This window comes from Fischerella thermalis PCC 7521, assembly GCF_000317225.1.
Lineage (GTDB): Bacteria > Cyanobacteriota > Cyanobacteriia > Cyanobacteriales > Nostocaceae > Fischerella > Fischerella thermalis.
The window spans coordinates 1-57,671 of the sequence record NZ_AJLL01000070.1 but is presented as its reverse complement, the minus strand read 5'-3'; the positions used below and the strand labels follow the sequence as shown (position 1 = coordinate 57,671).

Sequence of the window (57,671 nt, the reverse complement as noted above, 5' to 3'; positions counted from 1 at the left end):
AGCGGGAGAAATAGGTAAGCCAAACCAAGCTGGAAATCAAATCTATAGACAAATTTTTATACACACAAGTCATCGTCACATTAAACCAGCACTGACTTCTGTTCATTATCTGGCAGCATACCACAGCCTTGTCAATTCTGCATTGGCTAATGAATTAGTAGTTGTCGGTAAAACTATTAATTTGAAGGAACTAGAAGCTTTAGTTTGTAAATGTAATATTTTCCAAAATTGTCGACTATTGCAAGATTTGAAAATTATTTCAACTCAACCAAATCCAGATAATCCAGATTTACAATCTGTTAAAGACTATTTGTTGAATCTCGTTATAACTCAGGGATTTATGGGACGTCCAAGATTAATCCAAAATGCTCAAAGTCAGTTTTCTGATTGTAATCAATCAGATATTGAAAGATTGATAAATCAACTGTGTCAGGAGAAAAAAATAGAAATTGTTAACCCCAAAGCTAAACCAGAAGATCAAACAGTATGCCTAGTAGTTAAATGAAGTACCTTTTAGATGCTGCTGAAATACGAGAGCAAATTGCTAAATTTAGCTTGGCTAAAACCTTATGGATTGATACAGAAATAGCTAACTGGAACACTTACAATCCCCGAGTATCTATAATTCAGATATTAGCTGAATCTAAAAGTTTTACTAATGAAGATGTTTACATTTTAGATGTATTGAATAAAGATGATTTAGTAACAAATTTTGTTAATAAAATCATGGCTAATCCTCAAATTGAAAAGGTATTTCACAACGCTAGCTTTGACTTAAAGTACCTGGGAGGAAATCAAGCCAAAAATATTACCTGTACTCTCAAGCTAGCAAGAAAGATTAATCGCAAAGTTTTACAAGTATCCAACTTACAACTTAAAACTTTAGCAAAAGAGCTTTGCCACTTTTATAACGTAGATAAGGAAGAACAAGCAAGTGATTGGGGACAGCGACCACTCACTCAAAAACAGCTGAATTATGCCGCTATGGATACAGTGTACCTTGCTGCTGTGCATCGCTGTTTATTAGATATTTATAACCCTAATTCCATAATTAATATTGTTGATATGGTGTCTGATGATTCAAAACAGTCAAAGGAAAAATTAGAAAACACATCTTTAACAGCTACTAAAGTAAGAATTGCTTTTGAATGTCCTCGTTTGTTTTACTTAAAACAATTTTTTGGAGTAAATACCTTATTTTTACCACCAGATAACCATGTTGGAATTGGTAACGTTTTTCATCAATTGGCAGATGAATTTATCAATTTCGCGACTAATGAAGCTAGAATTGTACAATTGTTTCAGTCTGCTGTAAACCAGTTGCAAGTAGAGCAAATTACCTCTAGTATGCAACAGCTTTTTTATGAAGTAAAATTTTACTCTTATCTGCAACAAGCTGTTAAAAAAGATGCTAGTCAAGCACAGCCACTCCTACAAGTTTGGCAAGGATTACAAGGACTTATCAAACGCTTCGCAGAAATACTTGTAATCAATCGTCGCTATTGCAGTGCAGAAAAGCTCATCAGTAACACTTTTATCTCAGAAGCACGTAAGCTTGAACATTATTTTGATCTACCTGATGGAAGCAAACAAAGAGTAGTAGGAGAATTTGATTGCTTAGTTTTCAACTTTGAAGCTAAGCGCCTTTGTGTAGTAGAATTTAAAACCTATCAGCCTGTAGATCCGTCAGCACAATTAGCACAAGTTGCACTCTATAGTTACATGCTGTGGCAAAAAAAGAAAGTACCTGTAGATTCAGCAATATATTGTGTTCTGCCAGAATTCAAAGAGTATAAGTATAGCTGGGAAGAATTAGAAAATACAGTGCATAGGCTGATTCCTTATAAGTTACAACAAATGCGCCAATGGTTGATTTGGAAACCACCTCATCTTAATCCGCCACCGCCGACAACTCAGCCTCACCTGTGTGAAATTTGTCCTCAAAAACAAAAATGTCAAACCTATTTTGTTTCACCAGATATCTCTTCTACAGATAATAGTCAGAAATCTGTGAATGCTGATGCTATTGGTGAAGAATTGGTTGCAACTCTGCAATCTTTTAAAATCAAGGTTGATTACCAAGGTGCAGCTGTCGGTTCAGCTTTTATTCGTGTGAAGTTGAAACCTCATCTAGGCGTAAGTGTTAACTCGATTTTGCGCTTATCTAAAGACTTACAAGTGCAGTTGGGGTTGATTGATCCTCCCTTGATTGCACCTCAAGCGGGTTATGTCAGTGTTGATTTACCTCGTTCAGATAAACAAGTTGCGAAATTTGAAGATTATATAAAATCACAAGTTTTACCCGCCACAGCACCAGTGAAAATTGCCGTTGGGGTAAATTTGGAAGGACAGTTAGTGGAGGCTGATTTATCTGATCCGAATACTTGTCATTTTTTGGTTGGGGGTACGACAGGAAGTGGTAAAAGTGAGTTTTTGCGATCGCTTCTCCTCAGTCTGATTATTCGTCATTCACCCAAACACCTAAAAATTGCTCTTGTTGATCCGAAGCGAGTGACATTTCCTGAGTTTGAAGAAATGCAGTGGTTGTATGCGCCTGTTGTCAAAGAAAGCGATCGCGCTATTGCACTAATGGATGAACTGGTAACAGAAATGGAATCGCGTTACCAACAGTTTGAAAAAACTGGATGTGCTGATCTAACTACATACAATCAAACCTCTCGCCAGCCTTTACCTCGAATTGTCTGTATTTTTGATGAATACGCCGATTTTATGACAGAAAAAGAAATTCGCACAGCACTAGAACTAAATATTAAACGATTGGGTGCAAAGGCGAGAGCCGCTGGAATTCATCTGATTATTGCTACTCAACGTCCGGAAGCTAAAATAGTTACTCCCATAATACGCTCAAATTTACCAGGGAGAGTTGCCTTACGTACTGCTAGTGAAGCAGATTCAAAAATTATTCTCGGAGGTACAGAAACAACAGCCGCATATTTATTGGGAAAAGGTGACTTACTTTACCAAAATGCTGCTAAACTACAACGCTTACAAAGTTTACTTGCTAGTAATATTCAAATTCTTTCTACATAAACCAAACCCACCCCTCGCTGGTATAATGCAGACTGCTCAACCAAGAATAATTTTTACAAGTCGGAAAATCTTAAAATAACCGAAAGTTTTCACCCAACGACAAAACGTTTACGCTACTTAGATCGGAATGCGTGATTAAAGGACTCAGCTAATGGGATATGTAATTGCAACTGCAAATATGAAAGGTGGGGTTGGTAAAACAACTCTCAGCGTCAATATAGCGACTTGTTTAGCAAAAGAACATGGTAAGCGAGTACTAGTGCTTGACTTAGATAGTCAAATTAGTGCGACACTTAGTCTCATGTCGCCTATGGAATTTGCCAAGCGCCGGAAAAACAGAAAGACGTTCAGGTATCTGATAGATCAAATTATCAATCCCGAACCAGAACAAAAACATACAATTCAAGACATAATTATATCCCAAGTATGTAATCTCCCTGGACTAAATTTATTACCAGGAGATATTGATTTGTATGATGAATTTGTTGTTTCGGAAATGCTGCATCAGCAAGCAGTTACTTTAGGTGAAAAGGATTTTGAAACCATTTGGAATCGTTTTGAAAGAGTTTTACTTGGTAAACTTTTAGAACCAGTCCGCAAAGAATATGATTTTATCATTCTCGACTGCGCTCCCGGATATAATCTTTTGACTCGTAGTGCTTTAGCTACTAGCAATTTCTACATCCTTCCTGCTAAACCAGAACCTTTATCTGTAGTGGGTATTCAGTTACTAGAAAGACGTATTGCTCAACTCAAAGAAAGTCACGAACACGAAGCCAAAATTGATATTCAAATGCTGGGAATTGTCTTTACAATGTCTAACGCTAACTTGTTAACTGGCAGATATTATAAACAAGTGATGCAACGCGTTCATCAAGATTTTGGTGCAGAAAAAATTTGTCAAACTCAAATACCAGTTGATGTGAATGTGGCGAAAGCAGTTGATAGTTTTATGCCTGTGATTTTAAATGCTCCCCAATCATCTGGTTCTAAAGCTTTTTCTCAGTTAACTCAAGAGTTAGTGCAAAAACTCAGAATATATACATAGTCTTAGCCAGAGAGAAAATTATATCAAGTTCGGCTAATTGCTTACAATATTATGCTTCGGTGTTGGTCATTGGTTTTTCCCATTACCCTTCGGGTTCGCTACTTTGCCATCTCGACATAAGCCAAGACGGTAAGAAGAAGTAGTCTCACCGATTACCCATTACCTATTACCAGCCCACGCGACAGTATAAGTATTTAAGCGAACATGCTATTAAGTTTGTAGGAAGCACTTTAGCGCTGACATTCAAGTGTGAAAACGCCTACTACAAACTTAAATTAAGCTAATAACTCATCATCACACTTCAGATGATGGTGTTTTAGTATCAAAATATTCTCGCCAACGTCTGATCCGACCATCTCGAAAATCTACTACAATCGCATCGTCAGTTGTTTTGCGATGATTAGTTGCTTTTTCCGTTTCCTGGTAACGCCATTCAATGACTGCTTGTTCGCCAGAGATGATCATCCGTTCAATATCAATCCTGATATCTTGCGATTGTTGAGCAACAAGGGAAACCGCCTCACTGATTTCTGCTTGTCCCTGCCATCTATGACCAGGTACAATAAGTTCACCATCCGGTGTAAATAATTGTGCTAAAGCATCACCATCAAGAGTAACCCAAGCATCTTTTGCCTGGTAAATAATAGTTGGAATGTCTAGTTTGATCGATGATTCAGCTGATGCATTCATATTTACCCAAATGCTCAAAATAATAAATGTTATTCCTAGCCATTGAAGTATCATATCTAGCCCGGCTAATTGCTGACGATATGATTAGTCTTGTTGGTAATTAGTAATAGGTAATTAAGGTCGGCTTGCCATAGGATACTTGAGTTCAAGCACCATTCTACATTCTTAAAATGGCAAATAAGCACACGTGGCGATACCGACAGAAAAAATTTTCGGTGTCAGCACGAATACTCATTGACCTTATGATAAACAATCTAGATGTCTACAAACTCCGATCGTTGTGAATCTGAAGAATTTAATCTCCCGTCAGTCATAGTAAAGTAGAGTCAGCGACAAAAACTCCACAACCGTCTAGACTTGCTTATTATCAGCACTGTCTACTTCTGTGACGTCACTCTCCTTGCAGAAGCAGCAAAGAACTACAACGGTAAAGCCTTCTACCAGCGCGTTTTGCTATGGTATCAGGATACTAATAATTTTGAGGACACAACCCCTATCTAGAGTCAGAGAATAGGTCTAACGCAAGAATGATTTGCTACTTTGAGTTAGATCCGAAGTGAATTCGCTCTGAGTAATACTCCGGTGGTTCGACGTGAATTACAATCCGTACTGGGCGAAAGCGTTCTTCTAACCGTCTTTCTACTTCTTCAGTGATGCGATGCGCTGTTTCCACATCTTCAGCATCAACTATTAAGTGCATTTCCATAAAGACTTGACGACCAACAACACCCCGAGAAGCTATATCATGGCAGTTTATAACTCCAGGGACTGAAAGGGCGATCGCATGAATCACTTCTGGTGCGATCGCAATTTGATCCACAAGCCAAGGTAAATTTTCTTTTAAAACTGTCCAGCCACTCCAAAATACCAACAAAGCTACAGGAAAAGCTAACGCCACATCTAACCACTGATAGCCCAACCATACACCAATCAAACCGCCAATCACGGAAATAGTTACCCAAACATCACTCATCGTATGTTTAGCATCAGCGATCAAAATTGGGCTACCGACTTTGACACCTACGCGGCGTTCGTAAAAGGTTACGAAAATATTCACACCTAATACAACCAGTAATAACCACAATTCTGGTGCTGATATTCTCACTGGTTCACCACCATTGAGAATGCGTTCTACAGCACCTTGGAGAATTTCAAAACAGGCTATACCCAAAAACGCTGCAATTCCCAAAGCACCCACTGCTTCAAATTTTAGATGTCCGTAAGGATGTTCCCGATCAGGCTGGGGCGAAGAAAATCGGCTAGCAATCAATCCTAAAATATTGTTAGCGCTATCGGTCACGCTATGCAAGGCATCAGCTAACAAACTCAAAGAACCTGTTAACTTGCCTACAACTGCTTTTAATAGCATCACGAAGATATTTAGCAACAAAGTGATGATTAAAACCTTTCTAATTGTGGCACGGTTATCTAAAGACATAGAGGATTTTTAACTATCATTTTCCATGACTTCTAAGTGTAGAACTAAATACATCAATCTAATGTATCAATCTCTTACGCAGTAAGGATTTTATCTTTCTATAATGTCAATTTTTAACCGTACTTTGTTGAAATATTTTTTAATTAATAACAGCCACAAACCTGATTATAATTGGGCTATACTATTACTCAAACAACTATATTGATTAGCATTTATCTGAGGAATATTTTTATTAATTTTTCCTGAAGTATAATCTTTTGTCATACCTTTACAGTCATGACTTCCAATCACAAACAACCAACAACATGTTTAGTATATTCTTGAGATTTTGGAAATTATTACCATTAACAAACAAATGGATCTTGATGTTACCTGTACCAGGAAAATGGTATCTGTACCAAAATATCTCAAAAATAGCTCATGTCTGGAAATAATCTGACACTCAACTTAGTAGAGGGTTCTGTCTCTTTCAGCTTTTCACCTCAAGCAGCACAGGAACTAAAAGCAGCGCTAGAACAATTAATGAATAGTCTGAAAGCTGTTGCTAGTAAAACTGTCCCGGGTGGCGGAAAAACTAACCCTCAGCGCCCAATGGAATATCGTTATACAGGAGAAGTCTTTTTAGAGATTTTTTGTAACCCCAACATTTGGCCTACACCTTTTGCTGCCAAAGTTCTACTTACTATCCGTGACATCAACATTCGCTTGACTACGGAAGCTGAACTCACCCGTGTTATGGAAGATGTGAATTTGTATTTAGAGGAAGTTGGGTAATTTGGTTGTTGGTGGTTGGAGCAAAAAATAAACAACTACCACCAAAAAATTACCGGAGTAGTTGCCAAAACAAAACTACTCCGGCATATCAATAAACTTAATCAAGTTTCAGCCCCTGTGTATTCACACCTCATGCTATGGCATACAAGTTGCTGTAATATATTGCTGATAGGAGAAACAGTAGAAACAGATAGCAGATAGGTAGTTACATCCAGGTCGGAAAATATTGATGACAAGCAGAGAATATCTTGAAATTGGGCGTTGAATTTTTTTTATAAAATCCACGCATCCAAGAAATATATTCCCAACCTAATATCAACGTTTTCTGTTAATTTTCTCTTGATTAGTCGTTTTCCCATTCTTCCCGACCAATAAGATCGCCGATGCGATCGCGTAACAGGAAGTCACATTTTTCTAATTCACATTCAATACACACCCACTCACGAGCTGGGATGTATTGGCAGAGAGTATATATTGGTTGCTGTCTGCTAACCACTCCCTTCTGCACAAGTCGTCGTGCTTCGTCTTGAATCACGTCCAAAGAGTAGTAGCTGATAGAGGGCACCGTATTCACACTCATGATCTTTACTCACAAATTTACACGTAAGTAGTGTTCCCAAAAAGTTATTAGGAACAAACATAACAACGAGTAGGTCTTTAGCTGGAATTTTGTAATTTGGTATACGGAACTATTTTCATTTTGACGCTACCCATCCTCAAATTATGTAAAGAAATGTTAAGAATGTCAAATATTCATGATAAATTGTTTTGTAGCTCCTTAAATCAGAAAATTTAGGTGTTGTTGAGTGAATCTTTGCTTGATTTCAGCGGAGCAGTTACTAAACTTCAGTATTCACAGACATAAGCCAGATATTTGTTAAACAAATGAATTACACAGATCTTTTGGTATGTAATTCACAGTTTTAGACACTGCATTGTTTTATGGAAAAACAATCAAAGAACATCTGGTGGAAGTATATGTATAAACTGCTGCAAACCATAAGGGCTACAATACACCACTCAACCTTGTAGAGGTTTGTTTGTTAATAATTTCTTAAATAAACTTTCAACTAGTAGCTGAAGTTTAATAATACAAACAAGCAAATTTCCTCTTGAGAAGAGTTGTAACAATCTTGAATCAATTTGAAATGATGTTGATCTACTACTAGGCTAGCAGTTGTAGTAGCTTGAAATTCATATATTTGTGTTATGTATTCCATCTTTAGTTAGCAGTAAATTTGCTGAAATCATATGTCTTAATTAACAACTTTATATTTATTCGTGTGAGAATATAAAGCTATGTAAATCATTCTGTCATTAATTGTTAACTTTGGTTGATGTGATAAATTCTTCTCATAGCCGAGAAAGATTGTTGCGAAGTTTCTAATGCATATGAAAAGATGCACTTTCAGGGACACCCCCGAATAGATTTTGGGGAATTCACCTAGATTTTGGTAGCGGGGCTGTCCTGATAATTGGTAATTGTCAGTTGGTAATTGGAAAACTCAGTAATCGTTCTTCCCAATTACCTTGAGTCAACTATGTAAATAAATGTAAAGTCTCTTTTAGCGGTGCTAAAGCACTACTTACTAAAACCTTATTAAGCATATTGAAACAGACACGATCAGTTCGTGTCTGTAAAATACGTGGCTGATTTTTGAGAAGAAATTGTTGTTTAAGTTACAGATTTTGCAGATTAGACTTCTTCTTCGTCATTTTCTCCATTTTCTGGCTTACGTTGAAGTTCGAGTTGGTTCAATAGCGACAACACCTTGCTACCACGTTCTATGGAACGATCTTCGATAAACACTACCTCTGGGGTGCGACGCAGCCGCACTCGTGCGCCGAGTTCGCTACGGACATAACCTGTCGCCGATTTTAAGCCCGCCATTGTTTCTGCTTTGGCTTCTTCTGTGCCGTAAATTGACACATAGATTTTGGCGTGTTGCAAATCGCCAGAAACATCAACATCAGTCACACTTACCATTCCCATACCTACACGGTCATCCTTTATGCCGTTGAGTAGCATTTGGCTAACTTCCCGTTTAATTAATTCAGCAACGCGGGAAACGCGGCGACTTGTAGCCATAAAAACATGCCTCCTTACAGAGGTACTACGTTAACATTGTTATACTTTTTTAGGAACTGGGGATTAGAAATTCAGTCCAACCTTTTCCCAGTACCCTCAGATATCCTCAGACTTTTTTCTGTCATTGCTCAGTTAGCTCTATTATTTTGGGAATATATCCTCATGTATAGTTTGCACTCAAATTGTACTCAAACCTAGCATGGCGCGGAGGGTAAGAGTGACGAAGACAATTCCGCCTACCAAAAAGCCCAAGAGGGCAATTAACGTAATTGGGCGTTTCAACAAGGGTGCTAATGGTGCAAACGTGTTCAACAAAACGCCTAACAGGGTAGTAATAAAGTAGCGCTGGTAGCGAAAGACGTTATCCCAAAATCCGTCAAACATTTGATTTTAAACTGCCTTGTTCTTGATTGTACGTTTGTTGTAATCTGCCCTATTAATATACATTTTGACACTCCTACACCAAAAATGTGATGGATTGCCGATTTTAGTTTTTAAAAAAAACTTACACAAGAGTGGATTTTAGCACATCTGAGAATAAAAATAGCAATTTTATTGCTTTAAGACAAAATATGAAATATTTTATCGACATCATCACATCTAGGACTTATGCACAATCTACTAACCCTTTGCTTTCTTGGCGTCTTGGCGGTTGAATCAATTAAGCGTTTTGTCAATTTTTGCATCAGTCCTGACATTTTCATTAAATTTATTTGTCTTTTATAAGAGAAATCTTAGATGACAATTATATATAAAAATAAAATCAAAAAAATCAAATTTCACTTTTCGCTACAACACTTAAGAGATACCAGATGTAGGGTTTTCCTAGAGTAGTTCCCCCAGAAATGGGGGAAAAATAGGAAGAATTCAGGAAATTATTTAGAATAAGCATCTACAACCAGGAAATCGAGAAGAACTAGTCAACATGAACTAATAAAATATAAAAGTAACTAAAGTTTTCAACCAGTCTGAACTTCTGTATTTCCATTACGCATAGCCCATGCTTGTTCTAATAATTGAGTCCAGCGCTTTTGCAGTTGTTTGGGAGTACATTTTAGGGCTTTTGCGATCGCTTGATCTGTGTGTTGAGCAGCTTTGAGTTGTAATATCTGTCGTTGTTGCTCAGAAAGTTGATTCAAAAAGCGTTCCCACTGTTGAGAAGAAAGTCCTAGCTTTTGTTCTAAACCCACACCTAGCCATTGATGGACCAATTGCCAGTGATGGGTACGAGCGAACTTTTCCACATGGTATTTAAAACGTTGTTGGAGATAATCTCGCTGGCGACTGGTTAAACCAAGAATTTGGTCAATTTCTGGTGCTGATAAGTCTTGGAGTTTCAGTGCTAGGTAATCTATACAATCTTGTTGACCTTGGGATTCAAAGTATTTAACCAATTCTGAGATCACGCGATCGCGTTCGCTATCTTCAGCTAAATCAAAACTTGGTTGCGAAACCATTTGCGATCGCAACTGTTGTACCGCCGAGTTACGCTGATAAGATTCTGCATCTTCAGTCTTAGCAGCTTCTATTGCCATTTCAAAGTCTACATTTGTTTCCTGGGGTAGCCGCCGGGCAAAACTTTGAGCGCGGAGTATAATCAATTGCTGATTTGCACCACCAGCCAGATTAATCCGGCGTTTAGCATACTGTTCTGTAAATGCCATGTATTCTGCTAGTTGTAGCAGAGTGTGGGGGCTGTAATCTTCTGGTAATTCATTTTCCCGCCGGAAAGCTTTGATTGCCTCAATATAAAATGCTTGCAGGAAATCTTCAATTAAGTTGTAACGAGCTTGAAATCCTAATTCACCTCCAGTAATACTGATGTGGCGATAAACCATAGCGCCTAAGCAGCTATGTAATTCCACCCGTCCCTGCTTGGAACCTAATTGGTAATAGTGCAAGCATTTTTGTAAGCGATGACGTGCTAAAGTCAGCAACCAAGACTTAACCTGTCCAGATTTTTGGATGCGATGGCTTTTATCACATATACGCTCCACTTCTTTGGCTATACGCATTGCTACAGCTTGCATACAGCCAGGTGTGGCTCTAGAGTGTGCTTGTATTTCTTTATATAAAAACTGCGTTAAAGCATCGCTGTAGCTGTTAGAAGATGGTGTAAAGGTTGGTAGATTCGCTGGATTAGCTTTCATGATCTTCTTTGGGAGTGGTACTGCACCGTAACTACATGACAACAGAAGCTGCGGTAATCTCATAAGCTTTTATTGCTTAATCGCCACCACAAGCCCTGCTCACATTTAAGAATGTAAGAAATATCCGTAAGTTCCAGGTAAGAAAATGTGTCGGTTTTTCTAAAAGCAACTTAACAATGGCTGACACCAGGGTATTCTTGACCACCCCAAAATAGTCAAAACCCTTAATATACAAAGATTTATCCCGATCATGGTCATAAGAGAGCTTTGCTTTGTCTGTATGACAATCATTAAACTGGTGTTTTTTTCTTTACATTTTCCGAAATTAAATCAATTGCCTGTGAAGTAAATCTTTTATACCCATGCTGCCGCTCTTTCCCAACCTAAACCCTGCCTGATCATCATTGGTTCCTCTCCAGTTAAATCCAAAATTGTAGACACTTCATAGCTTGGTTCCTCGCCAGTGTCTACAATAACATCGACCAATCCTTCCAAACGGTCAAATAATTCTACTCGCGATAAAATTTGTTCTTCTTCTACTCCCAAAATTCCATTATTTGTCTCATCTGGTGGCAAATGTGCTGAGGTCGAAATAATCGGATTTCCTAAGGCTGACAGCAGTTCCAAGCACACCTTATGATTCGGCACTCTTATCCCAGTAGTTTTCCGTTTCGGACTTTGCACCAAACGCGGAACTAATTTTGTAGCAGGTAGCAAAAACGTATATGGTCCCGGAATCAGGTGCTTCATAATTCGGTAAGCAGTGTCGCTGACATTTGCATAAGTCGCCACATTGGAAAGCGATGAACACAAAAACGTTAATGGTTTGTCATTTGCTAGCTGTTTAATTTTCCGTACTCTTTCCACCGCCGACTTCGCATTTAAATCACAACCGATCGCATAAACTGTATCAGTAGGGTAAAGCATCACTGCACCATCAGATAGTGCCGTCTTTATCTCCTCTATTCGACGGGGCTGGGGATTATCAGGATGAACTGAGAAAATTTTTGCCATAGATTTGTTATTTGTTGATAGTTATTAGTTGTTAGGTGTTAGGTGTTAGTTGTTAGTTGTTAGTTCTAACCAACCAGCAACAATCAACCACTAACCACCAACAACCAACCACCAACAAAGATATATGACTAAACTTGCTTATCTTCAATGTCCATCGGGAATTTCCGGTGATATGTGTTTGGGAACATTGGTAAGTCTGGGTGTTCCCTTGGAATACTTAATAGACAAACTTAATCATTTAGGTATTGTACAGGAATATAAATTATGGGCTGAGCTTGTCCAGCGTAATGGTCAGCAAGCGACCAAAGTTCATGTCGATTTATTGTCCAAGCATCATGATCACCATCACCACCGCCACTTGGGTGAAATAGAACAAATGATTCTGCAAGCGAAATTACCTCCAAGGGCAGAAGCTTGGAGTTTGGCAGTATTTCGACAGTTAGCAGTTGCCGAAGGTGCAGTGCATGGTATCGCCCCCCAAAAAGTTCACTTTCATGAAGTAGGTGCAGTTGACGCCATTGTAGATATTGTTGGTACTTGCCTGGGATTGGATTGGTTGGGTATTGACAGTGACGAAACAGGATTACCCTTACTTTATTGTTCAGCATTTCCCACCGGCGGGGGGACAGTGCGCGCTGCCCATGGACAAATGGCAGTACCAGTACCAGCAGTGTTGAAGTTGTGGGAAATGCGTAGCTGTCCTGTTTATAGTAACGGAATTGAACGGGAACTTGTGACACCAACGGGTGCTGCGATCGCCACTACACTTGCCAAAGAGTTTGGTTCACCACCTCCCATGAATATTAAACAAATCGGACTGGGAGCAGGTAATCTCAACTTACCAATTCCCAATATATTACGCCTATGGTTAGGGGAAGCAATAGATTTGTCGATTACTGACATCGAAATTAGCGATCGCTCATTTGCCACTAGTTCAAATTTAGAAACTATATCAGTCCTAGAAACCCAAATAGATGACTTAAGTCCGCAAGCGATCAGTTATTTATTTGAAGCATTATTTGCTGCGGGTGCAGTAGATGTCTTTACCCAGTCCATTGGCATGAAAAAGTCCCGTCCAGGAATTTTGCTTACAGTCATTTGTCCGCCAGAAAATCTAGTCAGTTGTAAAAAAGTTTTATTCCGTGAAACTACAACTTTAGGTATTCGTCACTTTCAGCAGCAACGCACTATTTTACAGCGAGAAATTCAAAAAGTAGAAACAGAATATGGTGTAGTTCGTGTCAAAGTAGCATGGATGGGAAACGTAAATAATAAAGTTATCAATAACGTCCAGCCAGAATACGAAGATTGTGCAGAATTAGCGAGAAAAAATAATATTCCTTGGCGAGAAATTCACCGAATCGCACTCCATCATTGGTATGTACAAAATCATAGACTGATTACAGAATTCACAAATAAGGAGCAGAAAGGTGAAATCAATAAATAGCTTTAGCTATCTTACATTCGTCTTGAAAATAGCGATCCTTGATCAGCGATCAACTTAACAGCAAACCGATGATCCATCTGTGTACATCTGTGTGCATCTGTGTTCGCTATATCTATAAAAAACTTAGCCTGCGTCAGCAGGCTAACAGGTAAAAAGTACGAGACTTACACTAATTAATCAGCATCTCTAAAAGCCTTGTTTGCCGCATCGATGGGATTACTAGCGCCAGCTGTGCGTTGAGCAGTATCTTTTGCGTAATCGCCAGCATCCTGAACATTACCTTGGATGTTTTTTAGTCCTTGCTTAGTTCCCTTGGTAAAATCTTCAGCAGTACCTTGGGCTTTATTACCTACATCTTCAGCTTTTTGCTGAACATTTTTACCAATTCCTCCAATATCTGAACCTACACGGCGGATGGCTTCTGCTGGATTATTGGTTGATTTTTCAGCTTTTTCTTGGGCAGCGTTTTCTTTTAGGAATTGAGCTCTAGCTTTTGCATCACTTGTTGCTCTAGGATCTCTATCACTAAAGTTATTCATCCCACCTTCAGCGGGGTTCAGAATGTTATCACCTTTAGGAACGTAGGTTTCAGAATTAGGCCCCACAGATGGCTGTGAAATAGACTTAGGCGCTGTAGCTGATGTAGCATTACAAGCTTGTGTAAAAAATAGCAAAACGCTTGCTAAAAAAGCTGTGACAACCTGAGACAAACGAATTCGTTTGAAAAAAGAAATTACTTGACTCATGGTGAAACTCCTTTTTTGTAGTTTTGAATTTTTCAGTTGTAAATAATCTGATTGCTTACCCTGGAGAAATGAATCCTATTTGTTAACAGCAGGATTAGCTTGTAATTCTGGTCTGTTAGAAGCTTCACTTGCTTTTTCTTTCAAAAATCCGGAGGCTTCTTCAACAGCCTCTTTTACAGTTTCAATTCTGTCTTTAGCTCTTTGAGTTACACTTGGTTCGTTCTGAATTAAATTACCAGCATCGGGCCGAAAATCTTTTTCAGATTTGATTGGTAATTCTCCCTCTTTATAGGCTCGACCTACAGGAGTTTCAGCACCAGGATAAAGCAGTTCAGATTCTTCTTTATCTGCATCAGCCAGCAACAGTTGGAAATTTAGCTGTACACTAGCTTGATCGCGTCCAGACTTGGACATTTTTAAGTTTGTGTAATTGTCCCCACCAGCCTTATAAGGATTGTTTGCTCCGCCAGCTTGTACAGGTGGATTATATGGCTGGGCGCCTTGAGCATACTTACTACTACAAGCAGTATTTACTATTAACAATAATCCTGCCAAAAATACAGTTAAAACTTGGCGCAGACGTAGTTTTTTTACAAATGTAATTAATTTTTTCACCAATTCCTCCTTTCAACACAAAACAATTAATCTACTCTGAGAAAATGTTAAGCTCAGTTAGTTTTATTGTTGGAGTTGATTTTTGTTGAGTACAACAATCGATTTCTAAGAATACGTATTTAAAAGGAGGCTTTTCCTCTAGCGTAAGTCACATTATTGTTACTAACTCTAGATTTTTTTTATCTAACTTAAGAGGGATATAAGTAGAAGAAATCAAAAATAAGGAATAAAAAAGAGGTACATATTAAATTTAATTATTTCTATCAAGTTAAAGGATTGTTACCCAAATACTCTGTCTCTACTGTATGATTTGAGTTGTTTAACCAAAGGCTAGCCGAATAGTTAAATCTCCGCAATGATCAAAAAAATTTTACGCTGGTTAATTTTGGGTGGAACGCTATTTTTTTTGGCAAAAGCCCTAAAGGATAACTGGCAAGGAATTGCTGCTATTCGCATTCATGCAGCAGGATGGGCAATGATAGCGATCGCAACTGGTGTAACTTTACTAGGACACACTTGGGCTGGCTGGATTTGGACTTGGATTCTCCGAAATTTAAATCAACCTGTACCATCTGTGCAATTTATCCAGATTTACCTGCAAACCAACATTGGTAAGTATTTGCCTGGTAATGTTTGGCATTACTATGGGCGAATTATGGCAGCAAAAAATGCGAATGTTTCTACTAGTGCAGCCACTCTTAGCGTATTACTAGAACCTTTATTAATGGCAGCAGCAGCTTTAATTGTTGCCTTATTAGGCAGTATATTTGTTAAAACAAATACTAATTTAGCTGTGCATATAGGGCAAATCCTGGGTTTGTTTGTAGTGCTTTGTGTCTTTCATCCCCAGTTTTTAAATCTATTAATTCGCTTGCTACACCGCTTAAAAACCAAAAATTCTAATCGCACAACAATCTCAGATGTTAGTTTCACTATGGAACGCTACCCGCTCCAACCTTTATTAGGAGAATTAGGATTTTTGGGACTGCGCGGTATAGGGTTTATTTTGATTTTTTATGCACTGAGTGCTGTGAATTCAAGTCAAATTCCATTATTATTTACTGCTTTTAGTTTTGCTTGGTTACTTGGGCTTGTTGTTCCCGGTGCGCCTGGTGGATTAGGTGTGTTTGAAGCAACTGCGATCGCACTTTTACAAAACTATTTTCCTACCGCAGTAGTCATTAGTGCAACAGGTGTGTATCGCCTAGTCAGTATCCTCGCTGAAACCCTCGGCGCAGCCTTAGCTTGGCTTGACGAACGCCTGTTTAGATAAATTGCGGATCGGGAAGACAAGGGATAAACCAGAAAACAACCACCAACCAACAACCAACTACTAACCACTGTACAGACGTGCCATGGCACGTCTGTACAACAATCAACAATCAACAATTAACGTTTCAATTGAGAAAACACACGATAAGCATTCGGATCAAATTCGACTTCGTGGGCTTTCTCCGTTTCTTCTACCTTAATTAAGTTATATTCAACATTCTCAGCATAAATTGCAAATGTGATATTGAAAATCTCAATAAAGTTAATGAACCATTGGCATTCTGCTTCTGAATATCTATCATAATAACGAATCAAATGAGCAATGCGAGATTCCAAATGACTACGGGAATGTTTGCAAATTAAAATTATCTTCAGTAGAACAATCACTAACGTCAGAGGGTGTCCCTGAGAAAGCAATAAAACAAATAAAGATGAAGGTTTAACGCTATTATCTGTTGTTAAAAAATCAATCATCCGATTACAAGTTCTTAACAACAAATATTTGTTGATAATTACATCATTACATTCTGGTTTCCAAATCAAAAGCTTTTCTGATAGCTGTTGCTGCAAAGTCTCTACAAACTTTGGTTGCTGTACAGAAAAAATTAGATACTTTACTAGACTTTCTTTAAAATCTTTGAAAGTTTGATTTTGAGTTTGCTTGAGAAAAATATTAGCAATATTGTCATAACTAAATACACCTTTTCTAACAACGATTGCCTTGATTAAACGTAAAATATCATCTCCTAACGCACTAGGATTTCTATAACGTGTCTGGCTAGAAGCATTTGACTGAGAACGAGCAACATACATTGCAAGTTCAAACTTAAATTTATCTTTTAGCTGCTTAGAAGCTTTTTTAGCCGCTTCTTTTTGTTCTTTTGGATTCTTTTTATCTACAACTTGGGCAGCCAAAAGATAGGAAGTATAGCGATTCACCCAATGACCATCAGCTTTATTTTCATTTTTATATGCAAATAACTTGAGTTCTTGAAAGTCTTGACTCTGAATAAAGTTATCCAACCAAGTTTGGAAAATCGTTATTTTTTTATATTTGTAATCAATTGCAGTTGATTTGTAATTATCAATCAACTCAATTAATGCTTGGGTATACTTATGTTTTCTATTACTCTCCCAATTATTAACTAGAATATAACAACAACGCTTCAGAGTATTACGGAAATGATGTTCATTATCAATAAATACATCATATATTCCTAGTGTTAAATCTAATTTTTTCAAAACCAAGCAATCTAAAAATACACTTTTAAACTCTATTAACACATCTTCTGGATCATATTTATTAACAATTTTTACAAAAAAACTATAAATTTTTTCTTGCACAAGATGTACATCTATTTGTTTGACATTAGATTTAAACATAGGTAAATTAATATGAATATTTTGTAAACCGCAAACAGTCATTTATTGTTCTCAAAAATAAAGATATAGCTTATATCAAGTTCGCTTGAATCTTATACTGTTGTGTGGGCTGGTAATAGGTAATTGGTAATGGGAAAACCAATGACCCACAGAGCAATTAACCGAACTTGATATTACTTATATTCTTATCTGCTTCATTCTGGTACACAAGAGTATCAATCTACTCTTTAATAATTCAAAGTTTTCTTTATATAAAATTGATAAATTTACTTACTCCAAAGCTTTGAGCGCCGACTTGCGGCGCTCAAACTTCTCTGTGAGTTTACTCAGGGTTCCTTTGCGTTTAAAAACAGTGCCATATTATGCAAAGGTGTAGCAAGCAGTAATTTGGGACAGACCGCTAGCCATGGTTAATAGATTATGAAAGTAGCTAGTAGTTAGCTACACACTATTACAACTTTAACTTCAATGGGGGTGGAGGGACTTGAACCCTCACGACCTTTTACGGTCAACGGATTTTCATTCTCTCGTAGCTTTCGCCACTGCCTGTAAGACTAGCTTTCTTTAGGCTTTGAGAATTGGACTCTCCCTTTACCCTCGACTTAACGTTAGGGTAGCTCCCGTCGGGTCTCTGCACCTTCCCTCGATTTCAGATTTTGGATTTTAGATATCTAAAATCTAAAGTCTAAAATTGTTGGGCTTGGCTCAGGATTGCCATGTCTGTTACCAGATTTAGGTTTCCCTGAGTTTGAGAGCATTCACTTAAAGAGTTTCTTCTTTAAGGCTCAATTACTTAAGTCCGTAGCGTCTACCATTCCGCCACACCCCCAAGTAAATTTGGGATTTGCTTTTGTTAATTATAGAGTATTCAATTGTTCCTCGATCTATTTGAGCATCAAATTTGTGATTTGCCAACTAGTAACCATAAAAAATTTCTTGCAAAAGTGAAACTGCTCCAAGAAGAAGGGGTGTAAGGGGGTACTATGATGGAAAGCAGATGCACCCTTTGGTCATTTCTGCTGAAAGAGGAAACCTATGATTGAAGAAGGAATTACAGTACCGCTGCTATATCTAGTTTTGGCGGGAGCTTATTTGTTAGTCATACCAGTGGCTGTGTTGTTTTACCTGAATCAGCGTTGGTATGTAGCTAGTTCCCTGGAACGCGCATTTATGTATTTTCTAGTGTTCTTCTTCTTTCCGGGTTTGTTGGTTCTGTCGCCATTCGTAAATTTACGACCAAAACGGCGGCAAATTGAAGCGTAAATAAAGTTGGCAGGTCATAATACTCATGCGACGTCTGGACGCTCTCGGAATTGGTTTTGGCGTTTTTCTTACAGGTGGCTTGGCATATCTAGTGTTGCGACTGGCTGGTCTAGATAATTTAGAAGCAGGTATCTGGAGCCAAGTCTTGCTGATCGGTGGGTTAATTGGCTGGTTACTGACCTATCTTTTTCGGGTCGTTAGCCACAAAATGACCTATCATCAACAGCGAAAGCAGTACGAAGAAGCTTATTTCCAAAAGCGGTTAGAAGAACTTTCTCCCGAAGAACTAGCAAAAATTCAAGCCGAGATCGAACAAGAAAAGGGTTCGCAGGTGTAGAATTGTCACTTGGCTATTGTGTGTTGGTGGTTGATAGTTGTTTGTTGCTTCGCACAACAAACAACCAACAACAAACAACAAACAACAATTACTAAATGACCAATGACCGCAATTTCCCTCTGCTTTGAAAACCTCAAACGCAACCGTAAGTGTGCTTTAATCCCATTTATCACTGCTGGCGATCCAGATATCGAAACTACTGCCGCAGCTTTACGAACTCTGGATCGCAGTGGTGCTGACATAATTGAGTTGGGTGTTCCCTACTCCGACCCTCTGGCGGATGGACCGGTGATTCAAGCTGCTGCTACCCGTGCTTTAGAAAGGGGAACAACCCTAGAGCAAGTGCTAGAAATGCTCAAAGCAACTACTCCCAGTTTACGATCGCCTATAGTTCTCTTCACCTACTACAACCCTATTCTCAATCGGGGCATAGAAAAGTTTCTCCAAGAAATAGCTGCTGCTGGTGTCGCTGGTTTAGTTGTGCCAGATTTACCCCTAGAAGAAGCTGCAAATTTACTCGAACCAGCAGCAAAAATCGGCATTGATGTAATTTTATTGGTCGCTCCCACTAGTTCTGCTGAGCGCATAGAAGCAATCGCCCGCGCTTCCCAAGGATTCATATATTTAGTCAGTGTCACAGGTGTAACGGGGATGCGCGAGCAAATGGAATCCCGAGTGTCAGAATTACTCAAGCAAGTTCGTAGTGTGACTGACAAACCGATTGGTGTGGGTTTTGGTATTTCCCAACCAGAACAAGCCCGACAAGTTAAGGACTGGGGTGCAGATGCGGCTATTGTTGGTAGTGCGTTTGTGAAGCGACTCGCTGAAGGTACACCCCAAGAGGGATTAGACAAAATAGCCTCCTTTTGTCAAAGCCTCAAGCAAGCGATCGCTAGTTCATAAATCAACCCCAAGACAAAATAGAATTATTACTGAGAAACGAGTTAAAAAATGTAATAAGTATATAGGCACGCTTAAACCTTGAGCATAAACCATGAAAATTCTGTCTGAGAGCAAATTTTCCTTTCTTTCTTCTTAATTCTGCTTTTTCTCCTGTCCTCTACTTACCAAGTTTTTCACCTAAGCTTGGTAGACAATTTAACAAATATAGTTTTGAATATATAAAGCAGATATGCAGCATGAAAAATTAGTATCGGGTGTAAAATCAAGTTCATTGATGTAAGTTTATGAGTGTGAGAGTGTCTAAATTACAAAAAACTGCTGTTAACTTGCTATGTAGGGGTAAAAGCGATGAGTGAAAGTATGGCGTTTATCGGCGGAGTTGCTGTTGCTGGGCTAGCGGCGATCCTTTTACTTAAAGGTACAGGAACATCTCTGCAACAGCCAAATATTGCTATTCCTCAAATCCCAAATTTAGTGCCGCAACCACAACCATACTATCCCCCTCCTAATTATGCACCACTCCCCCAAAACCCACCTCTAAGCCCTAATACTGATGAGCGTGTCGCCATCGAACGAGCAAAGATGGAAAATGAGAAGCTCAAGCAAGAAAACGAACAACTTAAAATCCAAATTCAGCAAATTCAGGCTCAAGCTCAACAAGCTCAACAAGCTGCTTTTTCTTTCCAACAGCAATTACAAAGCCAAAATGCAGCACAGTTGCAGCAGCAACAATCTCAAAATCGCTGGTGGTCTTCACCCATAGTTTGGGCTGTGGGAGGTATGTCTCTGACTATTGGTGGTGGTATTGTCGTAGCTGGAGTTTTGTCTTTGTTCTCTCCGAAACAACGTCCTCGTACCGTTCAGGTGATTCATCCCTACAACGGGCCCACACCGCCCCTAGCTCCTGTACGCCGGGCTGAGTTCCTACCGCCCCGTACCGAAGCAAGACGAGTTGATATGCCAGAATACGACGATACCTATTAAATGAATTGTCTAGAAGGACAAAAAATATCCGCTTGCAGAAAAGCTTCCTACAAGGCGCTTGATTAGCACAGGTGTTCTCGTTGTCCTAATAGCATCTTTGATGGCAAAATCATAACTCTTAGTTAAGTTCATTATAGATAGGCTGTGAAATCTATAGAGCAAGCCCGTGCTCGTGAATTATGCTTTGTCATAAAATAACGACTATAGATATTTTTTCTTGGAAGCATTTCGCAAGAACGTTTAACCGATTATTAATTCTTTTTGCTCGTCAAGAAGCATGATTTTTTGCGAAAAGTATTTCTCTGATTAGAGAAATACAGAAAAGTGTTTGTATATATGAGTGGACAGTTTTGTAATTGTCTGCCCTAATTAATTAGGGCTAGTTCAGTACCTTAATACTTTATTATTATATTTTTTTACTTTAATTAAAAGAAAAAGCAGGTAATATATATTTTCTTGCTCAATATAATAATTGTAAACTAATACACTACTAATTTGATTACTTTTATATTTAAAAAGCTATAGTACCAATTTTGTATTTTTGCATAAATGAACATATATCAAGTTTTTAGCAGATATTTATAGTCTGTATTTCATATCAAGCTCATAGAAAACATCAGTATTTTATTTGACTGTTATTATATTTATTCAGGGAATATTCGGATACGTATAAGACTCCTTTTGTAAAGATAATAAAAAATACTGAATAAATTTCTATAATCCTGATTGCTTATAGTTAATTTATGGGTAATATTACTGAAGTGTTATCTCAAAAACGAGATTCGACTTGGTACATGGGGCTGTGGTTTCTTAGATTCTGCATCAGAAACGTATTAGCTTCAGAACCGAGTTAGCGATTTATTATTTTGTGTGAACATCAATTAGGTTGATAGCGGAATTCCTCAATCATCTAATTCATGTTCTCCCCACTTACAAGTTATTCAAAGCAATGTTTTCCCTAGTTGTGACTTTGCAAGAGTTCAGTGCTGTAAAGACGAATATGAAATAGCTCTGTGCTTCATCGCATAGAGCTAACGGTTGTCTTCCCTTCGTTGTTGAAATATATTTGCCGCAACGATGGTGGTGATTTTCTGTGTTCTTTAAGCAGAGTAAGGTTATCAGTGGTGCTATCTCATGACAATACAAGTTTGCAGGCAGTGTCTGTCATGTCATGAAAACATCTACGTCATTTACAGTCCCAAATCTGGGATAGTTAGACTCCCATCACGAAAAAATAATCTTACTCAAGGGCGGTGAAATTGCAATTGCTTCATAATCAAATAAAAATTCAGTCTGTTGTATTTTTGCCCTACTCGCAGGATTTGTGGGGCAAAAATACAACAGAAGAAATTCTAGTACTCAACCAAGCCAAAATTGACGAGTCTAGGCCGAAGTTGTGAAGCGGAGAATGTTTAGACTCGGACTTTGTAGCTGTGGGCAGACTACTAGCCATGAGCAAGCTTCTTCAGCTTGAGAATATTTGTGATTTTCACTCTCATCATCCCACAAGGGTGTTATACCTGCATTGTTTAATAAATTTAGTTGAGATTATTTGAAAATCACTAGAATCACAGGTTTTTTTTATCAAAAACCTTAAATCTTGGAAAAACTGCTGTTATTAATTAATGCCTTCCAATGACTTCTAAAATTTCATGGTTGAGGCATTGGAGCCTCCTTTGTCCATTTTACATTTTCAGCATTTTTACTTACGGTATCTTACCAGCTATTTCTCAAACAAGCGTGATCACAAATACTGCCCGTGGGAGTGCGGATAATCTTCCTAATAGCGGCAGAGTTGTGAACTCCAATGAAGTGACTTTCAGTGCTAGTCAAGCAGCATTGGAAATCATCAAAACAGCAGATAGAGCAGCCGCAGAACCAGGTGACACAGTAATATACACTCTCACTATTCGTAATACTGGTAACTCCCCAACTAACCAGATAGCAATTACAGACAGGCTACCCTTGGGAGTGCGCTTTATTTCCAAGTCACTCAAAGGTTCCATAGGAGATAGACCTGTATCTTTGAGTGCAACCACTGCTTCTAGTCGCACAGTAACCATCTCCTCCAATGAAGGACTGCAACCCAATCAAAGTTTGATAGTTAACTATGCTGTTGAGGTGACGCCAGATGCAATTCGTGGTGATGGCAGAAACACAGCCCAAGCCAGAGCAGGTAATCTTACCAGTAATCAAGCCAGCTATGTCTTACGAATTCGACCAGGTATTGTGTCTGACTGTGGCACTTTAATTGGACGTGTATTTGTCGATAAAAATTTTGATGGTGAACAACAACCGAACGAACCAGGTGTACCGAATGCGGTGATTTACATGGATGATGGTAACCGCATCGTTACCGACGCCAATGGTTTATTCTCCTTAGCCAATGTCGTTGCTGGTTATCGGACAGCAACCCTAGACTTGACCAGCCTACCAGGTTATGCGCTGGCACCCAATAAATACTTTATCGAAAGTAACAGCCAGTCTCGCTTGGTCAAATTAGCACCCAGTGGCTTAGCACGAGTCAATTTTGGGGTTACGCCTGCGTTCTCAGGGGGGAAACGATGAAAAAAATAAAAAAGCTTTACCAAAATCAAAATTTTTTCTTTTACCTTTTTGGTCTTTACTTAATATTTGTTTCTCCCAACGCAGTTTTTGCCAGTGTGTTAGATGGAAGACAGGGAGACAAACAGACAAACCAGACAAGGGAGACAGGAGGAGCCTCTGAGGCGGGGAAAGAAATCTCCGCACCTTTAGAAGTGTCTTTTATTGACCGCGTCACCACGTTTTCCCCTTTGTTGATCTCCCAGAATTCCCCATCTTCTGGTGATCCTAACTCGGTATTTCAACAAGATCCGACAACTGAATTTCAACAGAATCCCAACTCGCCACTCCAACAACAACCCACTTCTACGGATAATTCATCAATCAATACTCCCACTCCAGCAACTCCAGGACAATCAAAAGTCACGCTGGAAATTACACCTGTAGGCGATCCACGTGTACAAGCTGATGGACGTTCCACAATAAAACTACAAGGAAGAATTATTGATGAAAAAGGTGAAGTCATTCGTAAAGATGCGATCGCGACCTTAACCACCAGCGCCGGGAAATTCATTGGCGCAGACCAAGACAAAGACCAAGGCGGCTTTCAGGTGCGTGTCATTGATGGGGAATTCACCGCCACCTTGCAATCAGACATCAAACCCCAACAAGTCCGCATCCGGGCTGCGATCGACAAGATTCAAAAACAATCACTCAATGTTCCAACACAACTGGGTGACATCAAAAATCCCACCTTCCCCCAACAAACAGATAATTCCTGGATAGAGAAAATCACAACAGCACCACTAGAAGCCTACACTCAAGTTGAATTCTCCACCCATCTCCGCCCTTCCTTGGTGACAGGGGTACTGAACTTGCGGATTGGCCCAGGAGGGACGAATTACTGGGGAAGTCTACAAGAGTTTCTTGATCCTGACGAGATAGACAAAGGCACGACGGTAGATTTTTATGGTGCAGCCTTTGCCACAGGAAAAATCGGAGATTGGTTATTTACAGGAGCATTCAATAGCGATCGCGCCATCAATCAAGACTGTGAAGGCAACAATCGCCTATTTGGTGGTGTGCAGTTCTGTGAACAACCCTATCCCGTTTACGGTGATAGTTCCACCGCTACCCCCACCACCCCTTCCATTGACAGTTTCTACGCTCGTTTAGAACGTACTCCCTCGATTGTGGGAGCAGAACCAGATTACTTCATGTGGGGCGACTACACTACCAAGGAATTTGCTCGCGCCTCCCAACTGTATACAGCTACCTCCCGCCAACTCCACGGTTTCAAAGCCAACTACAACCTGGGCAACCTGCAAATCACAGGCTTGTATGCCAACAATATTGAAGGCTTCCAACGGGATACCATCGTTCCTGACGGTACCAGTGGCTACTACTTCCTTTCCAAACGCCTGTTAGTTCCTGGCAGTGAAATTGTTTATGTCGAAGCCGAAGAAATTAACCGTCCTGGGACAGTAGTAGAACGCAAACAAATGGTGCGTGGTGCAGACTACGAGATTGACTATGACCGTGGTACACTGCGGTTTAATCGTCCGGTCTTTGCCACAGAACTCAACCCCTTTGGTTCAACTTTAGTTAGGCGCATAGTCGTTACTTACCAAAATGAAGGCGGCGAAGACTCCAGCCTTGTGGGTGGAAGACTGCAATATAACTTCTCCAACGATTTCACAAACAAAACTTTCGGTGCTATTAGTTACCTCCGGGAAGACCAAGGCGACCAAGATTTTGAACTGTTCGGTGGAGACTTCTTAATCTCTTTAGGAAATGCAGGGAAGATAGTCGGGGAATTTGCCCACTCCAACAACAACCTGATCACTGGTGAACAAGCAAGTGGTAATGCTTACCGCTTGGAAGCTTTTGGCAACATCACAGAAAATCTTTTCGCTCAAGCTTACTATCGCGCCGTCGAGCCAAATTTCTCCAACAACGCCACCTTCAGCTTTACACCAGGACAAACCCGCTACGGAGCGTCTTTATTAACCAGATTGAGTGACCTGACTAGCTTGAGAGTCGCTTACGACGTGGAAGAGAACTACGGCACTGCACCAACTTCCATTACTAACTTCTTTGACTTATTCGACCCACAACCACAAAACCGTCCTGGGGAACGAGTCAGTAACGAACTGCGAACCTTCCGGGCGGGAATTCTGCAAAAGCTGGGTAATAGTGATCTCAGCTTGGAATACGTCAATCGTTCTCGCAATGACCGTATTGGTGATGACTTAGATGGTGACGCGAGTCAGATTGTATCTCGTTTGAAGTTTCCATTAACAGATACCTTGACTTTTCAAGCTCAAAATGAACTGAACTTGGGTGATTCTGATCCCTTGTATCCCAACCGGACTACTTTAGGTTTGGACTGGAAAGCAGCTGAAGGAGTGACATTCCGACTGGCACACCAATTTTATGATGACAGTGAATTACTACCAGGGAACTCCCTCACCACCTTAGACACGATTGTCGATCAAAAATTATCAGATGATACTTCTCTGCTGGGTCGCTATTCTGTACTTTCTGGCTTTGGTGGCTTGCAGGGACAAGGCGCTCTGGGTGTAAATCACGGTTGGAAAGTAGCACCAGGATTCAAAGTCAATCTGGGTTATCAATACGTATTCAAGAACATATTCAATGCTACAGCAGCAGGAGATAGATACCCGCAATATTACGCAGTCGGGCAAACAGCTGCGAGTTTGGGACTGTTTTCTGGTTCCGTTTACAGCCTGGGGTTTGAATACACTGATAATCCTGATTTCAAAGCCCGCGCCCAATTTGAATATCGTGATGGAGATCAAAGCAATAACCTAGTCATTTCCGCCGCCGCCGCCGGAAAAATCTCTCCAGCTTTGACAGCCTTAGTCCGCTTCCAACAAGCAGGCGAAGCTAACGTCTACCTTCCCACCGTCGTCAACAGCATCGACACCGGCGGTATCAGATTCCAAGAACTGGGAGACACAGCTAATCTTAAAATCGGTTTAGCATACCGCGACCCCACCAACGATAAATTCAACGGGTTGCTGAAATACGAGTGGCGGCAAAACTCTGCTTCGATTCCCGAAACCCAACTTACAGGTAGTACAGCCACAGGTCATGTGTTTTCCGCAGAGGGTATCTACGCCCCCAATTGGCGCTGGGAGTTCTACGGTAAATACGCTTTTCGCAATGGCGTCACCTACTACGACAATGACAGATATGACGGCAGTGTCAACCTGGCACAGTTGCGGGCAGCTTACCGCTTAGGTTATCGCAGTGATTTAGCCGTTGAGGGACGATGGATTGGACAAAACTCCAATAGCGGCACTGACTATGATGAATTCGGTGTTGCTGTCGAAACCGGATATTACGTCACTCCTGATTTACGTTTGGGTCTAGGTTACAGCTTTGGCAGTGTAGATGACCGCGACTTTACTGGTTATCGTTCCGAAGGTGGTTTCTATATCAATATCAGCTTGAAGTTGAACGAACTTTTGGGTGGCTTTGGTTTACAAGAACCAGTACCCAAGCAACAACAAGAGTCGGAAATCTCAACAGCGCAAACAAAACCTGCCAAAGAGACATCCCAGACTAAATTGATTCAGCGTTTGAAAGAAAGGCAGAAGGCAGAAGGCAGAAGGCAGAAGGCAGAAGGATGAAGGATGAAATTTTGTCATTTTTCATCATTCATCATTCATTGTTTTCAAACGTGGTGTCATAGGAGTGATTAATGTCCAAATTGAAATTTAAAACAAAGAAGGCAAAAGGAATAATTTATCTTTTACCTTTTACCGTTTACTTTTTACCTCCAGAAATTGCCTTTGCTCAAATTCCCACTCCCTCTCCTACATTGCGGGTGGTGGTAAATAGTAATCAAGATGGGAACCCTACCCCTGACAATGCTGTGACTCTGCGCGAAGCGATCGCGATCGTCAGTGGTACTTTACCCACAGCAAAACTTAGTAATGCCGAAAAAGCCCAGGTGACACCAACCACAGGTGCTTCTCGGATTGAGTTTAATTTACCTGCTGGTGCAACTACGATCCAGTTACAAACACAATTACCAGATTTAGCCACCCCCGGATTAGTTATCGATGGTTCAACTCAACCGGGATACGATCCAAAAGGTTCAGCAACAGCGGAAATTGCCATTCCGATACCAGTAGTGACAATCACTCCCGCACCAAATCAAGAGATTTTGCGCGGGTTGACTGTGGTTGCTGATGGTGTGACCATTCGCGGCTTAAATATTTATGGTTTTACGAGCAAACCGATCAAACAGATTTTGGGAAATTTGGCTTTTGACACTGATCCGAAACCGGTAACTCTGACTACACCACCGGGGGACATTGTCATTGCTCACCGTTTCCCACCTCCCGATACCAGCCGTCAGCAACCGCCCAACGATGATTTTCCCTTCCGCGTCTCTGACGTGCCACCCAAGAATGTTGTGATTGAGAACAACTGGCTGGGATTAACAGCTAGTGAACAAATGCCAGAACAAACTTCGGCGTTCGGGGTTTACGTGTTTAACTCCCAAGGAGCAACAATCCGGCGAAACCGGATTTATTACCATGATGGTAGTACAATTATTACATCTGTACGTGGTGAAAATACGGTAGTACAAGAAAATATCCTCGTTGCTAACGGTATTGCTGGAATGCCTGATGCTTTGAGATTTGAAGGTTTGGTCAACCAGTCTCAAATTATAGGTAACTTGATTTGTGGTAATGACGGGGCGGGAGTGTATTTATTTAAACCCCAAGGTAACGTAGCAATTCAGAATAACAAAATCACCTATAACGGTAGAAGATTACGCCGGGCAGCAGTTTACTTGATGGGTAGTAATCACCAGGTAGTTGGTAATGAAATTGACTATCAAGCTGGGCCGGGGGTAGTAGTGTCAGCTTTTCCCAAGAATGATGTTGGGCAAAGAAAACCAGGGGTCAAGAATATCATCCAAAACAATAAATTTGCAGCGTTAGAAGGTTTGAGTATTGACCTGAATACCCAGCAAAATCTCGATGTGAGTGACTTTCAGGTGGGAGATGGCCCTAATCCGCGCCGGGATTCTCCTAACCGTCGCCTGGAAACTGGGAATGGGGCGATTAATGCGCCGGAATTTAAACAAAGGGCGTTTCCGCCTACAGGAAACAGCGTCACTTTGCAGGGAAAAGCCGATCGCGGTTCCCAGGTTACAATTTACCGTTTAGGCGATTATCAAAGGGGTTACGGGGCATTAAGTGAACCATTGGTAACTGTACCTGTAGATGAAGATGGTAAGTTTAGCACCACAGTCGAGAACTTGCAAACCGGAGATGTGGTGAGTGCGATCGCTACCGATCCGCAATATGGGACATCGGAACCAGCGCTGGCGGCAATTATTGGCACTGCTGGCACAAAACCGAATCTGAAGCCAACTTCTCCACCAAACCAGCCTCCACAGTGTACTTCTCGACCAGTACCGCCACCACCACCAGAACCACCAGCACCACCGCCACCACCGCCACCACCAGAACCCATCCGCATACTCGCACCAAATAATGTCCACTTTGCCTTAGATAAGTCCTTTATTAGTTCAGAAAGTGCTGCTGTCTTGGATCGAGTAGCAGCAGTATTGCAAAAATATCCTTTCATCGTGGTTGAATTACAAGGTCACACCGACCCCCGCGCCAGCAACGCATATAACTTGGCACTGGGTAGACGTCGGGCTTTAGCTGTGAGAAATTACCTACTGCGTAAGGGTATTAGTCCAGAACGGATGACCATTCGTTCTTTTGGTGAAACCCAACGGAAAACACAAGGTAACACCCGCGTAGATTATGCACGCGATCGCCGTACAGAAATCATCTACAAAGACGTGCGAGGTATCGAACTGATCGTGGAACCACAAGAACAAGACCTGCAAATTGAGTCTCCCAGGTGAGGAGTGTGGGGAGTGTGTAGACGCGCTTTGCGCGGCTTCCCGTAGGGTGGAGTGTGAGGAGTGGCGAATAACCACAAACAACTAACCACCAACAACTAACAATTAACCACTAACTAACCCCTATTTTCAAATGGGCGTTGTAGAGAAAGCGGGATGATCTTATTTTCTCTTTTATTTGAAAAACTTAATTCTTGGCGCTCTTGGCGTCTATGGCGGTTCATCATTCATCTCCATTTTATGCAACGCCTTCAAATCAAATATTTAGGAACTAACAAATGAAAGCTCTATTTAAACATTTAAATTTTCATCCTTGTGGGAGTACGCTGTTAGCAGTGCTATTGGCTATTCCCCAAATTCCCCTACAAGGAATTATTTCCAGTCAAAAAGTTGTAGCACAACAAACAAGTTGTCCAGCTGGTACAACACAAGCAACTCTCAACTGGGGAACGACTAATTTCCAAACGGCAAATTTTAATCAAACTTTCGACATTGGGGGCGTCAGTACTAATTTTCAGATGACGGAAAACCCAGTAGGATTTATCCGAGATCAATCACCGGAGAACTCTCCGGGAAACCTGGGTGCGGTTCCCTATGGAGTTGCTCCTGGACCTTACGGTGGTATTAATAGTCCCTATTTGCGCTGGGGAATAGATGCTTCACAACAAAGTTCAACCGTAAACTATCGGCAAGGCACTTCAACGCTCACTATCACTTTTGCCCGACCAGTGACTTTGCCTGTTCCTCTTACCTTCTTGGATGTGGACCGCGATCGACCAAATGAGCCTCCATTTCAGGATCAAATCACTGTCACTGCATTCAATCAAGGTCAAAATGTACCCGTTACCCTTACCAATATCGGACCTGGTTCTGTTAACCAAATAGTTAGCAGTAATGTGGCGCGGGGAGCCGATCCGCGTGTGGGACCAGGAAATTCACCTAATGATCGGAATTTAGGTAATGTTTTTGCGACATTTGCTCAACCTGTCACCCAAATTCGCATTGTCTACGAGAGTGGACCTTTGCCGTACGCCGAAAACCAACAACCTCAACAAGATGAAACTATTGGTGTTGCTGATATAACTATCTGTGCGCCTTCGGCAAGAGGTTCTATAGGTGATACTGTCTTTAATGATCGCAATGGTAACGGTCAACAAGACCCAGGCGAACCAGGAGTTGACAATGTCATCGTCACCCTCACTCAGCCTGGCCCTGATGGACAGTTCGGTACTCCTGATGATATCACCCAGACGACAACCACCAATAATAACGGGAATTATTCCTTCAGCGATTTACCAGCAGGTTCTTATAGAGTTACTGTCAACCCTCCCTTTAACTTGCCAGAAGTGACTACCGGGAATAGGCAAATCGACGTCAATCTCACTTCTGGTCAATCCTTAGATAACGTCGATTTTGGCTTACGCCGACCGCCTGGTGGTGCAATTGGTGATTTTGTTTTCATAGATAGAAATAACAACGGCACTCCTGATACTGGTGAAACGGGAATAGCTAATGTGACTTTAACTCTCCGCAATAATACTGGAGAGGTTGTTGGCACAACTCGTACTGATAACAACGGTAATTATTTATTTACTGGTTTACAACCAGGTAACTATACTGTAGAGGTGACACAACCAAGTGACTTCACAGCTACAACCAACACGACTTTAACGGCTAATATCACTGACCCCAACTCAGAAAATCTCAGTATTGATTTTGGTTTCCGTCCCGGTCAGGCTGGATCGTCTGGAGAAACCAATCTGCGGATAGTTAAGCGCATTACTAATGCTTTGAGAAACGGTCAGCCGATCAATGGTATCAGCTTCAACACTTTTATCAATGACCCCAATAGTAATGATGACGACAGATTACAGCAAGCTGGGCGATCGCCTGTTGGTCAAATTAATCTCCAACCACCTTTGAACAGTGGTGATCAAGTTGAGTACACAGTTTATTTTCTGGCTGATGGCACTCAGCAACTGCAAAATACTCGCTTGTGTGATCTGATTCCAACAGGTACAAGCTATGTCTCTAATAGCCTTTCCGTGGATGGAATTAACAATCAAGGACAATTTCTATCACCTTTAGCACCATTACAGGACTTTGCCGATATTTGTGGTGGTAGCAACAATCAAGGTGCAGTGGTTGTTGGACCAGCTAACATTCCCGGTGGACAGACTGGTTTGATTCGCTTCCGGGTCACGGTTGATTAAGGGGTGGTGGGGTGGTGGGGTGGTGGGGAGATGGGGAGATGGGGTGATGGGGAGAAAAATTTCTCCCGTGTCCTTCTTTCCTTCTCCCCTACACCCAATTACGGAACAATCAACACTGGGCAAGGAGACAGATTAATCACACGATTGGTAACGCTATCATGAGCGCCTTCGTCAGTTAATCCGAGTCCCCGACATCCCATGACAATTAAATTTGCTTCTATTTCATCAGCCACATCACAAATTACAAACGCGGGTTTGCCCTGTCTTTCAATTGTTTCAGTTTGAATTCCTTGCTGGGAAAACGCGGTTTTAGCAGTTTCTAGTAGTTTGGCAACAGTCTCAGGTGAGGACATGACAACATCCTCCTTTGGCGCATCTGTGTTTGGTTCTTCCACCACACTCAAAAGCACCAAGCGGCTGCCATACTTTTGGACAACATCAATCACTACATCAAATGCTTCCTGAGTTTCCCGACTTTGATCAATTGGAAACAGAACTTTTTTAAACATTGCATTCACCAGTTGCTTGATAGAGTTTATTTTCTGCTTCCTGCTTTTGGTAGAGCATGGAAATGACTATTTCTCCATACGTTTTGGTATTGTCACCGCAGATAATTGATAAGAAACTAATCACTTAACAATTCTTTGCACCACGTACTCCTGTACAATCACAGAAAGGGTCTACTAAATGTAAAACATAACAAAAAGGCAATCAGGAGGTTTGTGACGTGTCAAAGAAAACTTTAGCAAATTTATCTGCAACTGACTTGTCTGGAAAACGTGCGTTTGTACGGGTTGATTTTAACGTACCTGTGGATGATGCTGGTAACATCACAGATGATACTCGCATCCGCGCTGCCCTACCAACTATCCAGGATTTGGTGCAGAAGGGAGCTAAGGTGATTCTAGCAAGCCATTTCGGGCGTCCCAAGGGTGTAGATGAAAAATTGCGTCTGACTCCGGTTGCTAAACGTCTTTCTGAGTTATTGGGGCAAGAAGTTGTTAAAACTGATGACTGTATCGGTGATGAAGTTGCTGCCAAAGTCGAGGCTTTACAAAACGGGCAAGTACTGTTGTTAGAAAACGTTCGTTTTTACAAAGAAGAAGAAAAAAATGATCCCGAATTTGCCAAGAAATTAGCAGCTAACGCTGATTTATATGTTAACGACGCTTTTGGTACAGCCCACCGCGCCCATGCTTCCACTGAAGGCGTAACTCAATTCCTGAGTCCTTGTGTGGCTGGATATTTGGTGGAAAAAGAATTACAGTACCTCCAAAGGGCGATTGAAAGTCCCCAGCGTCCTTTAGCTGCAATTATCGGTGGTTCCAAAGTTTCCAGTAAAATTGGTGTCATTGAAACACTGCTGGAAAAATGCGACAAACTGATCATCGGTGGTGGGATGATTTTCACTTTCTACAAAGCCCGTGGTTTGAGTGTAGGTAAGTCTTTGGTAGAAGAAGACAAGCTAGAGTTAGCTAAGTCTTTGGAAGCTAAAGCCAAAGAAAAAGGCGTCACCTTTTTGTTACCTACAGATGTAGTAGTAGCTGATAACTTTGCTGCTGATGCTAATTCTCAAACCGTTAGTATTGAGAACATCCCCGATGGTTGGATGGGTTTGGATATTGGCCCCGATTCTGTAAAATTGTTCCAAGAGGCTTTGGCTGACTGTAAGACAGTCGTTTGGAATGGACCGATGGGTGTGTTTGAGTTTGATAAATTCGCCGTTGGTACAGAAGCGATCGCCCGGACTTTGGCTGACCTCAGCAAAAATGGTGCTACCACTATCATCGGTGGTGGTGACTCTGTAGCAGCCGTCGAAAAAGTCGGTTTAGCTGACCAAATGAGCCACATTTCCACCGGTGGCGGCGCTAGCTTGGAGTTACTGGAAGGTAAGGTATTACCTGGAATTGCTGCTTTGGATGAAGCGTAATTAGTGAGTAGGGGACAGGGAAGACAAGGAAGACAAAGAGAAAACGGGAGACAAAGAGAAAACGGGAGACAAAGAGGACAAGGAAGGAATCTTTTTCCCAATCTCCCCCCACTCCCCACACTTCCCACACTCCCTATCTCTAATTCCCCAACCCCCTATCCTCAAAAAAATATGCAACCCAAATGGTTAGAATGGGCGCAGAAATTACAAGCGATCGCTCAAACTGGGCTGACTTTTTCCGAAAATCCGTATGATATAGAACGCTTTCAATCAATACAAGCGATCGCAGCCGAAATTTTGGCAACTCACACCAAAGCTGAACTTAGTTATATCTTGGATCTATTTGACCGAGATGTTGGATATGCTACTCCCAAAGTTGATGTGCGTGGTGCAGTATTTCGCGACGATTGTATTTTACTAGTGAAAGAAAGAGTTGATGGTTGTTGGACTTTACCTGGTGGCTGGGCCGATATTGGTTTTTCACCCAGTGAAGTAGTCGTCAAAGAAATTTTTGAAGAATCAGGATATCTTACCCGCGCAGTCAAACTCCTAGCAGTATATGACAGAGACAGACAAGGACACCCACCCTATCCCCACTATATTTACAAACTATTTTTTCTGTGCGAACTTTTAGGTGGTTCTCCCACACCCAGTATTGAAACAGAAGCAGTCGGATTTTTCCCGGAAAGTGAAATTCCAGAACTCTCTATTGGGCGTGTAACACCAGCACAAATCACCAAACTATTTCAACATTACCGCAATCCAAATCTACCAGCAGACTTTGATTAGTTAATAGTTAATAGTTAGTGGTTAGTAGTTAGTAGTTAGTATTTAGTGGTAAAGAGTAGAAAAATAGCAATCACATATCCTCCACCAACGAAAAAACCATCTACAACCATCCGTGTTCATCCGTGTGCATCGGTATTCGATTTATTAAACATCATATTTGTCTCAAAACCCCAAATCCGCCTTCGCCAATTCCGCAGCCGCAAAAACCTCCTCATCTGATTTCTCTTCCCAAGCAACATCGCCAATTTCCTGATAGAAAACAGAATCGTAAGGACGAGTACGCACCACAACAGGCATAGGTACAGCATGACCTAAAATTAAAGCTTGTTGCTTAGAATCTAACTTTGCCAATACCGACTTCAAAGCACCAGCACCAGCTACCCCTGTAAAAATCGCGTCGATGTCTTTTTCATCATTCAACAAAGCAGTGACGCGAGTCCCAATTTGAGACATGACTTCATTATCAATTCCAGATGGGCGCTGGTCTACTACCAACAGCGTGACAAAATATTTTCGCATTTCCCGAGCGATTGTCCCAAAAATAGTACTTTGGACGATCGCAGGATCTAAGAAGCGATGCGCTTCTTCGATAGTAATCATTAACTGCGTTGGTTTATCGTTGGGATTTTTGGTTTGTAAAAACTTTTCGGCTTTGCTGACATAATGTTGGTGAATGCGGCGAGTAATCATGTTTGTCACCAACATGTACGAAAGCATATCCGATTGCGAACCAAACTCAATAACAACGTTCTTACCTGCTTCAAGCGATCGCAAAACTTGATTAACATAGTTATGGGGACAAGCTGCGCGCATGTATTTTAAATTTTCTAAGCGAAACAGTTTACGCTGTAATGCGGTAATTGAACCTTGGTGTCCCCGCTTCTCTTCGCACAGCAGCTTGATTTCTTCATTAGTCATACTCAACAATTGCAGAATCCAAGACTTACCAAACTCTGCAAACAGAATATTAGCATTGTCTATGCTGGCGTCTGAAAGCCCTAAATCGCGAGAGCATAATTTAATATCTTCTACTTCAATTTGATCGTAACTGAGGTAAAGTTCTTGGGCGTGAGGAACACCACGCCGCTTTGTAGATTCAGGATCGAGAGTATATACCTCTACTTTATTAGGAAATAATTGCTTTAAACCTTTAACAGTGCTAAATTGTTTCCCTTCTGAAACAGCTTCCCAGCCATACTCAGAATGCATATCAAATATTAAATTTACTGCGGCATTTTTGCGAATTGTCCCAGCCAAAAGTAGGCGTGTTAAAAAGGATTTACCAGTTCCTGATTTGCCAAAGACACCATTGCTACGTTCCACAAAACGGTTTAAATCTAAGCAAACCGGTACATCCATATCCAGTGGTTTACCGATAGAGAAATTTTTTCTTTGGGGATCATCTTCCCAACCAAATACACGGCGAAAATCTTCTACCGAAGCATCATAAACTTGGCTAAAATGGCTAGGAATAGTTTTGACTGGCATCAACTCCATTGTTGTGCTTGTTTGGGGTTGAAATGATGCCAATGAACTTAAATTTTGAGATTTTGAATCTCTGCCATTCTCCCCATCTCCCAATTCCCCCATCTCCCCACCTTCCAAAGGTGGAGTAAACATCAACATTGGTGCAAGAGTAATAGTACCGTAAGTACCACTGCCAGCGAGAATTTCCCGTAAAAAAGTATCCTCCCAACTAGGAGGATTGGCTATAATTCTTTGGTTTGCGGTTCCCAATGCCACATCTGTAAGCATACAAAAAAAACGCGATCGCACCCCTTGCACCACTAAAAATTTACCGACTCGCATATCTTCTACCAGAATATCGGGGTGCAATCGTACTTCTAATCCGCCTGTTAGGGAACCTTGAGTAACTGAACCTAATGGCTGTCCTAAAGTCATCGCATTAATTACATACTTACGTGCCTTATTTTATGTTGAAATTATTGATGGTTGGTAGTTATTTGTTGTTTGTTGGTTGTTAGTGGTTAAAAACCAATGACCAATAAAAATTGACCATTGACTATTGAATAACTATTCAATTTCAATCGAAGTTGGTGCAGTTGCGCCTGTACTTGCTTTAAAATCTACTAGTGGTTTACGAAATTCGGCGTAAAGGCGATCACGCCACGCAAAAAATGGTTCATAGGCAGGATTATCTGCCAAACCAGGTGCTCCTTTGCCTCGTAAAGATACTGGTAAATCCAAATAAGGACCATCGGGAAACTTTAATAAAATCGATAAACCTGCAACTGCTAAGTCAGCAAGAGTAGGTTGATCTCCCAACAAATAGGGACTATCTGCCAATAGCAGACATAAAGCTTCTAAATCTTGCTGCAAGTCGGTAATGGCTTTTTTGACTACCTCTGGAGTGTAACCTACTCCAAAACCTAAAACTTTGAGCAAATCGTTAGGTACTTCTCCAACAAAAGTTTTGAAAACATCTGGGACAGAAGTTGGTAACAAAGCTTTTCGGAAACTTTGATCTTGACTGATGGCAGAAAACAGGGCTTTGCGTCCTTTGATACCAATGGATTCATCAGCCCATTCTTCCATCATTAAGCATAAACCCCGTTGTTTGCCATCTTGCGGTATAAGTGGGCGCTCAGGATAATGCAAGTCTAAATACTTAGCTATTTCCGTAGAATCAACAATATACTTATAACCATCCTTCAGTACTGGTACTTCTGTTTGACCAGTTAACCGAAAAAGTTCTACCTGTCCAATTCCAGGTGTGACTTCAATTTTACGATATTGTAGACCCTTGTAATCGAGAATCAGACGAACTTTTTCTGAGTATTGAGATAGTTCAAATTGGTACAATTCCAGCATTTTTCCAATCCTGCAATTGGTGAATTGTTTTATTTTACAATTGTAGCTTTACAAAAATTAATTTTATTGATTCTCTCCCAAAACTTTGGTGTCATTAGTCATTGGTTGATTGTCAATAGTCACTTGGATATTTTTATATCACCCATGATAAATCCCAATTTTTGTTGGAAAAAAATTTGATAATTATTCAGTCACGGTAAATGAAAAATATTCATCTCTAATCACACATCCACTTAATGATAAAAAATCCTATTTCTGTGGTTAGATTTTTTGTATAGCGAAATGTTATAAGTCTTTATGTAATCTGTAGAAATTAAAGCCAAACAAAATTTATGAACCTAAATTATAGCAATTTGCTGACCAAATTGTCTGGTGTGGTGGGAGTAACGGGCATCAGTCTTCTGATAGGTTTGCCTGTAGGGGCAAACCAGGTATTAAATCCCAGTCCGAGTATTTTTCAAGAATCGCCCTATAATCGTAGTCAGGGTATTTTAGCAAACCCTAACTACACACTTGATAAGTCAGTACAACAAACAAAGGGTAATGCCCTAAATTCAAAAAAAACGATAGCACAAACAAATAGTGGAAGCGGGGTTCTCAATCCTAGTCCGAGTATTTTCAACGAACCTCCATATAACCGTCGCCGCAGTGTACCTAGTCCGGAGACCCCAGTTGTACCTACCACTCCTGAAACAACACCTTCACAACCAGGAACCCAAACAACTCCACCTCCACCACCAGAAGCTGGTACTGGAGACAAAACTTTAATAGCATTGGCAGAATCAAATAAACAATTTACAGTTTTAACCAAAGCTTTAAAAGCAGCGGGATTAGTAGATATTCTCCAAGGTCAGGGACCATTCACAGTTTTTGCGCCCACTGATGCTGCTTTTGCCAAATTACCCCAAGATGCCGTACAAGAATTGTTGAGGCCAGAGAATAAAGAAGTATTGGTGAAGATTTTGACCTACCATGTAGTACCTGGTCAGGTATTATCCAATGATTTGAAGTCTGGCGAAGTCAAAAGCGTTGAAGGTGGACCTATTAGCGTCAAGGTTAATAGCCCTCAAGATGTGATGGTTAACGATGCTAAAGTAATCCAACCGGATATAAAAGGCAGCAATGGCGTGATTCATGCCATTGATAACGTCATTTTACCGCCTGATTTGTAATTGGTGGTCGGGGATCGGGACACGGGGGATAAGGAGGACAAAAAAGTAATATTTCTCCCTTGTCTCCCCCACCTCCCCATCTCCCTTATATTCCCTCTCCCCAATCCCTTATCCCTTGTTTAAAATTAAAATTTCTTCAGAGGTTAAATAAGGTTAAATAGAAGCTAAACTTGATATTCGCTGGACTCTCACACCATGCTGACTGACATATTGCCTTTTAGTTTTGACTTAGATACAGTAGCTATCGCTGGCGCAAGTTTGTGGTCTTTGGCGCTATATTTAGGTTTTTCACCAGTCAGTGAATGGATTATTGAACAACTTAATCGCTGGTTTAATTTTGCTGAGCGATCGCTCTACACTAGTAAATCAGAATTTGAGAAAACTCGTCAGGCAAGAGAATCACAGAACGCCTTTTACGCTTCAGTGTTCAGCATAATTCCTTTTCTTGTCATTGGCGCTTTGTGTAATTGGGGCGTGGAATTAAGTTTAGGTCGCAGTTGGGCAATTAGTATGGGGATACTCGCCTGTATTGGTTGTGGTGTCTACGAACTGGGACGGCGAGACGGTAATCCTTCTGAGTAAAAAATAGATAAATAAATAATGCGACACGGAGAACTAAAAATCTCCGTGTCTTTGTGTCTTGGTGTTTAAAAGGTGAAAATAGAAATAAACACCATGAATATTAATATATATTACAAAAATTACAATTACTACCAATCACTAACTGAAAAATATATGTAGATGATCTTTATTGATTAACTCTATTTGCATCAACTCTTTAGCATCAAAAGGCAATTATTAAAGATGCATAACCCGCTTGATGAAACAACTCGTGCTTGGGGAATGGCTTGTCATCTTTCTGCACTAGGAGGGTTTATTATCCCATTTGGCTCGGTTTTAATTCCCCTAATTATTTGGCTGACTCAAAAAGAGAAGCACCCATTTATTGATGAACAAGGAAAAGAATCTGTTAATTTTCAGATTTCACTGATAATTTATTTATTATCATTTTGCTTGATTTTAGTTTTGTTAATAGTACTAATACCTTTCATATTAGGTCTTTTATCAGAAGATAATTCACTGAGTTTTTTGTATTTATTTATACCTTTGCAAATTTTACCAGTATTTGTTGTTATGGCTGTGATGCTTTTTCAGTTAATCATGGCGATTATTGCAGGAGTTAGAGCATACAATGGTCAATCTTACCGCTATCCTTTTAATTTACGACTTTTGAAGTAGTCACTTAAATATAATTGTTTTTCTATAGCAATCTTCAATCATTCGTGAGAGGCGAGATCCCTGACTTCTCTAAGAAGTCGGGGTATGAGAATCAAATCCAAAAATTTTAATCACCTAGCCTTTTATTTCTTCATACACCAATTTTGCTAATTTATCGGCTGCACCTGTTTCTCCTCTAATGCTTTGCAATTTTGCTCGCATTTTGTCCAATTTTTCTGGGTGATTTAAATAATCAAGAACAATTTCCCCAACTTCTTCAGGTTGAAGTTTTCCTACTAATTCTGGAACAACTTCTGATTTTGCCCAGATATTAGGCCATGCTAATAAGCCTTTACGCTGTAAAAATAACCAGTTAATTAACTTAGCAAAACTTGAACCTACTCCTGGTAAATTTGCCAAAATTCCCGGTAAACCATCCCATGATTTCATAGCATCTAGTTGTTGAGTTGGTAGTAAGACAATCATTGGTACAGCCAAAGAACCGAGTTCGGCTGTATTTGCGCCTACTGTAGTTAAGCAAATATGGCACTGGGAAAATTTATCGTAGGCTGGATGATGAGTGATTAATTCCACAGTTAAACCATTGTGGGTTTTCAGTATCGGAGGTTCAGAATTAATTAATTGGGCTGAAATTCCGCCGAAAGTTTGTGTATAAGGATTTTTCTCAGGATCGGCAAAACTGGCTAATGTTTGTAATTCTAAAGTTGGCGCTACAGGAATGAAAAACTTTGTTTGTGGTCTTTTGGCTTGAACATATTCTGCGATCGCCAAAGTCAAAGGGACTCCCTGGGATAATTTTGCTGGCTTGGAACCAGGGAGTAAACCAATTAGTTCAATGTTTGGGTGATGGGGTGATAGTGTCTCCCCATCACCCAACCTCCCCACCTCCCCATATAACTGGGTTTCTGCCATTAAATCCCCGACAACTGTAAATTTGTGGGCATATTTAGGCGCGACTTTGGCAGCAACTTCTGGTTTCATGACTGCGAAACGATCAATCAGATTATGCCAGCGCGCTTCCCACTCTGCATAAATAACGCTGCGATAACCCAGCCTTTTAGCAATCACTACAGGAAAAAATTGATCACCGCCGAGAAAAATTACTACACCTTTACTTCGCCAGTCCCAATTTTCATAAGTTTTTCCCCAAAGCAAAAATTGCCAAAAATGTTCAGCAGCCTGCACTCTGTCTACTTCTGGATAAGAACGAGCGATATCAGCTTCTTTACCACTGGCGTGAGGACAAGGCGAGAGAACAACCGAAATTCGCAAGTGTGTTCCTATATCCTTTGCTTCGGAAAATCTCTCCCAGCCTAATTTTTGCCGTAATGCTTTGACTACAGGTCTTACCCATGTAGTTATTTCGCCAGGGCCATTAGAAAGAATCAAAATGTCAAAGTCATTGGTTGATGGTTGGTTGTTGATTGTTGGTTGTTTTTGGTTAATCATTCTTCCTCGTCGGCGATCTCCCATCACTGAATAACTAAAATAATTTACAAAATTTAATAATTTGCGAGTAATCACTTTTGAAAAAAGTCAAAATCTGTAACAATATGTTTCATTGTTTATATCTTTTTGTGTCAGATAGGCGACAAAATCACCACGCAGTAAGCTTTTTCTGATAAAAAAAGACTGAGATTGCCGATAGAGTAGAGAACACGCATCAAAGGAGCCGAAGAAGCATGTTCACCCACGTCAAGTCCACCATTAGACACATTGCGCCTGATGATCTGCGAGGGCGTCATTTAATTAAGGTGGTCTATGTCGTGTTAGAGTCCCAATACCAGAGTGCATTGTCACAAGCGGTTAGGGTCATTAACAAAAACCATCCTAACGTGGCGATTGAAATCAGCGGCTACTTGATAGAAGAACTCCGTTCGCCAGAAAACTACGAGGAGTTCCAAAAAGATGTCGAGACTGCCAATATATTTATCGCCTCACTAATTTTTATTGAAGACTTAGCTCAGAAAGTAGTAGAAGCAGTACAACCGCATCGCGATCGCCTTGATGTTGCTGTTGTTTTCCCATCAATGCCAGAAGTGATGCGCCTAAACAAAATGGGCAGCTTCTCAATGGCACAGTTGGGACAGTCTAAGAGTGCGATCGCTCAATTCATGCGTAAGCGCAAGGAAAAATCCGGCGCTGGCTTTGAAGATGCGATGCTCAAACTGTTAAGGACTCTGCCACAAGTGCTGAAGTTCCTACCAATGGAAAAAGCACAAGATGCCAGAAATTTCATGTTGAGCTTTCAGTATTGGCTAGGGGGTTCGCCAGAAAACCTGGAAAACTTCTTGCTGATGCTAGCTGATAAATATGTATTGAAAAATGTAGAGACGTTAAATTTAACGTCTCTACAATACGATGCACCGGTTGTTTACCCAGACATGGGTATTTGGCATCCTTTGTCAATGACAATGTTTGAGGATGTCAGAGAGTATCTGAACTGGTACAACAGCCGTAAGGATATTTCCAAAGATTTGCAAGACCCCTTAGCACCCTGTATCGGCTTAGTATTGCAGCGTACTCACTTAGTTACAGGTGATGATGCTCACTATGTGGCAATGGTACAGGAATTAGAAGCTATGGGCGCACGGGTAATTCCTGTATTTGCTGGTGGTTTGGACTTTTCTAAGCCTGTAGATGCCTACTTCTACGAACCAACTACCAAGTCACCCTTAGTAGATGCTGTGATATCTTTGACAGGTTTTGCTTTAGTAGGTGGACCGGCACGTCAAGACCATCCTAAGGCAATTGAAGCCCTCAAGCGCCTAAATCGTCCTTACATGGTAGCTTTGCCCTTGGTATTCCAAACTACTGAAGAGTGGATGGATAGCGATTTGGGCTTACATCCAATTCAAGTAGCACTGCAAATTGCCATTCCGGAATTAGATGGGGCAATTGAACCGATTATATTATCAGGAAGGGATGGGGCAACAGGTAAAGCGATCGCTCTTCAAGATCGGATCGAAGCAATAGCAAAACGCGCCTTCAAATGGGCCAACCTGCGTCGCAAACCCAAGCTACAAAAGAAAGTTGCCATCACCGTTTTCAGCTTCCCGCCAGATAAAGGTAATGTGGGAACCGCGGCTTATTTGGATGTATTTGGTTCCATTTACGAGGTGATGAAAGCCCTCAAAAACAACGGGTACGACGTGCAAGACTTGCCAGAAAATGCCCAAGCCTTGATGCAAGAAGTTATCCACGACGCCCAAGCACAATACAGCAGCCCAGAATTAAACATTGCCTATCGCATGTCTGTGCCTGAGTATGAAGCACTCACTCCCTACTCTCAACGCTTAGAAGAAAACTGGGGGCCACCACCAGGACACCTCAACAGCGACGGGCAAAACCTGCTGATTTACGGGAAGCATTTTGGTAATGTCTTCATTGGTGTTCAACCCACCTTCGGTTACGAAGGCGACCCGATGCGGCTGTTATTCTCCCGTTCCGCCAGCCCGCACCACGGTTTTGCCGCCTACTACACCTACCTAGAACAGGTGTGGCAAGCTGACGCTGTGTTGCACTTTGGTACTCACGGTTCCTTGGAATTTATGCCAGGTAAGCAGATGGGTATGTCTGGCGAATGTTACCCAGATAACTTAATTGGCACAATTCCGAATCTGTATTATTACGCAGCCAACAACCCCAGCGAAGCCACAATTGCTAAGCGTCGCGGCTACGCCGAAACTATTTCTTACCTAACTCCACCTGCGGAAAATGCTGGTTTATACAAAGGTTTAAAAGAACTCAGCGATTTAATTGGTTCTTACCAAACCTTAAAAGATACCGGACGGGGGATTCCCATTGTCAACACCATTATGGACAAGTGTCGGATGGTGAACTTGGACAAAGATATTAATTTGCCGGAAACCGATGCTAAGGATATGTCTGCTGAAGAACGGGATAATATTGTTGGCATGGTCTACCGCAAATTAATGGAAATAGAATCGCGACTCTTGCCTTGCGGTTTGCATGTAATTGGTAAGCCACCCAGTGCAGAAGAAGCAGTTGCGACTTTGGTGAATATTGCAGGTTTAGATCGTCCAGAAGGTGTAGAGGCGTTAAATTTAACGTCTTTACAAAGCTTACCCCGAATTATCGCCAACAGTCTGGGACGGGACATCGACGAAATTTACAAAAATAGCGATCGCGGCATATTAGAAGATGTCCAGCTGCTGCAAGACATCACAATGGCAACTCGCGCCGCCGTTTCTGCCCTTGTCCAAGAACAAACGGACGCAGAGGGAAGAGTTTCCTTTGTTTCCAAGCTCAATTTCTTTAATATGGGCAAAAAAGAACCTTGGGTAGAAGCACTGCATCAAGCAGGTTACACTAAGGTTGACACCGCAGCCCTGAAACCTCTGTTTGAGTATTTAGAATTCTGCTTACAGCAAGTTTGTGCTGACAACGAACTCGGTGCTTTACTCCAAGGTTTAGAAGGTGAGTACGTCTTACCTGGCCCTGGCGGCGACCCCATCCGTAACCCGGATGTATTACCCACAGGTAAAAATATACACGCCCTTGACCCGCAATCTATCCCCACCCAAGCGGCAGTCCAATCAGCCAAAATCGTTGTCGATAGGCTACTAGCAAGGTACATGGCAGAAAACAGTGGCAAGTATCCCGAAACCATCGCCTCTGTGCTTTGGGGAACCGATAACATCAAAACCTACGGGGAATCACTAGCCCAAATTATGTGGATGGTGGGTGTGCGTCCGGTTCCCGACGCTTTGGGAAGAGTCAACAAGTTAGAATTAATACCCCTAGAAGAGTTGGGACGACCCAGAATTGATGTTGTAATCAACTGTTCTGGTGTATTCCGTGACTTGTTCATCAACCAGATGAACCTGCTAGATAAAGCCGTGAAAATGGCTGCGGAAGCAGATGAACCTGTAGAAATGAATTATGTCCGCAAACACGCTTTGCAACAAGCAGAGGAAATGGGAATTAACCTGCGTCAAGCAGCAACTCGTGTCTTCTCCAACGCTTCTGGTTCCTACTCGTCCAACATCAACTTGGCGGTAGAAAACAGCACTTGGGAAAGCGAAGCAGAGTTACAGGAAATGTACCTCAACCGCAAATCCTTTGCTTTCAGTGCCGATAACCCTGGTACGATGGAAGAATCTCGGAAGATATTTGAAACTACCTTAAAAACAGCCGAGGTAACTTTCCAAAATCTTGACTCTTCCGAAATTAGCTTAACTGATGTTTCTCATTATTTCGATTCAGATCCCACCAAAGTTGTGGCAAGTCTGCGTGGTGATGGTAAAACACCATCATCCTACATTGCAGATACAACAACAGCCAACGCCCAAGTACGGACACTATCAGAAACCGTGCGTTTGGATGCTCGTACCAAATTATTAAATCCTAAATGGTACGAGGGAATGCTATCTCACGGTTACGAAGGTGTACGCGAACTCTCCAAACGCTTAGTAAACACAATGGGTTGGAGTGCGACTGCTGGTGCTGTTGATAACTGGATTTACGAGGATGTGAATACCACGTTTATCCAGGATGAAGAGATGCAAAAGCGGTTGATGAATCTGAATCCCCATTCTTTCCGCAAGATTGTATCAACTTTGTTGGAAGTAAATGGACGGGGTTATTGGGAGACAAGCGAGAGTAATTTGGAGAAGTTGCGTGAGTTGTATCAGGAGGTTGAGGATCGGATTGAGGGGATTGAGTAAGGGCAAATAAATAGGTAAATAATAGGGGTGGGCTATTTGCCCACCCTTGGTTTTAACGGAACGCGAAAGTCCCAACATAAACAGCGAAGCAAGGTAGGGATGAATAGCGGGATACGACGATTGTATATTTGACCATCAACAACCGTAGGTTGGTAAGGGAAAAGATGTATGATATCAAGTCCGGCTAATTACTTACGATATTATTCTGATGCAGTTGGGGGCATTGGGCATTGATTTTTACCATTACCCATTACCAATTACCAATTACCGGCCTTCACAGATATGATAAGTCTTCAAACGGACATGATATGAGTGCGATAATCTGATAAACACGGATAGATTCTGATTTTGCTGCTAAGTTAATTTATTATCCCTGTTTGCTCATGCTGACTTTTACCCAAAAAAAACCACCCAATCCGAATGCAGCAGTAGTTTCTACTTTGTCTCTCACTGCGGAAGAACGTACCCGCAGTCGTCATCGCTTGCAAATGGAAGATGGACAAGTGGTTTTTTTGCGTTTACCTAGAGGTACGGTACTGCAAGATGGAGATATTCTTGTAGATGAAACTACTGGTAGTCTAGTGAGGATTACTGCCAAGCCAGAACCTGTTTTAACAGTAGTTGCTAAAACCACAATAGATTTGCTCAAGGCGGCGTATCATTTAGGCAACCGTCATGTGCCAGTAGAAATTACATCTGCTTATTTACGCTTGTCTCCCGATCCTGTTTTACAGGTAATGCTCCAACAACTAGGAGTAGAAATCAAAGAAGAAATCTCACCCTTTCAACCCGAAGCAGGTGCATATGGACACCATCACTCTCACTGATGCCAATCTGTTGTGTCTGTTGCAACTGGCTAGCCCAGCTTTACCTGTGGGGGGATATAGTTATTCTGAAGGATTAGAAACTTTGGTAGAAGATGGTGCGATCACTCATCCAGAACATCTGAAGCATTGGTTAGAAATGGAATTGCGTTATGGGACTATTCCCATGGAAGCAGCAGTGATGATTCGAGGCTATCAATCAGTACAAGCGGAAGATTTCCAAAGGTTATCTATTTGGAATTGTTGGTTATCAGCAGCGAGAGAAACCGAAGAATTACACGCTTCTAGTTTGGGGATGGGGCGATCGCTAATCCGCCTGTTAATTGAATTACAACCACAAATAAAACCCATTGCTGATGCTGTGGGTAATTCCTGTAATTATGCGATCGCTTTTGGCATTGCTGCTGCCCATTGGCAAATAAATATACAAGCAGCCTTGTTAGGATATTTATATTCTTGGGCAAATAACTTGATTACTGCTGGGGTGAAACTCGTTCCTTTGGGTCAGACTTCAGGGCAAAAAATATTACTAGAACTCCAGCCATTACTGAACCACCTCACAGTACAGATTCTGAATTTAGAAGACGATGAACTCAGTTGCTGTACTTGGGGTTTATCTTTAGCAAGTATGAGGCATGAAACACTGTATACAAGATTGTTTAGAAGCTAGTCAATATTCCAGTCACATTAGTCATCAGATTTTTGTCCTTCTGAGACAATTTTTGCCAGGAGATTGCCTGTAATATCTAATAGTTGATCTAAGAGAAAACCGATAGTCCCAATATAAATTAGACCCTCGATAATCTTATTATAGTTACCTCCTCTGTAACCATTCCAAATCAAAAACCCTAAGCCTCTTCCGATTGTCAACATTTCAATTGCAATCACTGTAAACCAAGCTATCCACAGACCAGTTCTTAAAGCATCAAAGATATAATTTATTGCCACACGAAAATTATTGTCTTGGAGACGACTTTTACGCATACCTGTAGCAGTGTTAATGATCACTGCCCAGATAGCACTAAAAAAAACAACGATACTTGCTGCTACTTCTACTTCTTTAAAAAAGATAAAAGCGAGTGGTACAAATGCTATGGGAGGAATACTGTAGGGAATTTGTAGCAATCGCTTACATAGTTGATAAAGTAAGGGATTTATACCAATTGCACTTCCCAGTAAAATCCCCGCAACAGCAGCAGGGATAAAACCTACAAATAACAACTGTAGGCTAGATAAAAAGTTTAACAATATACTATGCTCCATGCCTCACGATTTCAATTGGAACATCTGAGGAATCGAACGACTGTAATAAATGATGGCACACAAACAAGCAATTTGAATCGCACTCATTCCCCAGAAAATATGAAAGTCGGGCTTTATAAAATCTATCAAAAATCTAAAACTTAAATAACAAACTAAATAAAATTTAAATAAATCACCTTCTTGGTATTGATAGCGACTGCGAAAATGTATAAATATTAATAAAATGATTAAAAATATAATTTCATAGAGTTGAGTAGGATGACGGCGAATACCATCACCAAAATCTACACCCCAAGGTAATGTTGTGGCAATTCCGTAAGTGCGATCGCTCAACCCAGTTAAAAAGCAACCAATCCTACCAATTGCGGTTCCGATAATTAATGGATAGACAAATACATCACCAGTGGAGCGGGTGATACCAATAATTTTTTTGGTAATTTCTACTCCAATTACAGCCCCTAAGATAGCTCCGACAACTGTTTTACCTTGCAGTAATAGTAATAAAAATAGTTGGGGATTTTGCTCTAATAAATTAATATGTTGCAGTAAAACTAACACCTTGGCACCGACAATAGCACCCAGCATTCCACCCACAATAATAGAAGTGCGTTGTGGCGGTGAAATAATATCCTTACGGGCATTACGCAAGACTAAGCGTAACGCCACTGTATAAGCTATGGATTCAAATAAGACATGTGGGTGAATCCGCAATGAACCCAAGTAAAAATAAACAGGAAAATTCATATGTTAGTTGATAGCTATTAGTTGTTAATTTAACCACTAACTACTACCATTATTTATCTTCCCATTTTCCGCTTCATCTCTTCCAACTCAGCCTCCGTTTCCCAACGGCGGAATGTTTCCTCTAGAGGGTCATTCCCACTGGAGTAGCTACGACTTTGATTAGACCAACCAGCGGTTTCGATACGCTGCTGTGCTTGCGCTTTGGCACGTGCTGTTTGTGCTTCCGTAGCTTTTGTTTGCACTTCCTGTCGCCGTTGTTGGACTTTCTTGAGTAAATCCTGTGCTTGGGAAATGCGTTCTTTCAACCCTTGCATCTGTCCCCACTGTTGATTTCCTTGACGCAAGAGTGCTGCTTCTCTCTCTTGCGCTTTTACTGCTAAATCCTCTCTACCAGCATTTTTTGCCTTTTGGACACGGATATGCCACCTTTGGATTTCTTGAGCTGTAGACAGAATTTCTTCTTGCGATCGCTTCTCTTGTAATTGTAAATCTGCAATCAACTTTAAAGTATCTTCTTCCTGCTCCCGCAGCTGCTCTAACAACGCTTCTAATTCCAGATGGGGATTACTTCGCAAGAATTCCTCTAAACGATTTTCCAAAAACCGACTCAAATCATCAAATAGGCCCACAGCTAGAACTCCAGAGGTGAGGTACATCATTTTATTGTAGCCATTATTATCAGCAGCAAAAAGCTACTGAGAAAATAAAAAGGCAACTATGCAGATAAAATCGTATTTTTATAGATTTTCAATCTCAATACATCTTTCATTTTTAGTCTTTAGACTTAGTATCAAGATTCAATCTTCCCTCTCAAGGTTGAAGTATTTTATAGCTATCTTGCTTAGCTTTTATAGATAAGTATCAATAAATCATCTAGATAAAATAATTTTTCGTGCTGACTGTTATTAGCTAGTAATTAGTAGTGAAAAATCAACTACTCTATGATATTTCATGCAGTCTCTCTTGAGGGAGACAAAATTATATATACTCTCTTTTGAATTATCAAAAAAGATAAACGTTTATATGTTTCATTTTTACTAACCATTAGTAGTTTTCACGTTGGAGGAAATAATGAATTATCTTATTGCGGTTTTATCAGATAGAATACAGGCAGAAGAAGCTTACTCTGCTCTCGAAAAAGAAGGCTTACCTGTAAATCAAATTGATATTTTAGGTCAAGGTTACAAAACAGCTGATGAATACGGGTTAATAAACCCGAATGTGCAAGCTAAAAAAGGAGCAAATCGCTTAGCACTTTGGCTAATTCCCTTTGGTTTTGTAGCCGGTTATGCTTTTAATGCTTTGACAGGCATTGAGATATTTAATATTGGCAGCTTTGGCAATCATATTATCGGTGGGCTTTTAGGAACTGCTGCTGGTGCTTTAGGTGCATATTTAGTTGGTGGCGGAGTTGGTTTAACTGTGGGTAGTGGAGATGCTCTACCTTACCGCAATCGTTTAAATCAAGGTAAGTATTTAATTGTAGTCAAAGGTACTGAAGAATTGACCCGTCAGGCAACTCGTATTTTACGCCAGTTTGAACCTGAGAATTTACAAGGCTATATCGAGCCAACAGATGCATAAAAGGGAACGGGAAAGGGGGACGACTTGGAGGACAAAGGGAAATTAGTAACTATATTATTCTCCCCAGCTCCTGACTGCCCCACCTCCCCACCATAAACTTTTCCCTTCCCCCACTTCATTTTCAGTACCACCATAACCTGGAGGTGGAACTCTTTGCGCGAATAATTTAGGAATGCTATAGCATCAGAGTATTCATAATTTTTCTTTATGCCAGCCCTGCAAAATTCTTTTGATATAGTTAGAATATAATTACTATCAAATCCAAATTTAGAAATCATTTATATTCAGAATTGTTGAAGTTAGGGGCTTAAAGCTTCAATGCTTCATTCTGAATCAAGTCACTCATGTTTTTTTGTCTGATGTAGATTCTCATGAAACCTATCTACTCAGATTTGAAAAAGTGAGTGAATGGAATTTGGATTTGGTAGAACTAGCATCATAAAAGCAGATAAAAGCCAATGATAAAGGCTTAAGGGATACGCTTGTTGGTGCTAGTAGTTAAAACTTCACGATAAATCAGCAATTAGGAATAGTTTTTGGTTAAATCCAAACACAAGGCTCAGAAATGAGTCAAGTATACCTTATAGACATTTGGTTAAGGGAAACTCAGAGTCCATACTTCCTTGAAGAGTGGATACTAGTGAGGAATAGCTAAGGGGAAGGGAAATTTAGGAGAGTACTTTCTTCCTTGCACCTTTGAGCAAAATGTGTTGAGGTGTACTCCATCTCTTTGTGTTGATTAATCTATTCCTAGTCACACATTAAGAATCGATTACTCAATATCACTGCTTATGAACCGTCTAACAAATCTATTTCAAAATAGAGCCATTTTGTGGATTGGTGTTTTTTCTGTGCTTTTTCTTTACTGGGTGATGGTAAATCTCGCCATGTAAACTGATTCAATTAGTTATTAACTTTTAGGGTGGGCAATGCTGTCCACCCTAAACTGTAATTAAAACAGTGTCATCCAGTTCAAGGGCGCAGTTAGGAGTAAAATACAGACTAATGGATTATGGGTAATCGGTAATTGATTTAAAACAATCTTTTCTAGCAATTAACCAGACTTGATATAACTAACATTATTGGAGATAACCATGATTTTTGCTGGTAAACGACCATCAAACTTGGGCGTTCGCGATCGCAAATTAGCACCTTGTCCCAATAGCCCAAACTGTGTTTCTAGCCAAAGTACAGACGCAGTTCACAAAATAGCGCCCTTAACTTACACTTCTAGCCCAGAACAAGCACTGGCAGACATCAAAAGTATCATTCAGTCTCTACCAAGAACAAAAATCATCAGCGAAACTGAAGATTATTTGTATGCTGAGTTCAAAAGTGCCATGATGGGATTTGTGGATGACGTTGAATTTTACCTAGACCGCAATGACAATATTATCCATGTTCGTTCAGCTTCCCGGTTAGGGCAAAGTGATTTGGGTGTGAATCGTAACCGCGTAGAGACAATTAGAACAAAGTTAAACGAGATACAGCAAAACCGTCGTTAGCTAGAGGACAAATGATCGCTTGAGTTCTAGGATAAAAAGTTGTACTCATTAAGTGGCTAGTCATGAGCCAAGCAGTATTTCCACCTACAGACCAACCCATAAGTGTTCCACCGATGGATCGCTATAATCAGGAGTTGATCGAAAACCTCCATCCCCCAGATTGGAGTAACCCCGAACCTGCACCTTGCTACAACTTGGTAGTGATTGGTGCGGGTACTGCTGGATTAGTGACGGCGGCGGGTGCAGCTTTGTTAGGTGCAAAGGTGGCTTTAGTAGAAAAGCACCTGATGGGTGGAGACTGTACCAACGTTGGTTGTGTACCGTCGAAAACCATGATTCGTTCGGCGCGTGTGGTTGCAGACATCAAATATGCCGAAAAATTCGGTGTTGGTACTTCTCACTACGTTGATATCGATTTTCCGGCTGTAATGGAACGATTGCGGCGGATACGCGCAGCAATTAGTCTTCATGATTCTGCGAAGCGGTTTCAGCAAGAATTTGGAGTAGACGTATTTTTTGGCAATGCATGTTTTTCCGGACGTAATACCGTAGAAGTAGCACAGAAAACTTTGCGATTTAAAAAAGCAGTGATTGCTACTGGTTCCAGTCCAAAAAAACTATCCATTCCAGGCTTAGAAGAAGTTCAATATTTAACAAACGAGAACGTATTTTCTCTGACACGCCGACCAAATCGTTTAGCTGTCATCGGTGGCGGGTATATCGGTTGCGAATTAGCCCAGACTTTCCGTCGCTTAGGTTCAGAGGTGATTTTGCTGCAAAAAGGTTCCCACTTATTAGGGCGTGAAGATGCAGATGCAGCAGCAATTATCCAAAAAACTTTTGTTAGAGAAGGTATGCAGTTAATTTTGGAGGCCAATATTCACCACGTTGAACGCCAGGATGTAAACAAGGTAATTTACTACGAAGCCAACGGAAAACAAAACCAGCTATATGTAGATGAAATTCTCGTAGGTGTGGGGCGATCGCCTAACGTAGAAAATCTAAACTTGGAATCTGTAGGTGTGAAATACGACAAACAAAAGGGAGTCATTGTCGACGATTACCTGCAAACAACGAATCCCCGTATCTATGCAGTGGGAGATGTTTGCATGGAGTGGAAATTTACCCACGCTGCTGATGCAGCAGCGCGCATTGTCGTTCAAAATGCCCTGTTTTCAGTTTTGGGATTAGGACGGAAAAAACTGAGTTCGTTGACAATGCCTTGGTGTACCTATACTGATCCTGAAGTTGCCCATGTCGGGATGTATCCAGAACAAAATCAAGGTATAGAAATTGACACTTATTATATTCCCTTAAACGAAGTAGATCGGGCAATTATCGACGGCGAACCAGAAGGATTTGTCAAAGTTCATGTCAAAAAAGGCACTGACAAAATTTTAGGTGCAACAATTGTAGCACGTCATGCTGGAGAGATAATTAACGAGATTACTTTGGCAATGACTAATAACTTAGGGATGAAAGCGATCGCCAAAACAATTCATCCCTATCCTACGCAAGCAGAAGCAATCCGTAAAGCAGCCGATGCTTACAATCGCACCCGTTTAACACCTTTAGTCAAGAAAATCACCTCTAGTTGGTTATCATGGCAGCGTTAGCTGGAGTGCGATCGCATTTATACCAATTAAAACTATGGCAAAAGTCTTGTTTTTGAAATCGTGGACGCGCTCATATTTCCGTAAGGTACACCGATGAACACAGTGCAAGGCGATAATCTATCTGTGTTCATCAGTGTTCATCAGTGTTCGTTAATCAAAATTAATCTCTGGAAATTGCTAAAAAACCTTATATTGCTTCTTCAAATTCACAGTCTTAGGTGATTTTAGATTTTAGATTTTGGATTGGGAGTCTTTGCCAAAAAGCTATATCAGTAATTTCAAACAATACTAACTATCCTAATTTAGTATCATTTGTTCTGACTAACCAATACACACCAAAGAATAAAGACTGTAAATCCCACATAGACAAATACAGTCAGCCATTCTTGAGGACTACCAAACGTGTCATTCATTTTTTGAGATTTATCACAATACGTCTTAAGCGTACCCTTTCTCCCTTATTCTCCTTCCAAACCACTATTGTGGTTTCTGAGTAGCAATAGCCAATTTTGCACCTTGAACTTGTCGCACCTTATCCATCACCGTCACAACTTGACCGTGACTCACTTTTTCGTCAGCATTAATAATTACCAAGACTTCTGAATTCTCACCTACTAAAGCTCGCACTTGCCCTTCTAATGCATCAACGGTAGTTGGTTTGCGGTTAACACTGACTTGTCCATCTTGAGCTACGGTCACAGTAATTTTAGTCGGAACTTGCTGTTGCTTGGCTGTTGCTGCTTTGGGTAAACTCACCGGTAAGCCTTCTGAACGAGTCAAATACAACGTTGACATAATGAAAAATGTCAAAATCGCAAAAATCACATCTATCATTGGTACGATGTTAATTTGCGGTGGTAAATCTGGCTCATCTTGTAGACGCATAAGCTCTGTCTCCTCGTTCATAACGACGACGGTAGAGTAATTCTAACTGTCCTCCGTATTCTTGAATCGAAGCTATTTGGCGTTGGTATAGTCCCCGGAACGTATTGGCGAAAAGTAATGTAAAGATAGCTACGACTAATCCTGATGCTGTAGACACAAGTGCTTCACTAATACCTGCGGTGACACCTGCGGTTTTTGTTCCTCCCACATCCCCAATATCTAGGGATGCAAACGAGACGATTAATCCTAATACAGTCCCCAACAAACCTAAAAGTGGTGCAAGACCGATAATTGTCTCAAAAATATTTTGGAAGCGCTTGAGTACAGGAATTTCTGCTTGGGCTTCACTTTCTAAAGCCAGGCGAAACTCTTCTGGTGTAGGTTCTTCTAGTTGTAATGCTGAGAGAAAAATGCGTGAGATGGGCAAGTCGGCGTTTTTTTTCAGTTTCTCCATTGCACCAACAACATTATCTACACGATAGAGATTTAATACCTCTCGCACTACTTTATTTTGACGGGTGTTGATGCGATACCAAAAACGCACCCGTTCAATAATCAATGCGATCGCCACCACACTAAATGCCAGCAGGGGCCACATAACCACGCCACCTGCTTTAAAAAACTGATTGATTAGCATGTAATACTTCTTTGGAGATGAACAGTTTAACAGTTAGACTAGCAGTAAATGATATATCTTATCAATAGCAAGACAAATAAGTGAAAACTTTATGTCAAGTTAAATTAACTTTTGTCACATAAAATTTACTATAAATCTCAACGCTCTTTGAAAGCTAAACAGTTAATAAATTAAGCATTTCCGAATTGCAATACTATATAAAACTTAACTAATTTTTTTATACTTTTATTGCTTGACTTTTGCTTCTAGACATTCTAATCTGACTGATTAGGTAATAATGAGTTGCAATATTATGAGCTTTTCCAGCATCGCAGTGCAGCAGCGAGAAAAAGAAGCCAAAGCTCTAAAATCTTTTCTGACTTTTAGTCTAATTGGCTCACTAGCGCTGCATATTGGGGTATTAGCTTCCGGCATCGGCAACCTTTTAAGTAGAGTGCCTTCTGAAGAAGAACCAATAGAATTCACAATTGTTGAACCTACGACGCTGGAAACGCCAGAACCACCAGAAGAAACCAAAAAAGAGACTCCAAAACCAGAACCCATAGATACTAAGACTCTCAGCGCGAAAGTAAGTACCAATAGCAATAATACCGAAGTTCTGCCCGTACCAAAACCTGTCGAGAAACAACAGATACCTCAACCTGCTCCAGTACAGACTTTCAAACCAGAACCAGTCAAAGAACCGCAAAAGAAAGTTGTACAGCAACCAGCAACTACACCAAATTCGCGCCCGAATCCCACCATTGCAACAAATACCTCTCCTGCACCTGCACCAGTGCAGAATAATGCAAACCAAAGCAGTGAAAAATTGAGACAGCTTTTAAAGGAATCTAGAAATTCCAATAGTGGAGGTGGTGGGGGTTCCACCATTGCTACTACTACTGGCAATGGTACAGGTACAGTAGTTACTGGCGGTAGTGGTACTGGAAGTGGAACAGGTTCCGGCAGTGGTAGCGGTAGTGGAACTGGAAGTGGAACAGGTTCCGGCAATGGAACTGGAAGTGGAACAGGTTCCGGCAGTGAAACTGGGCGAAGACAACGCCAAAATATAGCTACAGCACCAACTCCTCCTAAGTTACAAACAGGTTCAGGAGATGGTCGTGCAGCTTGTCGTGAGTGTAATGTTAAATATCCTGAGGACGCCAGACGTAGAGGTGTAGAAGGCAGAGTAGAAGTAGCAGTTGACACTGACTCTCAAGGTAATGTTACGAATGTGCGAATCATCAAATCCAGTGGTAATCGCAAACTAGACGAAGAACACCTCAACCAGGCTCGGAATTGGAAATTAAAACCCTCACAGCGTGGTAGACAAGGAGAAGTAATCGCCACAGAATATGCCATACGAGGTTCGCGTCGTTACCGCGATGTCAAAAAACGTCAAAGACAAAGAGAAGAACAACAAAGAAACCAACAAGCAACTTCTGATTCTTCTGTCAACTCTGCTGACGTCGCACAACCAACCACAAGACGTAGACGGCGGTTAACCCCTGGAACTATCGTCGATGTTCCGCCTTCTTCACAACAAACCACTTCTAATTCTCAACCGACAACACCTGTTCGTCAGCGGCTATGGCGTCAGCGTGTGCAAACTCCTTCACCTACCACAAACCAAACTACCCCAACATCCAGACAACGGCAACAAGTCACACCTAATAATCCAACTCCAACAACCCAATCCCCACGTCGTCGGCGCAGAGAGCTAAACCCCACACCAGCCTCATCAAATAGTCAGACTCAGTTGAGACAATCACTGCGTCGTTTCAAACAGCAATCAGCCCCTGCACCTGTTCCTGCACCTCCTCCAACTTCTAGTGGTCAGCAATAGACTTCTTGCAGAAGTTGGGGAAAAAGTTAAAGGGAAAGGGTTAAAGTTAGATTTAGCTTGAAAAAAGGTGTAGAGGTGTGGGAAGTGTTAAATTTTCATTTCCTCGTTCTAGAATTGCCCGTGGCTTCTTATACCAGCTTTTCATCCTGCCAAGAAATTTATTTCTTGGCTTACATTTCAAGTCAGATAAATCTGACTACAACAAGACTTGAATAACCCGCCTGGGGTTAACCTTTCTGCTTGATCAAATCTTTGATAGTTTGTAAATCGTACTTCCCAACTTTTCCAGTACTAAAAAGTAAATATCCCACTGCTAACAAGGCAGATGATATTAGAAAAGCCAAGAAATTCACCGAAGCAAACACGCCACCAGTGAAAACAATGACTCCAATTCCACCCAAGATCAAAAGCAATCCAAAAATTGGATTAATTCGCCCCCAAATCAGTATGGCAACTCCAACAACACAAAGTAACACACCCGGAAGCCGGACAAAAATGCCAATTTGAGTACTAGAAGCAAAAATGATAATTCCAGCAATCATTAAGGCTGAACCTAAAAGTTTGCTAGTTCGATCAACCTTATGTTTTTGATTGATATTAGTATTCTGGGTCTGAAACACTGTTGGATTAGAAATATAAATATTATTTGTTTGATTTTGTGGTCTATTTTGAAATATAAAAGTTACTTTTTCTTCTTGAGCGAGGTTAATTTTATCTCCTAAATTCAGAGCATAGCGAGTTCCTGGCTCTAGCTTTGTATTATTAAGATATGTGCCGTTAGAGCTTCCTAAATCCTCAATATAGTACTTATTACCTTCTATTTGAATTTCTGCGTGCAGGCGAGAAACGATATCAGTGTCTGGTAAAGCAGAAACATCTATATCCGGATTAATTTTTTCGTTCGGTTTACCGATACGAATTACAGCTGAATGTGTTGGTATTGCAAATGATGTACTAGTTTGAACGTGAAATAGTTCTAAGTTTAGTCCTGTTAGTTGTGATGTACCTAGATTTTGCATGACTCATACCATTGTAGACTGGTAATTGGTAATTGGTAATTGGTAATTGGTAATTGGTAATTGGTAATTGGTAATTGGTAATTGGTAATTGGTAATTGGTAATTGGTAATTGGTAATTGGTAATTGGTAATTGGTAATTGGTAATTGGTAATTGGTAATTGGTAATTGGTAATTGGTAATTGGTAATTGGTAATTGGTAATTGGTAATTGGTAATTGGTAATTGGTAATTGGT

Annotated in this window: 48 protein-coding genes (1 of these 48 running past the window's edge); 26 read left to right on the top strand and 22 right to left on the bottom strand. The window is 40.7% G+C overall.

Annotated features, from left to right (window positions below; genetic code table 11):
• The 3 genes from UYK_RS0115325 to UYK_RS0115315 form a co-directional block, all read left to right on the top strand.
• Positions 1 to 505, top strand: the end of a protein-coding gene (locus UYK_RS0115325; protein WP_009454722.1) for an AAA family ATPase. It extends 1,556 nt beyond the left edge of the window; 505 of the gene's 2,061 nt are visible here — the last part of the coding sequence; its start codon lies off the left edge, out of view; it ends in the stop codon at positions 503 to 505.
• On the top strand, positions 502 to 3,051 hold the full coding sequence (locus UYK_RS0115320) for a DNA translocase FtsK (protein WP_009454721.1): 2,550 nt from the start codon (positions 502 to 504) through the stop codon (positions 3,049 to 3,051). Before UYK_RS0115325 ends, UYK_RS0115320 begins: the two co-directional genes overlap by 4 nt.
• A gap of 151 nt (positions 3,052 to 3,202) precedes the next feature.
• Positions 3,203 to 4,099 carry a ParA family protein gene (locus UYK_RS0115315; RefSeq protein WP_009454720.1) on the top strand — a complete coding sequence of 299 codons (897 nt, stop codon included), beginning with the start codon at positions 3,203 to 3,205 and terminating at the stop codon, positions 4,097 to 4,099.
• A 294-nt stretch (positions 4,100 to 4,393) separates the two neighbouring features.
• Here UYK_RS0115315 and UYK_RS0115310 read toward each other — a convergent pair whose 3' ends face one another.
• On the bottom strand, positions 4,394 to 4,789 hold the full coding sequence (locus tag UYK_RS0115310; RefSeq protein WP_016871710.1) for a nuclear transport factor 2 family protein: 396 nt from the start codon (positions 4,787 to 4,789) through the stop codon (positions 4,394 to 4,396).
• 535 nt (positions 4,790 to 5,324) lie between these two features.
• Positions 5,325 to 6,227: a CDF family zinc efflux transporter Cdf31 gene (gene cdf31 / locus UYK_RS0115305; RefSeq protein WP_009454718.1), complete on the bottom strand. Its 903-nt coding sequence runs from the start codon at positions 6,225 to 6,227 to the stop codon at positions 5,325 to 5,327.
• A 420-nt stretch (positions 6,228 to 6,647) separates the two neighbouring features.
• On the opposite strand from cdf31, the gene UYK_RS0115300 reads away from it, so the two are divergent.
• Positions 6,648 to 7,001: a hypothetical protein gene (locus UYK_RS0115300; RefSeq protein ID WP_009454717.1), complete on the top strand. Its 354-nt coding sequence runs from the start codon at positions 6,648 to 6,650 to the stop codon at positions 6,999 to 7,001.
• A gap of 343 nt (positions 7,002 to 7,344) precedes the next feature.
• On the opposite strand, the gene UYK_RS25155 is transcribed toward UYK_RS0115300, so the two are convergent.
• The 5 genes from UYK_RS25155 to UYK_RS0115275 form a co-directional block, all read right to left on the bottom strand.
• Positions 7,345 to 7,581, bottom strand: coding sequence for a DUF4327 family protein (locus tag UYK_RS25155; protein WP_009454716.1), 237 nt, complete (start codon positions 7,579 to 7,581; stop codon positions 7,345 to 7,347).
• A 1,116-nt stretch (positions 7,582 to 8,697) separates the two neighbouring features.
• Positions 8,698 to 9,090, bottom strand: a complete 393-nt coding sequence (gene rbfA, locus UYK_RS0115290; RefSeq protein ID WP_009454714.1) for a 30S ribosome-binding factor RbfA — start codon at positions 9,088 to 9,090, stop codon at positions 8,698 to 8,700.
• A 177-nt stretch (positions 9,091 to 9,267) separates the two neighbouring features.
• Positions 9,268 to 9,474 carry a DUF751 family protein gene (locus UYK_RS0115285; RefSeq protein WP_009454713.1) on the bottom strand — a complete coding sequence of 69 codons (207 nt, stop codon included), beginning with the start codon at positions 9,472 to 9,474 and terminating at the stop codon, positions 9,268 to 9,270.
• A 575-nt stretch (positions 9,475 to 10,049) separates the two neighbouring features.
• Positions 10,050 to 11,240 (bottom strand): HetZ-related protein, encoded by a 1,191-nt coding sequence (locus tag UYK_RS0115280; RefSeq protein WP_009454712.1) that lies wholly within the window; start codon positions 11,238 to 11,240, stop codon positions 10,050 to 10,052.
• Positions 11,241 to 11,594: 354 nt separating this feature from the next.
• Positions 11,595 to 12,254 carry an L-threonylcarbamoyladenylate synthase gene (locus tag UYK_RS0115275; protein ID WP_009454711.1) on the bottom strand — a complete coding sequence of 220 codons (660 nt, stop codon included), beginning with the start codon at positions 12,252 to 12,254 and terminating at the stop codon, positions 11,595 to 11,597.
• Positions 12,255 to 12,378: 124 nt separating this feature from the next.
• On the opposite strand from UYK_RS0115275, the gene larC reads away from it, so the two are divergent.
• Positions 12,379 to 13,701 carry a nickel pincer cofactor biosynthesis protein LarC gene (gene larC / locus UYK_RS0115270; RefSeq protein WP_026086485.1) on the top strand — a complete coding sequence of 441 codons (1,323 nt, stop codon included), beginning with the start codon at positions 12,379 to 12,381 and terminating at the stop codon, positions 13,699 to 13,701.
• A 173-nt stretch (positions 13,702 to 13,874) separates the two neighbouring features.
• Here larC and UYK_RS0115265 read toward each other — a convergent pair whose 3' ends face one another.
• The gene (locus UYK_RS0115265; RefSeq protein WP_009454709.1) at positions 13,875 to 14,447 is read right to left on the bottom strand and encodes a DUF6658 family protein; all 573 of its coding nucleotides are present in this window, start codon (positions 14,445 to 14,447) and stop codon (positions 13,875 to 13,877) included.
• Between the two features lie 75 nt (positions 14,448 to 14,522).
• Positions 14,523 to 15,062, bottom strand: coding sequence for a DUF6658 family protein (locus UYK_RS0115260; protein WP_009454708.1), 540 nt, complete (start codon positions 15,060 to 15,062; stop codon positions 14,523 to 14,525).
• A gap of 355 nt (positions 15,063 to 15,417) precedes the next feature.
• Here UYK_RS0115260 and UYK_RS0115255 point away from each other — a divergent pair, with 355 nt between their 5' ends.
• The gene (locus UYK_RS0115255) at positions 15,418 to 16,335 is read left to right on the top strand and encodes a lysylphosphatidylglycerol synthase domain-containing protein (protein WP_016871708.1); all 918 of its coding nucleotides are present in this window, start codon (positions 15,418 to 15,420) and stop codon (positions 16,333 to 16,335) included.
• A 116-nt stretch (positions 16,336 to 16,451) separates the two neighbouring features.
• On the opposite strand, the gene UYK_RS0115250 is transcribed toward UYK_RS0115255, so the two are convergent.
• Positions 16,452 to 17,759, bottom strand: coding sequence for a hypothetical protein (locus tag UYK_RS0115250; RefSeq protein ID WP_016871707.1), 1,308 nt, complete (start codon positions 17,757 to 17,759; stop codon positions 16,452 to 16,454).
• 1,008 nt (positions 17,760 to 18,767) lie between these two features.
• Between UYK_RS0115250 and ndhL the strand changes: the two genes are divergently transcribed.
• The 8 genes from ndhL to UYK_RS0115205 all read left to right on the top strand — a co-directional run bounded on the left by ndhL (position 18,768) and on the right by UYK_RS0115205 (position 31,884).
• The gene (gene ndhL, locus UYK_RS0115245; protein WP_026086484.1) at positions 18,768 to 18,980 is read left to right on the top strand and encodes an NAD(P)H-quinone oxidoreductase subunit L; all 213 of its coding nucleotides are present in this window, start codon (positions 18,768 to 18,770) and stop codon (positions 18,978 to 18,980) included.
• A gap of 25 nt (positions 18,981 to 19,005) precedes the next feature.
• Positions 19,006 to 19,317, top strand: coding sequence for a DUF3007 family protein (locus tag UYK_RS0115240; RefSeq protein ID WP_016871706.1), 312 nt, complete (start codon positions 19,006 to 19,008; stop codon positions 19,315 to 19,317).
• A gap of 102 nt (positions 19,318 to 19,419) precedes the next feature.
• Positions 19,420 to 20,220 carry a tryptophan synthase subunit alpha gene (gene trpA, locus UYK_RS0115235; RefSeq protein ID WP_016871705.1) on the top strand — a complete coding sequence of 267 codons (801 nt, stop codon included), beginning with the start codon at positions 19,420 to 19,422 and terminating at the stop codon, positions 20,218 to 20,220.
• A 348-nt stretch (positions 20,221 to 20,568) separates the two neighbouring features.
• The gene (locus tag UYK_RS0115230) at positions 20,569 to 21,204 is read left to right on the top strand and encodes a hypothetical protein (protein WP_009454698.1); all 636 of its coding nucleotides are present in this window, start codon (positions 20,569 to 20,571) and stop codon (positions 21,202 to 21,204) included.
• A gap of 1,635 nt (positions 21,205 to 22,839) precedes the next feature.
• Positions 22,840 to 23,772, top strand: a complete 933-nt coding sequence (locus UYK_RS0115220) for a DUF7507 domain-containing protein (protein ID WP_009454696.1) — start codon at positions 22,840 to 22,842, stop codon at positions 23,770 to 23,772.
• Positions 23,769 to 27,407, top strand: a complete 3,639-nt coding sequence (locus UYK_RS0115215; protein ID WP_016871703.1) for a hypothetical protein — start codon at positions 23,769 to 23,771, stop codon at positions 27,405 to 27,407. The genes UYK_RS0115220 and UYK_RS0115215 overlap by 4 nt, the downstream gene beginning before the upstream one ends.
• A gap of 71 nt (positions 27,408 to 27,478) precedes the next feature.
• On the top strand, positions 27,479 to 29,674 hold the full coding sequence (locus UYK_RS0115210) for an OmpA family protein (protein ID WP_016871702.1): 2,196 nt from the start codon (positions 27,479 to 27,481) through the stop codon (positions 29,672 to 29,674).
• Positions 29,675 to 29,949: 275 nt separating this feature from the next.
• Positions 29,950 to 31,884, top strand: a complete 1,935-nt coding sequence (locus UYK_RS0115205) for an SdrD B-like domain-containing protein (protein ID WP_009454683.1) — start codon at positions 29,950 to 29,952, stop codon at positions 31,882 to 31,884.
• Positions 31,885 to 31,982: 98 nt separating this feature from the next.
• Here UYK_RS0115205 and UYK_RS0115200 read toward each other — a convergent pair whose 3' ends face one another.
• Positions 31,983 to 32,393: a universal stress protein gene (locus tag UYK_RS0115200; RefSeq protein WP_009454681.1), complete on the bottom strand. Its 411-nt coding sequence runs from the start codon at positions 32,391 to 32,393 to the stop codon at positions 31,983 to 31,985.
• Between the two features lie 218 nt (positions 32,394 to 32,611).
• Between UYK_RS0115200 and UYK_RS0115190 the strand changes: the two genes are divergently transcribed.
• Together UYK_RS0115190 and UYK_RS0115185 are read left to right on the top strand one after the other, a co-directional pair.
• A complete protein-coding gene (locus UYK_RS0115190; RefSeq protein ID WP_009454679.1) occupies positions 32,612 to 33,814 on the top strand; it encodes a phosphoglycerate kinase in 1,203 nt (400 codons plus the stop codon).
• Positions 33,815 to 33,985: 171 nt separating this feature from the next.
• Positions 33,986 to 34,603 (top strand): NUDIX hydrolase, encoded by a 618-nt coding sequence (locus tag UYK_RS0115185; protein ID WP_016871700.1) that lies wholly within the window; start codon positions 33,986 to 33,988, stop codon positions 34,601 to 34,603.
• Between the two features lie 162 nt (positions 34,604 to 34,765).
• On the opposite strand, the gene UYK_RS0115180 is transcribed toward UYK_RS0115185, so the two are convergent.
• Together UYK_RS0115180 and UYK_RS0115175 are read right to left on the bottom strand one after the other, a co-directional pair.
• On the bottom strand, positions 34,766 to 36,505 hold the full coding sequence (locus UYK_RS0115180) for a helicase HerA domain-containing protein (protein ID WP_009454671.1): 1,740 nt from the start codon (positions 36,503 to 36,505) through the stop codon (positions 34,766 to 34,768).
• A gap of 132 nt (positions 36,506 to 36,637) precedes the next feature.
• Positions 36,638 to 37,435 (bottom strand): glutathione S-transferase family protein, encoded by a 798-nt coding sequence (locus UYK_RS0115175; RefSeq protein WP_009454669.1) that lies wholly within the window; start codon positions 37,433 to 37,435, stop codon positions 36,638 to 36,640.
• Between the two features lie 332 nt (positions 37,436 to 37,767).
• On the opposite strand from UYK_RS0115175, the gene UYK_RS0115165 reads away from it, so the two are divergent.
• From UYK_RS0115165 to UYK_RS0115155, 3 genes are all read left to right on the top strand, one after another.
• Complete coding sequence (locus tag UYK_RS0115165; RefSeq protein ID WP_016871698.1) at positions 37,768 to 38,607, top strand: fasciclin domain-containing protein; 840 nt, start codon at positions 37,768 to 37,770, stop codon at positions 38,605 to 38,607.
• Between the two features lie 195 nt (positions 38,608 to 38,802).
• A complete protein-coding gene (locus tag UYK_RS0115160) occupies positions 38,803 to 39,189 on the top strand; it encodes a hypothetical protein (RefSeq protein WP_009454667.1) in 387 nt (128 codons plus the stop codon).
• A 183-nt stretch (positions 39,190 to 39,372) separates the two neighbouring features.
• On the top strand, positions 39,373 to 39,846 hold the full coding sequence (locus UYK_RS0115155; protein WP_235182337.1) for a DUF4870 domain-containing protein: 474 nt from the start codon (positions 39,373 to 39,375) through the stop codon (positions 39,844 to 39,846).
• A gap of 114 nt (positions 39,847 to 39,960) precedes the next feature.
• On the opposite strand, the gene UYK_RS0115150 is transcribed toward UYK_RS0115155, so the two are convergent.
• Together UYK_RS0115150 and UYK_RS26565 are read right to left on the bottom strand one after the other, a co-directional pair.
• A complete protein-coding gene (locus UYK_RS0115150) occupies positions 39,961 to 41,295 on the bottom strand; it encodes a glycosyltransferase family protein (protein WP_016871696.1) in 1,335 nt (444 codons plus the stop codon).
• 131 nt (positions 41,296 to 41,426) lie between these two features.
• The gene (locus UYK_RS26565; protein WP_162138644.1) at positions 41,427 to 41,591 is read right to left on the bottom strand and encodes a hypothetical protein; all 165 of its coding nucleotides are present in this window, start codon (positions 41,589 to 41,591) and stop codon (positions 41,427 to 41,429) included.
• Between UYK_RS26565 and UYK_RS0115145 the strand changes: the two genes are divergently transcribed.
• The 3 genes from UYK_RS0115145 (at position 41,529) to UYK_RS0115135 (ending at position 47,030) form a co-directional block, all read left to right on the top strand.
• Positions 41,529 to 45,536 carry a magnesium chelatase subunit H gene (locus UYK_RS0115145; RefSeq protein WP_009454658.1) on the top strand — a complete coding sequence of 1,336 codons (4,008 nt, stop codon included), beginning with the start codon at positions 41,529 to 41,531 and terminating at the stop codon, positions 45,534 to 45,536. The genes UYK_RS26565 and UYK_RS0115145 overlap by 63 nt on opposite strands.
• 383 nt (positions 45,537 to 45,919) lie before the next feature.
• Positions 45,920 to 46,363, top strand: a complete 444-nt coding sequence (ureE, locus tag UYK_RS0115140; protein ID WP_009454656.1) for an urease accessory protein UreE — start codon at positions 45,920 to 45,922, stop codon at positions 46,361 to 46,363.
• The gene (locus UYK_RS0115135) at positions 46,341 to 47,030 is read left to right on the top strand and encodes an urease accessory protein UreF (RefSeq protein WP_016871695.1); all 690 of its coding nucleotides are present in this window, start codon (positions 46,341 to 46,343) and stop codon (positions 47,028 to 47,030) included. Before ureE ends, UYK_RS0115135 begins: the two co-directional genes overlap by 23 nt.
• 17 nt (positions 47,031 to 47,047) lie before the next feature.
• Here UYK_RS0115135 and UYK_RS0115130 read toward each other — a convergent pair whose 3' ends face one another.
• From UYK_RS0115130 to UYK_RS0115120, 3 genes are read right to left on the bottom strand one after another with little or no spacing between them, the layout of a single operon-like run.
• Complete coding sequence (locus tag UYK_RS0115130; RefSeq protein WP_009454652.1) at positions 47,048 to 47,623, bottom strand: ABC transporter permease; 576 nt, start codon at positions 47,621 to 47,623, stop codon at positions 47,048 to 47,050.
• 3 nt (positions 47,624 to 47,626) lie between these two features.
• Entirely contained in the window at positions 47,627 to 48,367 is a 741-nt protein-coding gene (locus UYK_RS0115125) for a prolipoprotein diacylglyceryl transferase (RefSeq protein ID WP_009454650.1), read from the bottom strand.
• Between the two features lie 53 nt (positions 48,368 to 48,420).
• A complete protein-coding gene (locus UYK_RS0115120) occupies positions 48,421 to 49,023 on the bottom strand; it encodes a TIGR04376 family protein (protein WP_016871694.1) in 603 nt (200 codons plus the stop codon).
• Positions 49,024 to 49,438: 415 nt separating this feature from the next.
• On the opposite strand from UYK_RS0115120, the gene UYK_RS0115115 reads away from it, so the two are divergent.
• The 3 genes from UYK_RS0115115 to UYK_RS0115100 all read left to right on the top strand — a co-directional run bounded on the left by UYK_RS0115115 (position 49,439) and on the right by UYK_RS0115100 (position 53,072).
• Positions 49,439 to 49,951, top strand: a complete 513-nt coding sequence (locus tag UYK_RS0115115) for a hypothetical protein (RefSeq protein WP_016871693.1) — start codon at positions 49,439 to 49,441, stop codon at positions 49,949 to 49,951.
• A gap of 1,094 nt (positions 49,952 to 51,045) precedes the next feature.
• Positions 51,046 to 51,456: a DUF1499 domain-containing protein gene (locus UYK_RS0115105; RefSeq protein WP_009454644.1), complete on the top strand. Its 411-nt coding sequence runs from the start codon at positions 51,046 to 51,048 to the stop codon at positions 51,454 to 51,456.
• Between the two features lie 62 nt (positions 51,457 to 51,518).
• Positions 51,519 to 53,072 (top strand): mercuric reductase, encoded by a 1,554-nt coding sequence (locus UYK_RS0115100; protein ID WP_009454640.1) that lies wholly within the window; start codon positions 51,519 to 51,521, stop codon positions 53,070 to 53,072.
• 477 nt (positions 53,073 to 53,549) lie between these two features.
• Here UYK_RS0115100 and UYK_RS0115095 read toward each other — a convergent pair whose 3' ends face one another.
• Together UYK_RS0115095 and UYK_RS0115090 are read right to left on the bottom strand one after the other, a co-directional pair.
• A complete protein-coding gene (locus UYK_RS0115095) occupies positions 53,550 to 53,957 on the bottom strand; it encodes an ExbD/TolR family protein (protein ID WP_009454639.1) in 408 nt (135 codons plus the stop codon).
• Positions 53,941 to 54,594 carry a MotA/TolQ/ExbB proton channel family protein gene (locus UYK_RS0115090; protein WP_009454638.1) on the bottom strand — a complete coding sequence of 218 codons (654 nt, stop codon included), beginning with the start codon at positions 54,592 to 54,594 and terminating at the stop codon, positions 53,941 to 53,943. The genes UYK_RS0115095 and UYK_RS0115090 overlap by 17 nt, the downstream gene beginning before the upstream one ends.
• A gap of 292 nt (positions 54,595 to 54,886) precedes the next feature.
• Here UYK_RS0115090 and UYK_RS0115085 point away from each other — a divergent pair, with 292 nt between their 5' ends.
• A complete protein-coding gene (locus UYK_RS0115085; RefSeq protein WP_016871691.1) occupies positions 54,887 to 56,419 on the top strand; it encodes an energy transducer TonB in 1,533 nt (510 codons plus the stop codon).
• A 227-nt stretch (positions 56,420 to 56,646) separates the two neighbouring features.
• Here UYK_RS0115085 and UYK_RS0115080 read toward each other — a convergent pair whose 3' ends face one another.
• On the bottom strand, positions 56,647 to 57,438 hold the full coding sequence (locus UYK_RS0115080; protein ID WP_009454634.1) for an FHA domain-containing protein: 792 nt from the start codon (positions 57,436 to 57,438) through the stop codon (positions 56,647 to 56,649).
• On the bottom strand, positions 57,374 to 57,520 hold the full coding sequence (locus UYK_RS27795; protein ID WP_423752156.1) for a hypothetical protein: 147 nt from the start codon (positions 57,518 to 57,520) through the stop codon (positions 57,374 to 57,376). The genes UYK_RS0115080 and UYK_RS27795 overlap by 65 nt, the downstream gene beginning before the upstream one ends.
• Positions 57,521 to 57,671 lie beyond the last annotated feature (151 nt).

What these genes read in the sequence shown, in the direction of transcription:
- UYK_RS0115320 (WP_009454721.1), top strand. Translation starts at nt 502, where the DNA reads ATGAAGTACCTTTTAGATGCTGCTGAAATACGAGAGCAAATTGCTAAA.
- UYK_RS0115315 (WP_009454720.1), top strand. Translation starts at nt 3,203, where the DNA reads ATGGGATATGTAATTGCAACTGCAAATATGAAAGGTGGGGTTGGTAAA.
- UYK_RS0115310 (WP_016871710.1), bottom strand. Translation starts at nt 4,789, where the DNA reads ATGAATGCATCAGCTGAATCATCGATCAAACTAGACATTCCAACTATT.
- cdf31 (WP_009454718.1), bottom strand. Translation starts at nt 6,227, where the DNA reads ATGTCTTTAGATAACCGTGCCACAATTAGAAAGGTTTTAATCATCACT.
- UYK_RS0115300 (WP_009454717.1), top strand. Translation starts at nt 6,648, where the DNA reads ATGTCTGGAAATAATCTGACACTCAACTTAGTAGAGGGTTCTGTCTCT.
- UYK_RS25155 (WP_009454716.1), bottom strand. Translation starts at nt 7,581, where the DNA reads ATGAGTGTGAATACGGTGCCCTCTATCAGCTACTACTCTTTGGACGTG.
- rbfA (WP_009454714.1), bottom strand. Translation starts at nt 9,090, where the DNA reads ATGGCTACAAGTCGCCGCGTTTCCCGCGTTGCTGAATTAATTAAACGG.
- UYK_RS0115285 (WP_009454713.1), bottom strand. Translation starts at nt 9,474, where the DNA reads ATGTTTGACGGATTTTGGGATAACGTCTTTCGCTACCAGCGCTACTTT.
- UYK_RS0115280 (WP_009454712.1), bottom strand. Translation starts at nt 11,240, where the DNA reads ATGAAAGCTAATCCAGCGAATCTACCAACCTTTACACCATCTTCTAAC.
- UYK_RS0115275 (WP_009454711.1), bottom strand. Translation starts at nt 12,254, where the DNA reads ATGGCAAAAATTTTCTCAGTTCATCCTGATAATCCCCAGCCCCGTCGA.
- larC (WP_026086485.1), top strand. Translation starts at nt 12,379, where the DNA reads ATGACTAAACTTGCTTATCTTCAATGTCCATCGGGAATTTCCGGTGAT.
- UYK_RS0115265 (WP_009454709.1), bottom strand. Translation starts at nt 14,447, where the DNA reads ATGAGTCAAGTAATTTCTTTTTTCAAACGAATTCGTTTGTCTCAGGTT.
- UYK_RS0115255 (WP_016871708.1), top strand. Translation starts at nt 15,418, where the DNA reads ATGATCAAAAAAATTTTACGCTGGTTAATTTTGGGTGGAACGCTATTT.
- UYK_RS0115250 (WP_016871707.1), bottom strand. Translation starts at nt 17,759, where the DNA reads ATGACTGTTTGCGGTTTACAAAATATTCATATTAATTTACCTATGTTT.
- UYK_RS0115240 (WP_016871706.1), top strand. Translation starts at nt 19,006, where the DNA reads ATGCGACGTCTGGACGCTCTCGGAATTGGTTTTGGCGTTTTTCTTACA.
- trpA (WP_016871705.1), top strand. Translation starts at nt 19,420, where the DNA reads ATGACCGCAATTTCCCTCTGCTTTGAAAACCTCAAACGCAACCGTAAG.
- UYK_RS0115230 (WP_009454698.1), top strand. Translation starts at nt 20,569, where the DNA reads ATGAGTGAAAGTATGGCGTTTATCGGCGGAGTTGCTGTTGCTGGGCTA.
- UYK_RS0115220 (WP_009454696.1), top strand. Translation starts at nt 22,840, where the DNA reads ATGACTTCTAAAATTTCATGGTTGAGGCATTGGAGCCTCCTTTGTCCA.
- UYK_RS0115215 (WP_016871703.1), top strand. Translation starts at nt 23,769, where the DNA reads ATGAAAAAAATAAAAAAGCTTTACCAAAATCAAAATTTTTTCTTTTAC.
- UYK_RS0115210 (WP_016871702.1), top strand. Translation starts at nt 27,479, where the DNA reads ATGTCCAAATTGAAATTTAAAACAAAGAAGGCAAAAGGAATAATTTAT.
- UYK_RS0115205 (WP_009454683.1), top strand. Translation starts at nt 29,950, where the DNA reads ATGAAAGCTCTATTTAAACATTTAAATTTTCATCCTTGTGGGAGTACG.
- UYK_RS0115200 (WP_009454681.1), bottom strand. Translation starts at nt 32,393, where the DNA reads ATGTTTAAAAAAGTTCTGTTTCCAATTGATCAAAGTCGGGAAACTCAG.
- UYK_RS0115185 (WP_016871700.1), top strand. Translation starts at nt 33,986, where the DNA reads ATGCAACCCAAATGGTTAGAATGGGCGCAGAAATTACAAGCGATCGCT.
- UYK_RS0115180 (WP_009454671.1), bottom strand. Translation starts at nt 36,505, where the DNA reads ATGACTTTAGGACAGCCATTAGGTTCAGTTACTCAAGGTTCCCTAACA.
- UYK_RS0115175 (WP_009454669.1), bottom strand. Translation starts at nt 37,435, where the DNA reads ATGCTGGAATTGTACCAATTTGAACTATCTCAATACTCAGAAAAAGTT.
- UYK_RS0115165 (WP_016871698.1), top strand. Translation starts at nt 37,768, where the DNA reads ATGAACCTAAATTATAGCAATTTGCTGACCAAATTGTCTGGTGTGGTG.
- UYK_RS0115160 (WP_009454667.1), top strand. Translation starts at nt 38,803, where the DNA reads ATGCTGACTGACATATTGCCTTTTAGTTTTGACTTAGATACAGTAGCT.
- UYK_RS0115150 (WP_016871696.1), bottom strand. Translation starts at nt 41,295, where the DNA reads ATGATTAACCAAAAACAACCAACAATCAACAACCAACCATCAACCAAT.
- UYK_RS0115145 (WP_009454658.1), top strand. Translation starts at nt 41,529, where the DNA reads ATGTTCACCCACGTCAAGTCCACCATTAGACACATTGCGCCTGATGAT.
- UYK_RS26565 (WP_162138644.1), bottom strand. Translation starts at nt 41,591, where the DNA reads ATGACGCCCTCGCAGATCATCAGGCGCAATGTGTCTAATGGTGGACTT.
- ureE (WP_009454656.1), top strand. Translation starts at nt 45,920, where the DNA reads ATGCTGACTTTTACCCAAAAAAAACCACCCAATCCGAATGCAGCAGTA.
- UYK_RS0115135 (WP_016871695.1), top strand. Translation starts at nt 46,341, where the DNA reads ATGGACACCATCACTCTCACTGATGCCAATCTGTTGTGTCTGTTGCAA.
- UYK_RS0115130 (WP_009454652.1), bottom strand. Translation starts at nt 47,623, where the DNA reads ATGGAGCATAGTATATTGTTAAACTTTTTATCTAGCCTACAGTTGTTA.
- UYK_RS0115125 (WP_009454650.1), bottom strand. Translation starts at nt 48,367, where the DNA reads ATGAATTTTCCTGTTTATTTTTACTTGGGTTCATTGCGGATTCACCCA.
- UYK_RS0115120 (WP_016871694.1), bottom strand. Translation starts at nt 49,023, where the DNA reads ATGTACCTCACCTCTGGAGTTCTAGCTGTGGGCCTATTTGATGATTTG.
- UYK_RS0115115 (WP_016871693.1), top strand. Translation starts at nt 49,439, where the DNA reads ATGAATTATCTTATTGCGGTTTTATCAGATAGAATACAGGCAGAAGAA.
- UYK_RS0115105 (WP_009454644.1), top strand. Translation starts at nt 51,046, where the DNA reads ATGATTTTTGCTGGTAAACGACCATCAAACTTGGGCGTTCGCGATCGC.
- UYK_RS0115100 (WP_009454640.1), top strand. Translation starts at nt 51,519, where the DNA reads ATGAGCCAAGCAGTATTTCCACCTACAGACCAACCCATAAGTGTTCCA.
- UYK_RS0115095 (WP_009454639.1), bottom strand. Translation starts at nt 53,957, where the DNA reads ATGCGTCTACAAGATGAGCCAGATTTACCACCGCAAATTAACATCGTA.
- UYK_RS0115090 (WP_009454638.1), bottom strand. Translation starts at nt 54,594, where the DNA reads ATGCTAATCAATCAGTTTTTTAAAGCAGGTGGCGTGGTTATGTGGCCC.
- UYK_RS0115085 (WP_016871691.1), top strand. Translation starts at nt 54,887, where the DNA reads ATGAGCTTTTCCAGCATCGCAGTGCAGCAGCGAGAAAAAGAAGCCAAA.
- UYK_RS0115080 (WP_009454634.1), bottom strand. Translation starts at nt 57,438, where the DNA reads ATGCAAAATCTAGGTACATCACAACTAACAGGACTAAACTTAGAACTA.